The organism is Aeromonas diversa CDC 2478-85 (assembly GCF_000819805.1).
In the GTDB taxonomy this organism is placed as follows: domain Bacteria; phylum Pseudomonadota; class Gammaproteobacteria; order Enterobacterales; family Aeromonadaceae; genus Aeromonas; species Aeromonas diversa.
Map to the genome: position 1 here is coordinate 1 of NZ_CDCE01000035.1, position 55885 is coordinate 55885.

The 55885-nt window shown below is 62.8% G+C and carries 54 protein-coding genes (1 of these 54 cut by a window edge); 25 read left to right on the forward strand and 29 right to left on the reverse strand.

Features of this window, described 5'->3' with window-relative positions; translation table 11 throughout:
• Positions 1-131: 131 nt before the first annotated feature.
• Positions 132-2714, reverse strand: coding sequence for a bifunctional acetate--CoA ligase family protein/GNAT family N-acetyltransferase (locus tag BN1121_RS16070; protein WP_005350381.1), 2583 nt, complete (start codon positions 2712-2714; stop codon positions 132-134).
• A 150-nt stretch (positions 2715-2864) separates the two neighbouring features.
• Here BN1121_RS16070 and waaF point away from each other — a divergent pair, with 150 nt between their 5' ends.
• The 4 genes from waaF to BN1121_RS16085 all read left to right on the forward strand — a co-directional run bounded on the left by waaF (position 2865) and on the right by BN1121_RS16085 (position 5921).
• On the forward strand, positions 2865-3920 hold the full coding sequence (gene waaF, locus BN1121_RS16075; protein WP_005350380.1) for a lipopolysaccharide heptosyltransferase II: 1056 nt from the start codon (positions 2865-2867) through the stop codon (positions 3918-3920).
• The gene (waaA, locus tag BN1121_RS16080; RefSeq protein WP_005350378.1) at positions 3917-5179 is read left to right on the forward strand and encodes a lipid IV(A) 3-deoxy-D-manno-octulosonic acid transferase; all 1263 of its coding nucleotides are present in this window, start codon (positions 3917-3919) and stop codon (positions 5177-5179) included. Before waaF ends, waaA begins: the two co-directional genes overlap by 4 nt.
• A gap of 186 nt (positions 5180-5365) precedes the next feature.
• A complete protein-coding gene (locus BN1121_RS20270) occupies positions 5366-5494 on the forward strand; it encodes a hypothetical protein (protein WP_152424646.1) in 129 nt (42 codons plus the stop codon).
• Positions 5495-5588: 94 nt separating this feature from the next.
• Entirely contained in the window at positions 5589-5921 is a 333-nt protein-coding gene (locus BN1121_RS16085) for a DUF2799 domain-containing protein (RefSeq protein ID WP_043157294.1), read from the forward strand.
• A 1-nt stretch (position 5922) separates the two neighbouring features.
• Here BN1121_RS16085 and BN1121_RS19840 read toward each other — a convergent pair whose 3' ends face one another.
• Together BN1121_RS19840 and BN1121_RS16090 are read right to left on the reverse strand one after the other, a co-directional pair.
• Positions 5923-6090 carry a hypothetical protein gene (locus BN1121_RS19840; RefSeq protein ID WP_005350367.1) on the reverse strand — a complete coding sequence of 56 codons (168 nt, stop codon included), beginning with the start codon at positions 6088-6090 and terminating at the stop codon, positions 5923-5925.
• A 76-nt stretch (positions 6091-6166) separates the two neighbouring features.
• Positions 6167-6589, reverse strand: a complete 423-nt coding sequence (locus tag BN1121_RS16090) for a flagellar basal body-associated protein FliL (RefSeq protein WP_005350364.1) — start codon at positions 6587-6589, stop codon at positions 6167-6169.
• Positions 6590-6733: 144 nt separating this feature from the next.
• Here BN1121_RS16090 and BN1121_RS16095 point away from each other — a divergent pair, with 144 nt between their 5' ends.
• A complete protein-coding gene (locus BN1121_RS16095) occupies positions 6734-7264 on the forward strand; it encodes a chorismate--pyruvate lyase family protein (protein ID WP_005350363.1) in 531 nt (176 codons plus the stop codon).
• Positions 7261-8130, forward strand: coding sequence for a 4-hydroxybenzoate octaprenyltransferase (gene ubiA / locus BN1121_RS16100; RefSeq protein ID WP_005350361.1), 870 nt, complete (start codon positions 7261-7263; stop codon positions 8128-8130). Before BN1121_RS16095 ends, ubiA begins: the two co-directional genes overlap by 4 nt.
• A gap of 54 nt (positions 8131-8184) precedes the next feature.
• Here the strand turns inward: ubiA and glpG are convergent, their stop codons facing one another.
• Both glpG and glpE read right to left on the reverse strand, forming a co-directional pair.
• Entirely contained in the window at positions 8185-9015 is an 831-nt protein-coding gene (gene glpG, locus BN1121_RS16105; protein ID WP_005350359.1) for a rhomboid family intramembrane serine protease GlpG, read from the reverse strand.
• The gene (gene glpE, locus BN1121_RS16110) at positions 9012-9335 is read right to left on the reverse strand and encodes a thiosulfate sulfurtransferase GlpE (RefSeq protein ID WP_005350355.1); all 324 of its coding nucleotides are present in this window, start codon (positions 9333-9335) and stop codon (positions 9012-9014) included. Before glpE ends, glpG begins: the two co-directional genes overlap by 4 nt.
• A gap of 158 nt (positions 9336-9493) precedes the next feature.
• On the opposite strand from glpE, the gene BN1121_RS16115 reads away from it, so the two are divergent.
• The gene (locus tag BN1121_RS16115) at positions 9494-10078 is read left to right on the forward strand and encodes a LysE family translocator (RefSeq protein WP_005350352.1); all 585 of its coding nucleotides are present in this window, start codon (positions 9494-9496) and stop codon (positions 10076-10078) included.
• On the opposite strand, the gene BN1121_RS16120 is transcribed toward BN1121_RS16115, so the two are convergent.
• The 6 genes from BN1121_RS16120 to BN1121_RS16145 form a co-directional block, all read right to left on the reverse strand.
• On the reverse strand, positions 10062-10889 hold the full coding sequence (locus BN1121_RS16120; RefSeq protein WP_005350350.1) for an AraC family transcriptional regulator: 828 nt from the start codon (positions 10887-10889) through the stop codon (positions 10062-10064). The two genes, BN1121_RS16115 and BN1121_RS16120, sit on opposite strands and share 17 nt — an antisense overlap.
• Before the next feature lies 1 nt (position 10890).
• Positions 10891-11592, reverse strand: a complete 702-nt coding sequence (locus BN1121_RS16125; protein ID WP_005350348.1) for an ABC transporter ATP-binding protein — start codon at positions 11590-11592, stop codon at positions 10891-10893.
• A 10-nt stretch (positions 11593-11602) separates the two neighbouring features.
• Positions 11603-12367: a high-affinity branched-chain amino acid ABC transporter ATP-binding protein LivG gene (livG, locus tag BN1121_RS16130; RefSeq protein WP_005350346.1), complete on the reverse strand. Its 765-nt coding sequence runs from the start codon at positions 12365-12367 to the stop codon at positions 11603-11605.
• Positions 12364-13632: a high-affinity branched-chain amino acid ABC transporter permease LivM gene (locus BN1121_RS16135; RefSeq protein ID WP_005350345.1), complete on the reverse strand. Its 1269-nt coding sequence runs from the start codon at positions 13630-13632 to the stop codon at positions 12364-12366. Before BN1121_RS16135 ends, livG begins: the two co-directional genes overlap by 4 nt.
• A gap of 82 nt (positions 13633-13714) precedes the next feature.
• On the reverse strand, positions 13715-14641 hold the full coding sequence (gene livH / locus BN1121_RS16140) for a high-affinity branched-chain amino acid ABC transporter permease LivH (RefSeq protein WP_005350343.1): 927 nt from the start codon (positions 14639-14641) through the stop codon (positions 13715-13717).
• Between the two features lie 66 nt (positions 14642-14707).
• Positions 14708-15829: a branched-chain amino acid ABC transporter substrate-binding protein gene (locus BN1121_RS16145; RefSeq protein WP_005350341.1), complete on the reverse strand. Its 1122-nt coding sequence runs from the start codon at positions 15827-15829 to the stop codon at positions 14708-14710.
• A gap of 416 nt (positions 15830-16245) precedes the next feature.
• Here BN1121_RS16145 and BN1121_RS16150 point away from each other — a divergent pair, with 416 nt between their 5' ends.
• A complete protein-coding gene (locus BN1121_RS16150) occupies positions 16246-17250 on the forward strand; it encodes a substrate-binding domain-containing protein (RefSeq protein ID WP_005350337.1) in 1005 nt (334 codons plus the stop codon).
• Positions 17251-17306: 56 nt separating this feature from the next.
• Here the strand turns inward: BN1121_RS16150 and BN1121_RS16155 are convergent, their stop codons facing one another.
• A complete protein-coding gene (locus BN1121_RS16155) occupies positions 17307-17834 on the reverse strand; it encodes a cobalamin adenosyltransferase family protein (protein WP_005350333.1) in 528 nt (175 codons plus the stop codon).
• Positions 17835-17899: 65 nt separating this feature from the next.
• Entirely contained in the window at positions 17900-19000 is a 1101-nt protein-coding gene (locus BN1121_RS16160; protein ID WP_005350330.1) for a DUF5610 domain-containing protein, read from the reverse strand.
• Between the two features lie 154 nt (positions 19001-19154).
• On the opposite strand from BN1121_RS16160, the gene trmA reads away from it, so the two are divergent.
• From trmA to BN1121_RS16175, 4 genes are all read left to right on the forward strand, one after another.
• Positions 19155-20249 carry a tRNA (uridine(54)-C5)-methyltransferase TrmA gene (gene trmA, locus BN1121_RS16165; RefSeq protein ID WP_005350328.1) on the forward strand — a complete coding sequence of 365 codons (1095 nt, stop codon included), beginning with the start codon at positions 19155-19157 and terminating at the stop codon, positions 20247-20249.
• Positions 20250-20438: 189 nt separating this feature from the next.
• The gene (gene tnaC, locus BN1121_RS20355; RefSeq protein WP_367581532.1) at positions 20439-20513 is read left to right on the forward strand and encodes a tryptophanase leader peptide; all 75 of its coding nucleotides are present in this window, start codon (positions 20439-20441) and stop codon (positions 20511-20513) included.
• Between the two features lie 176 nt (positions 20514-20689).
• Positions 20690-22141, forward strand: coding sequence for a tryptophanase (gene tnaA, locus BN1121_RS16170; RefSeq protein WP_005350324.1), 1452 nt, complete (start codon positions 20690-20692; stop codon positions 22139-22141).
• Positions 22142-22215: 74 nt separating this feature from the next.
• Positions 22216-23424: a 4Fe-4S binding protein gene (locus BN1121_RS16175; protein WP_005350322.1), complete on the forward strand. Its 1209-nt coding sequence runs from the start codon at positions 22216-22218 to the stop codon at positions 23422-23424.
• On the opposite strand, the gene BN1121_RS16180 is transcribed toward BN1121_RS16175, so the two are convergent.
• Positions 23414-23791 (reverse strand): hypothetical protein, encoded by a 378-nt coding sequence (locus BN1121_RS16180; RefSeq protein ID WP_005350319.1) that lies wholly within the window; start codon positions 23789-23791, stop codon positions 23414-23416. The two genes, BN1121_RS16175 and BN1121_RS16180, sit on opposite strands and share 11 nt — an antisense overlap.
• Before the next feature lie 192 nt (positions 23792-23983).
• Here BN1121_RS16180 and BN1121_RS16185 point away from each other — a divergent pair, with 192 nt between their 5' ends.
• Positions 23984-25195 carry an aromatic amino acid transporter gene (locus tag BN1121_RS16185; RefSeq protein WP_005350312.1) on the forward strand — a complete coding sequence of 404 codons (1212 nt, stop codon included), beginning with the start codon at positions 23984-23986 and terminating at the stop codon, positions 25193-25195.
• A 56-nt stretch (positions 25196-25251) separates the two neighbouring features.
• On the opposite strand, the gene BN1121_RS16190 is transcribed toward BN1121_RS16185, so the two are convergent.
• Positions 25252-26022 (reverse strand): EAL domain-containing protein, encoded by a 771-nt coding sequence (locus BN1121_RS16190; protein ID WP_005350298.1) that lies wholly within the window; start codon positions 26020-26022, stop codon positions 25252-25254.
• A gap of 309 nt (positions 26023-26331) precedes the next feature.
• Here BN1121_RS16190 and BN1121_RS16195 point away from each other — a divergent pair, with 309 nt between their 5' ends.
• A complete protein-coding gene (locus BN1121_RS16195) occupies positions 26332-26889 on the forward strand; it encodes a hypothetical protein (RefSeq protein WP_005350290.1) in 558 nt (185 codons plus the stop codon).
• Between the two features lie 111 nt (positions 26890-27000).
• Here the strand turns inward: BN1121_RS16195 and BN1121_RS16200 are convergent, their stop codons facing one another.
• Genes BN1121_RS16200 through BN1121_RS16210 form a run of 3 tightly spaced genes read right to left on the reverse strand, consistent with a single transcriptional unit; the run spans position 27001 to position 28686 of the window.
• Complete coding sequence (locus BN1121_RS16200; RefSeq protein ID WP_005350270.1) at positions 27001-27654, reverse strand: DUF799 domain-containing protein; 654 nt, start codon at positions 27652-27654, stop codon at positions 27001-27003.
• Entirely contained in the window at positions 27651-28004 is a 354-nt protein-coding gene (locus BN1121_RS16205; RefSeq protein WP_005350262.1) for a DUF4810 domain-containing protein, read from the reverse strand. Before BN1121_RS16205 ends, BN1121_RS16200 begins: the two co-directional genes overlap by 4 nt.
• A gap of 10 nt (positions 28005-28014) precedes the next feature.
• A complete protein-coding gene (locus BN1121_RS16210; RefSeq protein ID WP_005350260.1) occupies positions 28015-28686 on the reverse strand; it encodes a CsgG/HfaB family protein in 672 nt (223 codons plus the stop codon).
• 940 nt (positions 28687-29626) lie between these two features.
• Here BN1121_RS16210 and BN1121_RS19560 point away from each other — a divergent pair.
• Positions 29627-30172: a biosynthetic peptidoglycan transglycosylase gene (locus BN1121_RS19560; protein ID WP_197065768.1), complete on the forward strand. Its 546-nt coding sequence runs from the start codon at positions 29627-29629 to the stop codon at positions 30170-30172.
• A gap of 1108 nt (positions 30173-31280) precedes the next feature.
• On the opposite strand, the gene glyS is transcribed toward BN1121_RS19560, so the two are convergent.
• A complete protein-coding gene (glyS, locus tag BN1121_RS16215) occupies positions 31281-33350 on the reverse strand; it encodes a glycine--tRNA ligase subunit beta (RefSeq protein ID WP_005350258.1) in 2070 nt (689 codons plus the stop codon).
• Positions 33351-33359: 9 nt separating this feature from the next.
• A complete protein-coding gene (gene glyQ / locus BN1121_RS16220; RefSeq protein ID WP_005350255.1) occupies positions 33360-34289 on the reverse strand; it encodes a glycine--tRNA ligase subunit alpha in 930 nt (309 codons plus the stop codon).
• A 93-nt stretch (positions 34290-34382) separates the two neighbouring features.
• Between glyQ and BN1121_RS16225 the strand changes: the two genes are divergently transcribed.
• Positions 34383-34967 carry a DNA-3-methyladenine glycosylase I gene (locus BN1121_RS16225; RefSeq protein WP_043157293.1) on the forward strand — a complete coding sequence of 195 codons (585 nt, stop codon included), beginning with the start codon at positions 34383-34385 and terminating at the stop codon, positions 34965-34967.
• Between the two features lie 62 nt (positions 34968-35029).
• On the opposite strand, the gene BN1121_RS16230 is transcribed toward BN1121_RS16225, so the two are convergent.
• Complete coding sequence (locus tag BN1121_RS16230) at positions 35030-35575, reverse strand: cysteine hydrolase family protein (protein WP_005350245.1); 546 nt, start codon at positions 35573-35575, stop codon at positions 35030-35032.
• A gap of 191 nt (positions 35576-35766) precedes the next feature.
• Here BN1121_RS16230 and BN1121_RS16235 point away from each other — a divergent pair, with 191 nt between their 5' ends.
• The 4 genes from BN1121_RS16235 to BN1121_RS16250 all read left to right on the forward strand — a co-directional run bounded on the left by BN1121_RS16235 (position 35767) and on the right by BN1121_RS16250 (position 42005).
• Positions 35767-36423, forward strand: coding sequence for an OmpA family lipoprotein (locus BN1121_RS16235; protein ID WP_005350242.1), 657 nt, complete (start codon positions 35767-35769; stop codon positions 36421-36423).
• Between the two features lie 358 nt (positions 36424-36781).
• Positions 36782-37747 (forward strand): TAXI family TRAP transporter solute-binding subunit, encoded by a 966-nt coding sequence (locus BN1121_RS16240; protein WP_005350239.1) that lies wholly within the window; start codon positions 36782-36784, stop codon positions 37745-37747.
• 87 nt (positions 37748-37834) lie between these two features.
• Positions 37835-40393, forward strand: a complete 2559-nt coding sequence (locus tag BN1121_RS16245) for a TRAP transporter permease (protein WP_005350237.1) — start codon at positions 37835-37837, stop codon at positions 40391-40393.
• A gap of 355 nt (positions 40394-40748) precedes the next feature.
• The gene (locus tag BN1121_RS16250; protein WP_005350235.1) at positions 40749-42005 is read left to right on the forward strand and encodes an aromatic amino acid transport family protein; all 1257 of its coding nucleotides are present in this window, start codon (positions 40749-40751) and stop codon (positions 42003-42005) included.
• A 57-nt stretch (positions 42006-42062) separates the two neighbouring features.
• Here the strand turns inward: BN1121_RS16250 and metJ are convergent, their stop codons facing one another.
• Entirely contained in the window at positions 42063-42386 is a 324-nt protein-coding gene (gene metJ / locus BN1121_RS16255; protein ID WP_005350233.1) for a met regulon transcriptional regulator MetJ, read from the reverse strand.
• Positions 42387-42543: 157 nt separating this feature from the next.
• Between metJ and metB the strand changes: the two genes are divergently transcribed.
• Both metB and BN1121_RS16265 read left to right on the forward strand, forming a co-directional pair.
• Positions 42544-43707: a cystathionine gamma-synthase gene (gene metB, locus BN1121_RS16260; RefSeq protein ID WP_005350231.1), complete on the forward strand. Its 1164-nt coding sequence runs from the start codon at positions 42544-42546 to the stop codon at positions 43705-43707.
• A complete protein-coding gene (locus BN1121_RS16265; RefSeq protein WP_043157287.1) occupies positions 43708-46161 on the forward strand; it encodes a bifunctional aspartate kinase/homoserine dehydrogenase II in 2454 nt (817 codons plus the stop codon).
• 38 nt (positions 46162-46199) lie between these two features.
• Here BN1121_RS16265 and BN1121_RS16270 read toward each other — a convergent pair whose 3' ends face one another.
• Together BN1121_RS16270 and ybaK are read right to left on the reverse strand one after the other, a co-directional pair.
• Positions 46200-47084 (reverse strand): hypothetical protein, encoded by an 885-nt coding sequence (locus BN1121_RS16270; RefSeq protein WP_005350227.1) that lies wholly within the window; start codon positions 47082-47084, stop codon positions 46200-46202.
• A gap of 85 nt (positions 47085-47169) precedes the next feature.
• Positions 47170-47631: a Cys-tRNA(Pro) deacylase gene (gene ybaK / locus BN1121_RS16275; RefSeq protein ID WP_005350225.1), complete on the reverse strand. Its 462-nt coding sequence runs from the start codon at positions 47629-47631 to the stop codon at positions 47170-47172.
• A 122-nt stretch (positions 47632-47753) separates the two neighbouring features.
• Here ybaK and BN1121_RS16280 point away from each other — a divergent pair, with 122 nt between their 5' ends.
• The 3 genes from BN1121_RS16280 to BN1121_RS16290 all read left to right on the forward strand — a co-directional run bounded on the left by BN1121_RS16280 (position 47754) and on the right by BN1121_RS16290 (position 50250).
• Positions 47754-48536 carry a type 2 periplasmic-binding domain-containing protein gene (locus BN1121_RS16280; RefSeq protein WP_005350224.1) on the forward strand — a complete coding sequence of 261 codons (783 nt, stop codon included), beginning with the start codon at positions 47754-47756 and terminating at the stop codon, positions 48534-48536.
• 133 nt (positions 48537-48669) lie between these two features.
• Entirely contained in the window at positions 48670-49272 is a 603-nt protein-coding gene (locus BN1121_RS16285) for a histidine phosphatase family protein (protein ID WP_152424639.1), read from the forward strand.
• A 228-nt stretch (positions 49273-49500) separates the two neighbouring features.
• Complete coding sequence (locus BN1121_RS16290) at positions 49501-50250, forward strand: substrate-binding periplasmic protein (protein ID WP_005350218.1); 750 nt, start codon at positions 49501-49503, stop codon at positions 50248-50250.
• Positions 50251-50316: 66 nt separating this feature from the next.
• Here the strand turns inward: BN1121_RS16290 and BN1121_RS16295 are convergent, their stop codons facing one another.
• From BN1121_RS16295 to argE, 5 genes are all read right to left on the reverse strand, one after another.
• Positions 50317-50811 carry a DUF6622 family protein gene (locus BN1121_RS16295; protein ID WP_005350215.1) on the reverse strand — a complete coding sequence of 165 codons (495 nt, stop codon included), beginning with the start codon at positions 50809-50811 and terminating at the stop codon, positions 50317-50319.
• A 264-nt stretch (positions 50812-51075) separates the two neighbouring features.
• On the reverse strand, positions 51076-51582 hold the full coding sequence (locus BN1121_RS16300) for a GNAT family N-acetyltransferase (RefSeq protein WP_005350213.1): 507 nt from the start codon (positions 51580-51582) through the stop codon (positions 51076-51078).
• A gap of 140 nt (positions 51583-51722) precedes the next feature.
• Complete coding sequence (locus BN1121_RS16305) at positions 51723-52178, reverse strand: GNAT family N-acetyltransferase (protein WP_005350210.1); 456 nt, start codon at positions 52176-52178, stop codon at positions 51723-51725.
• 320 nt (positions 52179-52498) lie between these two features.
• Entirely contained in the window at positions 52499-55132 is a 2634-nt protein-coding gene (ppc, locus tag BN1121_RS16310; protein ID WP_005350207.1) for a phosphoenolpyruvate carboxylase, read from the reverse strand.
• A gap of 197 nt (positions 55133-55329) precedes the next feature.
• Positions 55330-55885 carry the 3' portion of an acetylornithine deacetylase gene (argE, locus tag BN1121_RS16315; protein WP_005350205.1) on the reverse strand. The gene runs 590 nt beyond the window's last position, so 556 of the gene's 1146 nt are visible here — the last part of the coding sequence; its start codon lies off the right edge, out of view; its stop codon occupies positions 55330-55332.

Here is a 55885-nt window from a genome sequence, read left to right on the forward strand (position 1 = left end):
AGATGGTCTTTTTGCATTTGAAGTTTTGAAAGGCTATCGAAACAAGAAGAGGCTATCCCACTTGGGATGGCCTCTTTCTCTTTGGGGTTTGCTCACTCTCACCGAGCTACCGCGAGTTCGGCAGGCCTTGGTTATCCATCCGCGCCGCACGGCGTGTGCACGCCGAGCGGCAGTACCATGCTCACCAGGTTATCCTCCATCGACACCTCTACCTTGAACCCGACCTTGCGCGCCAGGGTGACCATGCCCCGATTGCTCGGCATGGTAATGCCCGAGAGCTGGCCAATTCCCTTGTCGCGGGCGTAGCGCACCATCTTTTCCATCATTACCCGGCCCAGCCCCTGCCCCTTGAGATCGGAACGTACCAGCACGGCGAACTCGGCATCTTGTCTATCCGGTGTCGACACGGCGCGCACCACCGCCAGGATCTGCTCCTGATAGGGAGGTTCCTGCCCAACGGCGACGAAGGCCATCTCCCGCTCGTAATCGATCTGGGTCATGCGGGCCAGTTCTTCATGGCCAAGCTCTCCCACGTCGGCGAAGAAGCGGCGATAGCGATCCTCGTCGGATACCAGGGAGACAAACTGCTTGTGTGCAGGCTCATCCTCCGGGCGGATCGGGCGCAGCAGCAAGTGGCTGCCGCTACGCAACCAGCCGCCTTCCTCCAGCTCGGTAGGATAGGGGCTGATGGCCAGGTGGTGGGACGAAGCCTCATGCTCCAGGGTGATGGTGGCATCGAGCACCGTCATTCTCTCGCCCTGTGCCAGCAGGGGGTGGAGGTCGAGCTCGCCGATGGCCGGAAAGGCGACCAACAGCTCGGAGAGTTGATAGAGCACCCTGGCCAGTGCCGGCACGTCGAGCGGCTCGGGGCCGCCACGATCGCGAATGCAACCGCTGCCGAGGGCCCCCAGCACCTGATAGCGTGCCAGGGTCTGGTTGAGCGGGGGGAGTGAGGCCACCATCTGATGGGGCTGGCTGCCGGACTCCCCCAACAGGATGACGGGACCAAACAGGGGATCACGCTGAATGCGTACCCTGAGCTCAATCCCGCCGCTGCGAGGGGCCATCTTCTGCACCAGTAGACCGTCGATACGGGCGCCCGGTTGGTTGAGCCTCACCCTATCCAGGATCGCATCGGCCGCCTGCGCCACTTCTGCCGGAGTGCGCAGGTTGAGCACCACGCCGTGCACATCCGATTTATGCACAATGTCGGGAGAGCGCAGCTTGAGCGCCACCGGATACCCCAGTTGATCCGCAGTCAGGGTCGCCTCGGTGGCGTCGCCCACAATCCAGGTATCGAGCGTTTCCAGGCCGGCGGCCGCCAGCAGTGGTCGGGCAAGGTGGGTATCGAGCCGTAGCTGCTGGCGCTCGGCCCCCTGGCGGATCAGGCGGGCGCAGGTCTCGTAGTCGAGTTGGCCTGCCAGGGTGGCGGGGGTCTCCATCAACTGGCGCTGGTTACGGCCATACTCGACCATGTGCATAAAGGCGGCGACCGCACTCTCAGGGGTGCGATAGGTAGGGATCCCGGCCTCATTGAAGAGGCGCCGTCCGCGCTGGGCCGAGTGTTCCCCCGCCCAGTTGGTCAGAATATTAAAGCGGCGTGCCCTGGGGTGGTTTCGCAAGGCCTCGATGATGGCCTGGGCCAGCGCCTCACCTTCCGCGGTGAGAGAGGGGGCGTGAATGATGAGGATAGCGTTGGTCTGCTCCTCATCGAGCAGGCTGTGCAGAGACCTGAGATAGGCATCGATGTCGGCGTCACTGCCGATGTCGAGGGGCGGGCAGGCAGACTTGCCGCCACGCTCGGTCAGCACATCCAGCGCCATGTTGGCCAATCCCCGACCATTGGCGATGATCGCCAGCCGCTCCCCCTTGAGTTGGGGGGCGTGGCTCAGGGTCTCTACGGCGGCAAACAGTTCATGGGTGTCGCGTACCCTCAGCATACCGGCGCGGCGGATGGCGGCATCATAGATGTTATCCGGCGTCCCCTCCCGGTTGTGACGCCCGCTGCGCAGCACCAGGATCGGCTTGTTACGGGCGGCGGCGCGGGCGGCTGACATGAAGCGACGGGCGTCGCTGACCCTGTCCATGTAGAGCAGGATGGCGCGGGTGGTGCCGTCACGAGAGAGCTGGTCGAGCAGCTCATCACAACCCAGATCGAGATCATCGCCGAGGGAGATGAAGGTGGAGAAGCCCACCTCGTGTTGCTTGGCCCAGTCGAGGATAGTGGTACTGACCGCCGCCGACTGGGAGAGAAAGGCCACTTTCCCCGGCCGGGCGGCGATGGGGGAGAAGCTGGCATTGATGCCGAGATGGGGCATCAGCAGCCCCATGCTGTTGGGGCCGAGCAGGCGTATGCCTGACTGGGCTCGAATGGCCTGCAGGGCGGCCCGCTGCTCGATATCGAACCCGGCGGCGAGCAAGATGGCTGCCCCCACCCCCTTGTGACCGAGCTGCTCGACCAGGGGGACCACCCGATGGGCGGCGGTACAGATGATGGCGAGATCCGGCACCAGAGGCAGTGCCTCTATGTCTGGATAGCTCAGCACACCGCAGACTGCCTTGTGGCGTGGCGTCACCGGCAGTATGGCGCCGCGGAACTGCCCGTCCAGCAGGTGGCGCATGATGACACAACCCGCCTTGGCCGGGTTGGTCGAGGCGCCTATGATGGCGATGGATGAAGGGTTGAGCAGACGTTCCAGACCACTGGGCTTCATGGCGATCCTCATGCTGAGTCGGGGCCCACCCAGTCTAGCCTGATTCCATCGGCGGATCTGTGAGCAGATGGGTGGAACTTCTGTTACGCCCCCGCGTCGGGATTGGGGCATAATCACGCCCCAGCAAAGTGAGAAGGCAAGAGTCGGTAGATGAAAATATTGGTGATCGGCCCGTCCTGGGTGGGCGATATGGTGATGTCCCAGAGCCTCTATAAGGCCTTAAAGGCAAACCATCCGGGATGCGAAGTGCATGTGATGGCTCCGGCCTGGTGCCGCCCGCTGCTCGAGCGCATGCCCGAAGTGGACAAGGCGCTGCCCATGCCACTGGGGCACGGGGAGTTCAAACTGCTGGAGCGACGCCGCCTCGGCAAACAGCTGCGTGCCGAAGGGTACGCTCAGGCCATCATCCAGCCCAACTCCATGAAATCGGCCTTCATTCCCTTCTTCGCCCGCATTCCCCAGCGTACCGGCTGGAAGGGAGAACACCGTTACGGCCTGCTCAACGATCTGCGCAGCAACAAGTCTGCCTTCCCCCTGATGGTGGAGCGCTACGTGGCGCTGGCCCATCCCAAGGGAGAGATGAAGAGCCGTGCCGATATCCCGGCGATACCCCATCCCTCGCTCTCGGTGGATCTGGTGAACCAACAGGCGGCCCTGGCCAAGCATGGGTTGGATACCGCCCGTCCGGTGCTGGTGCTCTGCCCCGGTGCCGAATTCGGCCCGGCCAAGCGCTGGCCCGAGGGGCACTACGCCGTGGTGGCCCAGCAGCATCTGGATGAGGGGTGGCAGGTGTGGATCTTCGGCTCTAACAAGGATGTGCCGGTGGCCAACACCATTCGCGAGCGGATCAATCCCCTTACCCGCGGCAACTGCCACGTACTGGCAGGTAAGACCAATCTGCACGAGGCGATCGATCTGATGGCCCTGGCCGAGCGGGTCATCTCCAACGACTCAGGGTTGATGCACATCGCCGCCGCCCTGAACCGCCCGCTGATCGGTGTCTATGGCTCCACCTCCCCTCTCTACACCCCGCCGCTGGCGGAGCGGGTCGAGATCGTCCACACCGACATCGAGTGCCGCCCCTGCTTCAAGCGCACCTGCAAGTTCGGTCATCTCAAGTGTCTCCTCGAGCTGCAACCGGAGCAGGTGATCGCCGCCGGCAAGCGGCTCGATCTGCCGGCCGAGCATGAGAAGGACACCCCATGATCTGGCGGCTGGCGTATAACCTGCTGATCCATCTTGGATTACCCCTCGCCCTGCTGGCGCTCTACAAGCCGAAGCGGGGCAAACCCGGCTTCGGCGACCGTTGGGCCGAGCATCTGGGACGCGTGCCGCCGACGGGGCAGGTATCGCCCCTCTGGATCCATGCGGTGAGCGTGGGCGAGACCCTGGCCATCACGCCGCTGATCCGCGCTCTCAAGGCTGAGCGACCGGACCTGCCGATCCTGCTCACCACCACCACCCGCACCGGCGCCGATCAGGCGGCCAAGCTGGGGGATCTGGTGCAGCATCGCTACGCGCCGCTCGACTATCCCTGGGCGGTGGCCGCCTTTCTCGAGTCGGTGCGTCCACGTGCCCTCTGGGTCATGGAGACCGAGCTGTGGCCCAACTGGCTGGCCGCCTGCGGAGCCCAGCACCTGCCGGTGAGCATCATCAACGCCCGTCTGTCGGAGCGCTCCTGCCGTCGCTATGCCCGTTTTCAGGGGGCCTTCGACACCCTGAGCCGCCCCCTGACTCATCTCTACTGCCAGCACAGGGATGATGCCGAGCGCTTCGCACGTCTCGGGATCCCGGCCGAGCGGCTGACGGTGACCGGCTCTATCAAGTTCGACATGCAGTTTGGAAACGACGTGGTCGAGGGAGGCCACGCCCTGCGCGCCGCCATCGGGCCGCGGCCGGTCTGGATCGCCGCCAGTACCCATCAGGGGGAGGACGAGCAGGTGTTGGCCGCCCACCGGCAGGTACTGACGACCCACCCGGATGCCCTGCTGATACTGGTGCCGCGTCATCCCCAGCGTTTCGATCAGGTGGCGGCCCTGTGTGATAGTGAGGGACTTCCCTGCGTGCGCCGCGCTCGTGGCGAGTTGCCCCGGGCGAGCACGTCCATCTATCTGGGGGATACCATGGGTGAGCTGCCCCTGATGCTGGGGGCGGCCGATGTCGCCTTTGTCGGTGGCAGTCTGGTGGGGATCGGTGGTCACAACCTGCTCGAGCCGGCGGCACTGGGCAAGCCCTGCCTGACCGGACCCGCCTACTTCAACTTCAGCGACATCACGCGCCAGCTGTTGGAGCAAGGGGGCGCCGAGGTGGTCAGGGATGCCCAGGCGCTGGGTGAGGCGGTCAGTGGGCTGCTGTCGGATGGGGAGCGTCGTCTGACCATGGGCGATCAGGCCCGCGCCGTGGTGCTGCGCAATCAGGGGGCCCTGGCCCGCACCCTCTCCCTGGGGCTGGCCGAGCTGGCGTAACCCCGGTCTTGCCAGGATAAAAAACGGAGCGCTACGCGCTCCGTTTTGCCTTTCAGGATATACCCGTCGCTCAAGCGCGTCGTGCCGTGACATTACTCCACTCGAGGGGATGTCGTGGCGCTTGCTGGCACATACCCCATTTCGGCTTAGACTTGGATCGCCACCATAACCAAGGGAGAGTACGCCATGGGTGGACATAAGCCGGACTATGACCTCGACGACGAGTGGGAGCCTGAATCCTGGGAAGAGGAGCTCGACGACTGGGACGATGACGACAGTTGGCAGGATGACGACGACTTTCCCGATGAGAGGTGATCCCACGCCGCAGGCGGGCCTTCGGGCCCGCCTGTTTGTTTCCGGCTGGCTCTGGCACAATGGCGAAAGGATGAACAAGGAGGCAGGGAAGGCGATGAGACGACTCTTGATGATAGTGGCGTTATTGCTGGCCGGTTGCGCCAAGTCTGACGACCCCTGTGAGCGTCAGTGGGATCTGGTGGGCGAGGCAGACGGCAAGCTGGGCTTGACCGAGGCCAGGTTGGAGGAGCATCAGACCCAGTGTCCCGACAGGGTGAGCCCCATCCTGTGGCGGCAGGGGTACCAGAAGGGGCTGGCCTGGTATTGCCGACCCGAGCATCTCTATCTGGCCGGGCGTGACGGGAGCGAGTATCAGGGGGTCTGTCCCAACGATGAGCAGGCGAGGAAGTTGCTCAGTCAGGGACGTCAGGGGTGGACGGATCAGTAGCCTACTCTTTCTTCTTCAGCCGAATGGGCTGACAGAGAAACTCTTTATCACCGGCGCTGCGGGCGCACTTGCCGCAGACAAACTTGGGTTTGCGCAGGATCTTGCGCAGGGTTTCGAGTCCTTCGGGGATATCGTGACGACGCCATTCGCAGAGTGTCTTGCTGCCCATGCCCTGATGCCTCTCTGGGGGAGTGGGCAGCATTGTAATCGATTTTGATTGCCATTATCGAATGGCAATCGCTATCTCATTGATAGAGGAACTTGGTGAAGATGAGCTCTTTCACCGCCTTCTTGCCGGTCTCCTTAAGCAGCAGCTCGTTCACCTTGTCCTCGCACTCCTTACGCAGCTCCTCCCGGGTGACCAGCGACTTTATCTGATCGCCCGTCTTGCCACCCAGCAGACGGATGATGGCGTCACGGATCAGAGGGTCATTGGTCTCGATAAGCTTCTTGTCACCCTCGTTGGCGGCCATCAGTTCGACCGTCACCCGCACGTAACCCAGGGTCCGGCTGTCGCCCAGATAGTTGGTGATGATGTCCGGATCCAGGGCGTAGTAAGAGATGACGGGGGCGGCCTGAGTGCCGTCGGCCGGCGGCTCATCCTCGGCGTGGACGGCCAGGCCGGTGAACAGCAGCAGGGCGGCGAGAAGGGGACGAAAGAGAGTCATGATTGGATTCCATCTGCGAGTCTGACTCCATTCTTGTGTCCCCTACAGGCAGCGTCAAGCATTGATGTTCTTACATTTTTCTATTGATTTACGGATAATGAACCGGTTGTTAACCAAGGCCGGCCATCGCCGGATGGTGAAGAGGTGAATCCCGAGTCGTTTATCCCCCTCGAGCAGTTGACCCCCTGGCAGGATCCGCACACGGCGTCACTCCCCGAAGGGCTTGCCCCCTGGCTGCTGGAGAGCGGGTCCCTGACCCGTCGGCTGCGCGAACATCTTGCCGATTTTTCCCTGACCCTGCTTGGCTATCGCACCCTGCATCTGGATGGGGAGGAGAGCCAGCTACTGGGAGAGGCGAGCGGTCAGTGCCGCGAGGTGATCCTGCATGGAGGCGGTGCCCCTTGCGTCTATGGTTGGACCCTGCTGCCGGAGCGGGCCATGGACTCTTCCCAGCTGAGTGGGCAGGGAGAGACGCCGCTGGGAGAGCTGATCTTCGCCCACCCGCAGGCTCAGCGTAGCCGCCTGCAGCTGGCCCGTTTCCGTGTTGCGGCCAACCCATGGAGCCCGGCAGCGGAGCTGTGGGGTCGCCGCTCTCTGCTCTTCCTGCAAGGGGTGCCCCTGTTGGTGCACGAGCTGTTTCTGCCCGGCCTTCTCGATGCCAAGGAGCGTGCGTGAATCTCATCTGCAAGGATCGCTGGCTGGCCTATAGCCAACTGGCGCGCCTCGACAAGCCGATCGGTACCCTGCTACTGCTGTGGCCGACTCTCTGGGCCCTTTGGTTGGCGGGAGAGGGACAACCCGACCCTTGGGTGTTGCTGGTGTTTGCCAGCGGAGTCTTTCTGATGCGCTCGGCCGGCTGTGTCATCAATGACTATGCGGATCGCAACTTCGATGGTCACGTCAAACGCACCTCGGGGCGTCCTCTGGCCACGGGCCGGGTGAGCAGCCGCGAAGCCTTGCTGCTGTTTGCCGTTCTGGCCCTGATTGCGTTTGCCCTGGTGCTGACCCTCAACAGCCTCACCATCACCATGTCCTTTGCGGCACTGGTGTTGGCGGTCTGCTACCCCTTCATGAAGCGCTTCATCCCGATCCCTCAGCTGGTATTGGGGCTGGCCTTCTCCTGGTCTATCCCCATGGCATACGCCGCCCAGGCCAATGCCCTGCCGCCACTCGCCTGGCTGTTGTTTGCCGCCAACCTGCTCTGGACCATCGCCTACGATACCGAATACGCCATGGTGGACAGGGACGACGACCTGCGGCTCGGCCTCAAGTCGAGTGCCATCTGGTTTGGCCGTTGGGATCGCCACATCATTGGGCTGCTGCAGGTCGCGACCCTCGGCTGCATGTGGGCGGCGGGAGTGCTGGCCGGCCTCGGCCTTGCTTACTACCTGGGTTTGCTAGTGGCCGCCTTGCTGTTCGTCCAGCAGCAGCGGCAGATCCACGGTCGCGAGCGCGAACCCTGTTTTCAGGCTTTCCTCGCCAATAACCGGGTGGGCGTGGTGTTGTTTGCGAGCATAGCTCTCGACTACCTGATGCGCTGAGGACCAGAAAATGAAACGGCACCCCAAGGGGTGCCGTTGTTTGTTGCGAGCGCCTCAGACGTGCTGCCCCTTGCGATCGAGCCAGGCCTGCGCCAGGCCGACCAGCAGACCCGCCAGATGGGCCAGATTACCGATGGGACCGAGCAGACCGGTGAATCCCAGCGCCAGCCAGAACAGCATGAATCCCATCAGTGCCGGGGGCATCTGAATGCCGCAGTCGGGTTGCAGTCGGGCGCGCAGCCAGCCGTAGCCGAGCAGGGCATAGACCACGCCGGAGAGCCCACCGAAGTAGGGGCCACTGGCCATAAACTCCGCCGTGTTGGAGAGGGCGCCCGACGCCAGGGCCAGCACCAGCAGCTTGCCGCTACCGATGCGCTGCTCGATCTGCCCGCCCAGATACCACCACCACAGCAGGTTAAACACCAGATGCAGCAGGGAGAGGTGGATCAGGCTGGGGGTGAAGAAGCGCCACGCCTGCCAGTCGGTGAAGTGAGTGAGGTCCGGGTGGTAGGCGAGCAGATCGAAGATGGGCAGGCCGATAGACTCCAGCGCATAGATGGCCACGCAGGCGATCAGGATCACCAGGGTGAGGGGACCTGCGTGGTGCAGGAAGTCGGTCAGAGGGTCAATCAGTCCCTTGCTGTAATCGATCCGGGCATCGGCCCGCCCACTCTGCCAGGAGGCCTCCCTGTAGCGCGGGTGATTGGGTTCGGCGAGGAAGCGCTTCACCTCCAGCTGAGCCTGCACCAGGCGCGCCTCGTCGGCCAGCCATACCGTCACCCCCAGCTCGGACTGGGTCAGCTCGCAGTTGATGCCCAGGGTCCCCAGATAGTCCACCAGGGCCTGAGCCATGCGGGCATTATCGAGGACCAGCAGCTGAATCATGCCTCGCCCGCCTCCACCGGAAAGTCGCGGCGCCACGCCTCGAAGCCGCCGTCCAGGCTATAGACCTCCTCGAAACCCTGTTGCAGCAGATATTGGGCGGCCCCCTGGCTGCTCACCCCGTGATAGCACATGACGATGACCGGGGTCTCGAAGTCGGTCTGGTTCATAAACTGCACCAGGGTGCCGTTGGTCAGGTGGAAGGCCCCCGGCGCGTGGGCGGTGGCGAAGGATTGCGGGTCGCGGATATCCACCAGGCGTGCCACACCGGCGCTCAGCTTCTGATGGGCGTCGGCGGCAGAGATGTGGGCAAATTGATCCATGAAGGTGTCCTGTCGGTTACGTTGTGCGCCAGTGTACTCCAAGGTGAGCGCGTCGCTAACCCCATAAAGCGCGTGGAGAAACGGGAACAATTTTCTTCAATACCGCGGCGTGTGGCTGCCGTTAGGGTGGGCAGGTTCACACGACGAGGATACGCGCTATGGAAACGAGTTTGCTGTTGTCGATGACCGGGTTCGCACTGGTCATGTCGATCTCCCCCGGGCCGGTCAATCTGGTGGCCTTCGGTGCGGGCGCCCGCCACGGCTTTCGCGCCACGACGGGGCACGTGCTGGGGGCCACCCTGGGATTTGTGCTGCTGTTGGTGTTGATGTGCGCGGGTCTGAGCGGTCTGCTGCTGCGCTGGCCCCTGTTGGCCGGGGCGCTGCACTGGGGCGGCTTGCTGTTCATGGGCTACGTGGCGTGGCTGCTGGTGGCCGACAGCGGCGAGCTGGCCCTGCGCGAGCCGGCGGCGCCGGCCCTGCACCACGGGGCCCTGATGCAATGGCTCAATCCCAAGGCCTGGCTGGCCGCCAGCATGGGGGCGGGGAGCTACGTGGGCGATGGGGCTACCGAGCGCATCGTTTTGTTCGCCGGTCTCTACTTCGTGGTCTGTCTGCTCTCCATCGCCTGTTGGGCCTATGCCGGCAGCCGGTTGCGTGAGCGACTCTGGCAGGGGCGGCGGCAACGCTGGCTCAATCGGGCCATGGCGGTGTTGTTGGTCGGGGTGGTTATTCTGCAGGGATGACAGAGCGGTAGCGTCCCGGGGTGGCGGCCACCCGCCGCTTGAAGTGGTGCTGGAAGTGGGCCTGATCGGCGAAGCCGCAGCGCAGGGCCGCCTCGGCTAGGGGCGTGCCGCCGCGCAGCAGGTCTCGGGCATGGCGAATGCGCCGGTCGAGCAGGTAGGCGTGGGGCGTCATGCCGTAGTGTCGGGTGAAGCTGCGTACCAGATGCGATGGGGTGATGCCCGCCGCCGCGCTCAGCTCTGCCAGAGGCAGCGCACGGGTGCAGTCGTCGCGGATCAGCTCGGCGGCCCGCTCCAGATGGGCCGGCGGTCGATCGTCCCAGTGCGCCGGGGTGAGGCGGCCCAGCAGCTGGTGGAAAAAATGGTGGCAGGCCTCCTCTCGCGCCAGCGGCTCTGGGCCGGTGAGCCGCCGATATAGCTCGGTGAGGCTGCGATAGAGGTGCGGATCACGGCTCGCCGTGGTGTCGAAGAGGTGCAGGCCCGTGCCGAGCCCTGCCTCCTGCTGTTGTTGCTCCAACCAGTCGTTGTCCACATAGAACATCAGATAGGACCAGGGCTGGTCGTCGACGGGATTGCAGGCATGCACGTCGTCCGGGTTCATCAGCACCAGGGAGCCGGTAGCGACGGCTTGCCGTGAGCGTCGGTTGAGGTAGGTGCTGTTGCCCCCCGTGATGGCACCGACCGAAAAGTGTTGATGGCTGTGTGGGTCGTAGCAGACCTGGCGCCCGTCGCGTACGGCGCGCGCCTCGATGAAGGGGAGGGTCGGATCGTGCCAGAACTGGTGCCGATCCGGCGTGTTGCCGGCCTGCTTCACATCAGCCACCCAGATAGGCCTGGCGCACCGCCGGGTTGGCCAGGAGCGCCGCTCCCGTGTCCTCCAGCACCACCCGCCCGTTCTCCAGCACATAGCCGCGGTCGGCCAGCCTGAGCGCCTGGTTGGCGTTCTGCTCGACCAGGAAGATGGTCATGCCGGCCTGGCGCAGCTGCTCTATGGTGTCGAAGATCTGCTGGATGATGATGGGGGCCAGTCCCAGCGACGGCTCGTCGAGCAGCAGCAGGCGCGGCTTGCTCATCAGGGCGCGGCCGATGGCCAGCATCTGCTGCTCACCGCCGGACATGGTGCCGGCCCGCTGGGTGAGGCGCTCGTGCAGGCGTGGGAACAGGGTAAAGACCTGATCGAGCAGGGCTCCCTGTTCCGATTTGTCGACGAAGAAGGCCCCCATCAGCAGGTTCTCCTCCACCGTCAGGCGGGCGAAGATGCGCCGCCCCTCGGGGACGATGGCGATGTCCTTGCGCATGATGCGCGCCGAGCCGAGGTGGGTGATCTCCTCCCCCTCGAACCAGATGCTGCCACTGCTCGGGGTGGGGTCGCCGCATAGTGTCATCAGCAGTGTGGTCTTGCCGGCGCCGTTGGCGCCGATCAGGGTGACGATTTCACCCTGACCAACCTTCACGGTCACATCGTGGAGTGCCTGGATTTTGCCGTAATGGGTCGATACGTTGCGAAGCTCTAACATCATGATTCCCTTACGATTCACCCAGATAGGCCTTGATCACGGCCGGATTGTCACGCACCTGTTGCGGGGTGCCATCGGCCAGGGGGGTGCCCTGGTTGACCACGAAGATGTGGTTGGAGATGCCCATCACCAGCTTCATGTCGTGCTCGATCAGCAGCACCGAAACCCCGAACTCGTCGCGCAGGTCTGTGATGAGTTCGTTGAGCTCGTCGGTCTCGTGGGGGTTGAGGCCGGCGGCCGGCTCGTCGAGCATCAGCAGCTCGGGCCGGGTCGCCATGCAGCGGGCTATCTCGAGACGGCGCTGCTGGCCATAGGCCAGATTGCCGGCGCTGCGGTTGGCCAGATCCTTGAGTCCCACCTTCTCGAGCCAAAAACCCGCCTGCTCCAGCCCCTCGCGCTCGGCGCGGCGAAAGGCCGGGGTCTTGAACAGGCCGGCGATGAAGCTGGTGTTGAGGTGGCGATGCTGGGCGACCAGCAGGTTCTCCACCGCCGTCATGTCCTTGAACAGACGCACGTGCTGAAAGGTGCGCACCACCCCCTTGCGAGCGATGAGATGACCGGGCAGCCCCTGTATCTCCTCGTCACGGTAGCGGATCACCCCACCACTCGGTCGATAGAAGCCGGTCAGGCAGTTGAAGATGGTGGTCTTGCCGGCCCCGTTGGGCCCGATCACCGACACCACTTCCCCCTTCTTGACCCTGAGGTTGACGCCGTTGACTGCCAGCAGGCCACCAAAGCGCATGGAGAGGTCGTTTACTTCCAACAGGGGGCTCATTTCTTCAACTCCAGATGCGGACGGGTCATCGGCAGCAGCCCCTGGGGGCGCCAGATCATCATGAAGACCATCAAGAGGCCGAACATCAGCATGCGATACTCGTTGAACTCGCGGGCCAGCTCGGGCAGCACCGTCATCACGATGGCGGCCAGCACCACCCCGATCTGGGAGCCCATGCCCCCCAGCACCACTATGGCCAGCACGATGGCCGACTCGATGAAGACGAAGGACTCGGGGCTGATAAAGCCCTGGCGCGCGGCGAAGAAGCTGCCGGCAAAGCCGGCGAAGGCGGCGCCTATGGTGAACGCGGTCAGCTTGATGATGGTGGGGTTGAGGCCCAGCGACTTGCAGGCGATCTCGTCCTCACGCAGGGCCTCCCAGGCGCGGCCGAGCGGCATGCGCAGCAGGCGGTTGATGATCACCAGGGTGACGACCACCAGCAGCAGCGCCATCAGATAGAGGAAGATCACCTTGTGGTTGGCGTTGTAGGTGATGCCGAAGAACTCGTGGAAAGTCTCCCAGCCACCGTCCTTGACGGTGCGGTTGAACTCCAGGCCACCCAGGGTTGGCTTGGGGATCCCCGAGATGCCGTTCGGGCCGCCGGTCAGGCCGGTCATGTTGTTGAGCAGGATGCGGATGATCTCGCCAAAGCCCAGGGTGACGATGGCCAGATAGTCGCCGCGCAGGCGCAGCACCGGGAACCCGAGGAAGAAGCCAAAGGTCGCCGCCATCAGGCCGGCGATGGGCAGGCACTCCCAGAAGCTCAGGCCGAAGTAGGTATTGAGCAGGGCATAGCTGTAGGCGCCGACCGCATAGAAGCCGACGTAACCGAGGTCGAGCAGGCCGGCGAGGCCCACCACCACGTTCAGCCCCAGCCCCAGCATGATGTAAATCAGGGTCAGGGTGGCCAGATCGATGGCGCCACGGGAGGCCATGAAGGGCCAGCTCACCGCAAACAGCAGCACCAGCACGGCGGTGAGGTTATAGAGTTTGGGCGCCTCTTCGGGGCTTGGCAGCACCAGCTTGGTGAAGCCGACCGAGAAGCCGCTGATGGAGGCCTGGAACAGCCTGGATATCTGGCCGCGCAGCATCTGAAACCAGAACACCAGGGTGGCGCCGCCCAGCAACCAGGCCAGCGACACGTCGAGTCGGCTGACCACCAGCAGGCGGGTGCCGTCGGTTTCCAGTTTAAAGCCGAGCAGCCAGAAGGAGAGCACCAGCAGCACCAGGCTAGCGATGCAGGCATGAATGAATTGACGTTTCATCATACGTTCTCCACCTCCGGACGACCCAGGATGCTGCGTGCGGACATGAACAGCTGCGCGAGAGCATGCATAGATTGGTTTTTCATACCTTCTCGACCTCCGGGCGACCCAGGATGCCGGTGGGCATGAAGAGCAGCACACCGATGAGCAGGGCGAAGGCCATCACATCCTTGTATTCGGTACTCAGATAGCCAGCGGTCATGGCCTCGACCACGCCGAGCAGCAGGCCACCGAGCACGGCGCCGGGAATGCTGCCGATGCCGCCCAGCACCGCCGCCGTAAAGGCCTTCAAGCCGGCCATGAAGCCGAGATAGGGATTGATGACCCCGTAGTACATGCCGAGCAGCACGCCGGCCACGGCCGCCAGGGTGGCGCCGATGACGAAGGTCACGGCGATCACCACGTTGGTGTCGATGCCGAGCAGGTTCGCCATCTTGATGTCCTCGGCGCAGGCGCGGCAGGCGCGGCCCATGCGCGAGCGACCGATGAACTGGGTCAGGGTCAGCATGGTGACGAAGGTCACCACGAAGATGATGATCTGCATCCAGGAGAGTGAGGCCTGGAAGCCGTTGTCGCTGCCGATCTCGATCCCGCCCGTGATCAGTGCCGGCAGGGCTATGTCTCGTGACCCTTGCGCCATGCGCACCAGGTTTTGCAGGAAGATCGACATGCCGATGGCCGAGATGAGGGGGATCAGCCGGTTGCCGCCGCGTAGCGGCCGGTAGGCGACCCGCTCTATGGTCCAGCCGTAGCTGCCGGTGATGATGATGCTGACCAGGAAGGCCCCTCCCAGCAGCAGAAAGGTGCTGTCGATGCCCATCATCATGAGCCCTGCCATCACCATGAAGGCGACGTAGGAGCCGATCATGTAGACCTCGCCGTGGGCGAAGTTAATCATGCCGATGATGCCGTAGACCATGGTGTAGCCGATGGCGATCAGGGCATAGGTACTGCCAATGGTCAGCCCGTTGAGTAGCTGCTGGACAAAATAGAGGAGGTGTTCGGACATACTGCGTTCCCTGTACGAGCCCGATAGCTGGAATCGGGGTGGCCTGAGCCACCCCGTTGGCGGTGCTTACTTAAGCTGGGTGGAGGTGCCGTCGGCGTGCCACTGGAAGATGCCGAACTCGAAGCCCTTCAGGTCGCCGTTCTTGGCCCAGTTGAGCTGGCCCATGACGGTATCGATCGGCATGCCCTTGATGGCGGCGGCCACCGCGGCCGGATCTTCGTCGCCGGCCTTGGCGATCCCGGCAGCCATGGTCTGCACGGCGGCGTAGGTGGTCCACACGAACGGCCCCGAGGAGTCCTGGCCCTTGGCCTTGAACGCCTCGACCAGCTTAGCGTTGGCCGGCTCCAGGTCATATTTCTTCGGCAGGGTCACCAGCAACCCCTCGGAGCCCTGGCCGGCGATGGCAGAGATGTCCTTGTTGCCCACCCCTTCCGGGCCCATGAACCTGGCCTTGAGCCCCTTCTCGTGGGCCTGACGCAGGATCAGCCCCAGCTCGGGGTGGTAGCCACCGTAGTAGACGAAGTCGACGTTCTCTTTTTGCAGCTTGGCGATCAGGGCGGAGAAGTCCTTGTCGCCGGCGGTGATGCCTTCGAACGCCACCACCTTGACGCCCGCCTTGTCGAGCGCGGCCTTCACGCTGGAGGCGATCCCCTCACCGTACTGCTTCTTGTCGTGGATAACGGCCACGTTCTTGGGTTTCACCTGCTCGATGATGTACTTGGCGGCGGTCGGGCCCTGATCGCTGTCGAGGCCTATGGTGCGCAGCACCAGCTGATAACCGCGCTCGGTGATCTTGGGGTTGGTAGAGGCGGGGGTGATCATCAGCACGCCCTCGTCCTCGTAGATGTCGGAGGCGGGCAGGGTGTTATCGGAGCAGAGGTGGCCAACCACGAACTTGACGCCGTCGTTGATCACCTTGTTGGCGACCGCGACCGCCTGCTTCGGATCGCAGGCGTCGTCATAGATCACCGCCTCGATCTGCTTGCCGGCGATGCCCCCGGCCTGGTTGATCTGTTCGACTGCCATGCGACCGCCGGTGAACTGCATGTCACCGTACTGGGCGACCGGACCTGTCACCGGACCGGCGATGCCGATCTTGACGGTATCGCCGGCCATGGCGAGGGATGAGGCGCCAAAGAGAGCCATAGAAATGGCGGCGCGGACGGCTGTTCTGCTCCAATTATTCATCGATTCGTCCCTTAATCAGTGGATTATTTTACGTCCAACCGACATCCCCTCTGATCGGACATACTCTGTTTCTATCATCCCGACGGTAGCCGGGACAAGCGGTTCAAGATGCTGAATCAAAAGCGGATGAACAGCTATGACCAGCCAAATGATTCAATTTTGAAAGCCTGGCTAGAGTAATAAGCTGATGGTGCCTTAAATGCAAACAATTATGTTGCTAGTGTGTTAATGTGCAATACAAAGCGCGCCAGCTAGTAGTCTGATTTTGCTCCCACTTTGGCCAAATACCGTTTGTGCAAACGATACCCCCAGTCTAGATTGGCAAATTATGAAAAAACGTTGGCAGCTACCCCGAACATCAAGCCTTTATGCGGGAAATCTGCTAATGTTCCGCCTTTGTTATTCAGGAGACTGAGATGGCCACCATCAAGGATGTTGCCGCTCGAGCCGGCGTATCCATCTCCACCGTCTCGCATGTGCTCAATCACACTCGCCGGGTCAGCGAAGACGCGACCCAGAAGGTGCTTGAGGCGGTGGCAGAGCTTAACTACGCCCCTAACTCGGTGGCGCGAAGCCTCAAGGTCAATTCGACCAAGACCATTGGCATGCTGGTGACCACCAGTGCCAACCCCTTTTTCGCCGAGGTGGTGCAGGGTGTCGAAGCCTACTGCTTCGAGCAGGGCTACAGCCTGATCCTCTGCAACACCGAAAACCAGCCGCCTCGCCAACGCCACTATCTGCGTATGCTGATGGAGAAGCGGGTCGACGGTTTGCTGGTGCTGGGTACCGACATCGACAGCACACTGCGCGACATGCTGCGCAGCTACAAGAATGTGCCACAGGTGGTGCTCGACTGGGGTACCGAGTGCGACTTTGCCAATGTCATCAATGACAACGCTCGCTCCGGGGCGAGTATGGCGACCCGCTATCTGGTTGAGCAGGGACACACCGACATCGCCTGTATCACGGGTCAGCTCGGCAAACAGACCACTCAGCAGCGCCTCGACGGGGTGCGCGATGCCCTGGGCGAGCACGGGCTCACCCTTGCCGAGGCGCGCATCTTCGAAGGGGACTACGAGAGTCAGAGTGGCTTCGATCAGATGAAGCACATTCTGGCGTTGAACCCAAGGCCGACGGCCGTCTTTGCCTTCGACGATCCCATGGCGATCGGCGCCATCTGCGCCGCCTGGGAAGCCGGGGTCAAGGTGCCGGACGAGATCTCTGTGGTCGGCTACGACGACGTGGAGATGGCGCGCTTCTCCAGCCCGCCGCTGACCACCATCCGCCATCCCAAGGCCGAACTCGGTCAGATGGCGGTGCAGCAGCTGATGGGTCGGATCCGCAACAAGGAGCTGTCGGTCGAGTCCTTCACCGTCGAGCCCGAGCTGATCATCCGCCACTCGGTCAAATCGTTGAAATAAGCGGCGCTGAAAACGCAGAGGGAGGCCTGGTGCCTCCCTCTTTTTTTGCTCGCACGTCAGTAGTTGATGCTGACGTACTCCACCTCGGGGATCCCCATCTGCCCCTTGAGGTGCACCGTCAGCACGAAGAAGAAGTTGGCCAGCAGGTTACTGAAGCGGTAGAGGATGGGATCGAACGCCACGCCATCTTCCTCCAGCCTGACCAGCAGGCGTACCACCTTCTTGGCGCCGCAGCGGCACAGGTGCAGGGTCGGCACCGGCATGGGGCCGCGTGGCAACACGAAGCCGGTGACCCGGCCCCGGGTGACCTCGTTGTAGTGATCGTAACGACCCTTGAGCCAGTCGAGATCGGCCTCGAAGATGCCCAGGCGTCCGCGTACCGAGCCGTTGAGGTTGTAGATGAGTCGCTGCAAGCGATCGAGATCGACCGCCACCTCGTCCACCCCGTCCGGCAGCATGGCCATCACGGCACCCACCTGAGAGCAGAGCTCGTCGGTGGCGATCTCATAGTCACACTGGAGCCGGGTCTCGAAGATGAAGGGATAGCAGAGCTCGCGCTTGTCGCGCGGGTGTTTCGGGTTCATGAGGCGTGGTCGCTGGTGGAACGGTCAGCCAGTGTGCCAGCGCCGGGCGGCGCTGGCAAACCGGGTCAGCCGAGCAGGCGCAGGGCGTCCAGCAGGCGTTGGTTGAAGCCGGTGAAGCGTCCCTGTTCCGCCACATCGTGCCCTTGAGCCCCCAGCACCGACTGGGTGAGCTGTTGCTGGCTGTCGGGGGGGAGTTGCTGATCGGCGCGCTGTTGCCAGTCCGTCAGCTTGGGCAGGTAGTCGGCCAGCGGCTTGAGGGCGTCTTGCAGTGTGTTGCCCTGGTAGGCCGCGCTCATCTTGCTGTGCTGCTTGAGCTTGAGGCTGAAGCCGACCAGCTGGCTGTCGTCAAGCTGCAGATCGCCCACCTTGCCCATCAGCTCATCCAGGTTGCCCGAGAAGAAGGACTGGCCCAGCTCGTCGATACCCTTGATCAGCTTGCCGATGGCGCCCATCTCCTCGTCGCTGAGATCCCCCTGCAGCGAGAAGCTGAAGCTCTGGCTGTTCTGGAAACTCACCTTGCTGCCCTTGTCCCCCTGATCGTGCTTGAACTGCCAACTGTCGTTGAAGCGCAGCACCACCTTGTCACCGTCCTTGGTCTGGATCTCGAGGGAGCCTTGCTGGCGGCTTGCCATCTCGATTGAGGCCATTTCGGTGGGGGAGATATCGCCGAAGAACTCCTTCTCGAACTGATCGAGCCCCTCCTGGATCAGCTTGTAGCTCTGATCGATACCGGTCTTGATGTCTTCGTTGTCGGTGGCATAGTCGCCGAGCATCTTCTTGGCCTCGGCGAAGCCCATGTCGACGCCCTTGCGAGCCTGCTCCATCATCTTGGTCAGGCTGTCGTCATCCTTGCCATCGGCGCGCGCCATGCCCATTCGGCCCGTGACGAAGGAGAGCACGTTCTTGGACACCTCTTCGAAGTCGAACAGGGTGTCTGGCGTGACTTCCTCGGTCTGCTTGGGGGCCTGGTACTTGGCACCGTTGAGCTCGAGGCTGAATTGCAGCGCCTGCTGCACCAGCACCTGAGCCCACTTGGGCCGGCCGTGTAGCGAGACCTGATCGGTCCGATCCTGGCTCTGGGTTTCCCCTGTAGCGGCCTGAGCCTTGGCCTTCTGAGCCAGATCGCTGCCCTGGGCGAGCGTCTTGGCGACTCCGTCGATTTGCATGCTTATATCCTCCCCACATGCCCCCGTGATCTTGCTATCGGCCTGACTGGATAAATCTTGACCACAAAAAACTGGACAACCGTCACTCGCCTCTTAAAATCCCCCCCTCGGGCTCGTGCCCGCCCCGTTTTCGGCTTCGTCCATGAGGTATTCGATGAGTCACACCCCGGCTGCCTATCAGCAGCAACTCGACGCCAAGGCCGAGCGCCTGCGTGCCCTGTTTGCCGCCTTCCAACCGCCCGCGCTCGAGGTGTTCGCCTCGCCGGCCGAGCACTATCGTATGCGCGCCGAGTTTCGCATCTGGCACGACGGAGATGACCTCTATCACATCATGTTCGATCAGGAGACCCGCCAGCGTATTCGGGTCGATCAGTTCCCGGCGGCGAGTCGTCTCATCAACGACCTGATGCCGTGCGTGCTGGCCGGGATCAAGCCTGATCCGCTGCTGCGCCGCAAGCTGTTCCAGATCGACTATCTCTCGACCCGCTCCGGCCAGGTGATCGTCAGCCTGCTCTATCATCGCAAGCTCGACGAGCAGTGGCAGAGTGCCGCCGAGGCGCTGCGCGCCAGCCTGCGCGAACAGGGCTTCGATCTTCAGCTCATCGGCCGCGCCCACAAGCAGAAGATCTGCCTGGAGCAGGAGTTTGTCGACGAGGTGCTGGAGGTCGAGGGGCGTCACTATACCTACCGCCAGGTAGAAAACAGCTTCACCCAACCCAACGCCGAGATTAACCAGAAGATGCTGACCTGGGCGCGCGACGTGACTCGCGAGAGCGAAGGGGACCTGCTGGAACTTTACTGTGGTAACGGCAACTTCTCCATCGCCCTGGCCGAGAACTTTGACCGGGTGCTGGCCACCGAGATCGCCAAGCCGAGCGTGGAGTCGGCCCAGTTCAACATCGCCGCCAACGGCATCGACAACCTCATCATACTGCGCATGTCGGCCGAGGAGTTCACCATGGCGATGCGTGGCGAGCGGGAGTTCAACCGCCTCAAGGGGATCGATCTCTCGGACTACCGCTGCAACACCATCTTCGTCGACCCGCCGCGCGCCGGCCTGGACCCGGCCACCGTCGCGCTGGTGCAGGAGTACGACCATATCCTCTACATCTCCTGCAACCCCGAGACCCTGCAAGAGAACATGGCCGTGCTCGGCGAGACTCACGAGATCGCCCGCTTCGCCCTGTTCGATCAGTTCCCCTGGACTCATCACATGGAAGCCGGCGTCTACCTGCGCCGCAAGGGGTAAGCGTAAGAAGGGAGCCATCGGCTCCCTTTTTTAATGCCAGGTCACCGCCCGGGTTTCCCTCCGCGAGACGGCCGCCGGGAATTGCGAACGGCTTCTCAGTTTGCCGGTTTTTTCATCTTGTCTGTGGCACTTTCTTGCCCATAATGAGGCGTGTTAATTTTTCGTTATCACTCCCGACGGGTGGGTACCATGAACAGCAGATTCATATCCCGCAAGTGGTTCAATCTCGATCGCAAGATCGCCTTCTTCTTTCCGCATCCCTGAGTCCACCCCGGGGGCCTGTGGCCCCCGCATGCGCGCCTGATGCGCGCAGACTCCTTATCTCCATATGCGTGTCGCCCTCTGCCTCAGTGGCGGTTCGGCGCATACCCGGAACACTATCTTCCTTCGGCGTTGATGCGCCGAACGGATCACCTCAGGGTGAAAAGAGAGGCAATCTCATGGAACATTTCAAGCATCTTCCCGAACCCTTTCGCATTCGTGTCATCGAGCCGGTAAAACGCACCACCCGTGCTTACCGCGAGGCGGCGATCAAGCAGGCGGGTATGAACCCCTTCCTGCTCGACAGCGAAGACGTCTTCATCGATCTGCTGACCGACAGCGGCACCGGCGCCATCACCCAGGAGATGCAGGCGGCCATGCTGCGCGGTGACGAGGCCTACAGCGGCAGCCGCAGCTTCCATGCCCTGCGCCACGCGGTGCAGGATATCTTCGGGTACGAGCTGACCATACCGACCCATCAGGGGCGCGGCGCCGAGCAGATCTACATCCCGGTGCTGATCAAGAAGCGCGAGAGGGAGAAAGGGCTGGATCGCAGCAAGATGGTGGCGCTCTCCAACTACTTCTTCGACACCACCCAGGGTCACACCCAGATCAACTGCTGTGTGGCGAAGAACGTCTACACCAAGGAGGCGTTCGACACCGCTGTCACCGCCGACTTCAAGGGCAACTTCGATCTCGACAAGCTCGAGGCAGCCATCCAGGAGGCGGGCCCGGCCAACGTGCCCTATATCGTCTGCACCATTACCTGCAACTCGGCCGGGGGCCAGCCGGTCTCCATCGCCAACCTCAAGGCGGTCTATGCCATCGCCCGCCGCTACGAGATCCCGGTGATCATGGACTCCGCCCGCTTCGCCGAGAACGCCTACTTCATCCAGCAGCGCGAGAGCGGCTACGCCGACTGGAGCATAGAGCAGATCACCCGCGAGGCCTACCGATATGCCGACGGCCTCGCCATGTCGGCCAAGAAGGACGCCATGGTGCCCATGGGCGGCCTGCTCTGCTTCAAGGACGAGTCGATGCTGGACGTTTACAACGAGTGCCGCACCCTGTGCGTGGTGCAGGAGGGCTTCCCCACCTATGGCGGCCTGGAAGGGGGCGCCATGGAGCGGCTGGCGGTCGGTTTGCGCGACGGCATGCGTCAGGAGTGGCTCGCCTACCGCATCCAGCAGGTGCAGTACCTGGTCGAGGGGCTGGAGGCGATCGGCGTGGTCTGTCAGCAGCCGGGGGGCCACGCGGCCTTCGTCGATGCGGGTAAGCTGCTGCCCCACATCCCGGCGGGTCAGTTCCCGGCCCACGCCCTGGCCTGCGAGCTCTACAGGGTCGCCGGCATCCGCGCGGTCGAGATCGGTTCCCTGTTGCAGGGGCGTGACCCGGCCACCGGCCAGCAGATGGCCTGCCCGGCGGAGCTGCTGCGCCTGACCATACCGCGTGCCACCTACACCCAAACCCACATGGACTTCATCATAGAGGCGTTCCAGGAGGTCAAGAAGAACGCCGCCAACATCAAGGGGCTCACCTTCAGCTACGAGCCGCCTGTGCTGCGCCACTTCACCGCCCGCCTCGAAGAGGTCGAGCCGGTGACCGCCAGAGAGCCGGTGTTTCAACCCTAGGAGAGCGTCAGATCAAAACCCACCTCTGAGATGTCAGTTATTCTGCCGGCACGTGGTGAGGTGGGGGAGTCGATGTGACCGGGATTGAAGCGCTGACGCTGGCGGCCGGGGTGAGTGCCCTGGCCTGGGGGCTGCTGCAGAAGCGGGGCTGGCCGACGGGGTTGGCCCTGGTGGCTGTGGTGGCCGCCTGGCTGGTGGCGGCCGATCTCCGGCTCTGGGTCGCACTGGCGCTGGTGGTCATAGCCCTCTGGCTGTGGCGGCGCGGGTACCCCAATGCCGAGTCGGCCACGGCGAAGAGGCTGCGGGAAGGGACGCGGCACCTGCTGCTGCTCTCCTGGGCCCTGGTGGCGGGCCAGTACCTCGTCTACCTGTGGCAGCTTGGCCGGGGCGAGACGCCGCTGCTGGCGCGCCCCGACGTGGTCGATGCCTTCCTGCCCATCGCCGGGGGCTTGGGGCTGCGTGCCTGGGGTCAGCTCGGGGTGACTGACCCGCACCACCCGGCGGCGACCGTCAGTGTGCTGGTGCTCACGCTGTCGGCCCTGCTGCTCGGGCGCAGCTTCTGCGGCTGGGCCTGCCCGCTCGGGGTGGTCGGCGAGTGGCTGCACCGGCTGCGTCGCCGGTGGCTACCGGGGGAGTGGACTCCTCCGCGCTGGCTCGACGGGGTGCTGCGGGCCCAGAAGTGGCTGGTGCTGGGATTCCTGCTCTTCATCATAGTGCTGGCGGTGCCGACGGCGGCCCTGCCCGGCTATCTCGCCAGCGCCTACCATCAGGCCGCCGACATGAAGATGGGGGCCTTCTTCTTCAACCTGACCCTGATCTCTGGCCTGTGTCTGGGCTGGGTGGTCCTGCTCACCGTCACCTTCCACCAGGGATTCTGTCGCTATCTCTGCCCCTATGGCGCCTGGCTGGGGCTGTTTGGCATGCTCTCACCAATGCGCATTCGCCGGGATCCGGCGCTCTGCCTGCGAAGCCAGGGACACGACTGCGACAAGTGCAGCCGGGCCTGCCCGTCACGCATAGCGGTGCATCAGGTGATCGCGGTGAGAAATCTGGAATGCAGCGACTGCCGTCGCTGCATCCAGGCCTGCCCCACACGGGCCGACGCCCTGCACCTGGGCACGAGGCGGCGCAGGGTGAGCGCGCCGCTCCAGCTGGCGCTGCTCTGCTTGTTTCTGTTCCTGCTGCCGCTGCTGGCACATGGCCTGCTCGATCTCTGGGTCAGCCAGACGCCCCTGGCGGTGCGGCGCCATCTGCTCGAAATCCTGCCGGCGCTCACTCACTAGCCGAGTGGCGGCCAAACAGATAGAGCATGGTGGCCATGGCGGCCAGCACCAGCAGGGAGGCGAGGGAGAGCACCGGCTCGACCCGCTCGGCCGGCATCAACTTGCCGTAGAGCAGGAACAGGCCCACCGCCATCAGCAGGGCGCCGCCCTGGTGCAGATAGAACTGGATCTGGGCCAGCCGGCCGGTCGGGTTACCGAGCCAGAGGCGGTGGCAGAGACCGTAGATAAAGGAAACCACGAAACCGACCAGCATGATGTGAGCATGGGTGACAAACTGGCCGTGATTCTGGCTGGCCGCCATATGGATGCCGAGCAACATGCCGAGCAGGGCGTAACAGAGGGCGCAGACAACAAACTTCCTGTCCATGGAGACTTCCTCCCCGAGGTGATGAGAGGAGTATAGGTTCGCGGGCGGGATTCAGTTTGATGCGAGGGGGGAAGCAGGGTAAAGTCCCCAGGCGCGGCGGCCAGGGGCTGCCGTTTTCATGAGCGCCCCCTAGGGAGGGCCGGGGCGTCGGAGTGCCCCATCTTCGCAATCGTATGGCAAGGAGTCAGAGAGATGGAACACAAACCATCCTTGGTGGGCGGGGCATGCATCATTGCCGGCGTCTGTGTGGGGGCCGGCATGCTGGGCTTGCCGAGTGCCGGGGCGGGCGCCTGGACCCTCTGGTCCCTGCTCGCGGTGGCGCTGACCATGGTGGTGATGACGGTGTCGGGCTGGATGCTGCTCGAATCCTACAAGGGCTATCCGCTGCGCGTCTCCTTCGACACCGTGACCCGGGATCTGCTGGGGGAGAAGATCAACGCCCTCAACAACCTGAGCGTCTACTTCGTCGGCGGCATCCTGCTCTATGCCTACATCACCTCGTCCGGCCTCATCATCCAGGAGATGACGGGGATCGGCAGTCACGCCGCCTCTGTGTTGTTTACCCTGGTCTTCTCGGCTCTGGTGTGGCACTCCACCCGGGCGGTGGACCGCATCTCTGTGCTGCTCATCATATTGATGATGCTGAGCTTCGCCTTCGGCATCTCGGGTCTGTCGATGAAGATAAGTCCCGATCTGCTGTTTGACCGCATGAGCGAGCACGCCAGCTACGCCCCCTATGCCATCGGCATGCTGCCGGTGGCGCTCACCTCGTTCGGCTATCACCACTCGGTGTCGTCGATGCGCGCCTACTACGGTGAGGAGCGCCGCGCCAGCCGCGCCATCCTGGGCGGTACCGTTATCGCCCTGGCCTTCTACACCGTCTGGCTGCTGAGCGTGTTCGGCAACCTGCCGCGCGGCGAGTTTGGCCCTGTCATCGAACAGGGTGGCAACGTGGATGCCCTGCTGAAGGCGCTCGGCTCGGTGATCGAGTCCAAGGCGGTGGCGAGCGCCCTCAACGCCTTCTCCATGGCGGCGATCCTCTCCTCCTTCATCGGGGTGGGGCTCGGGGTGTTTGACTACCTGGCGGACTTGTTCAAGTTCGACAACAGCCGCGGTGGCCGCGCCAAGTCCTGGGCGGTGACCTTCCTGCCGCCGCTGGTGCTCTCCTTGCTGTTCCCGTTCGGCTTCCTGGTGGCCATCGGCTACGCCGGCGCCGTCGCCACCCTGTGGACCTGCATCATCCCGCCCCTGCTGGCGTGGAAGGTGCGCAGCATGGGCAAGCACGAGGGCTTCCGCGCCCCGGGCGGCATCGCCATGATCGCCCTGGTGATCGTCTTCGGTGTGCTGACCGCCGCCTTCCACCTGCTCAACATGGTGGGCTGGCTGCCGGCCTATACGGGTTAAGCCACTGACGTGGAAAGCAAAAAACGGCGCCTTCGGGCGCCGTTGTTGTTGGTGAGTCAGAACCGGGTGAAGTCCACCGGCGGCAGCGTCTCAAAGCCTGGTCTGGCGAAGAAGTAGCCCTGCATCAGGTCAACCCCCATGGTCTGCAGGCACGCCAGCTCCTCTCGGGTTTCGACCCCCTCGGCGAGCACAGTGATGTCGAGTTCGCGGCACATGGCCACGCTGTGGCGCACTATGGCTTGCCGCCTTGGGTCATCATCGACCCCCCGCAGCAGGTGCATGTCGAGCTTGATGATGTCTGGCTGGAAGTCGGCCAGCCGGTTCAGGCCGGAATAGCCGGCCCCAAAGTCATCGAGGGCCGTGATGAAGCCCCGCGTGTGGTAGTACTCTATGATGTCGCGAATGTGCTGGTTATCGCTGACCCGCTCGTCTTCCGTGATTTCAAACATGATGCGCTCGACGGGAAAGTGGTGCTCGTTGGCGGCCTGCAGTGTGGTACGGATGCAGCGCTCCGGCCGATAGACGGCGTTGGGCAGAAAGTTGATGCTGAGGATCTGCTGCAACTGGAGACGGGCCGCCAGGGCTATCGCCTTGGTGCGGCAGAGCTGGTCAAACAGATAGCGGTTCTGATCGGTAATGCGCGAGATGATGGTGTGTGCCGGCTCGTTATTCAGTCCGCGCACCAGCGCCTCGTAACCGAAGAGGGTTTTCTGCCGGCAGTTGACGATTGGCTGAAAGGCCATGGAGAAATCAAACTCGAGCCTGGCCTCCTCGAGACACAATCTGCAACCGGATTCACCGGCTGTGCCACCCGTGACCTCTTTCATCGCGCACCGTTCCTTCCTTGCGAGGATATGGTCAAGATTAGTGCCGTAAGTGGCTGAAAACAATCGCGAGAAAAGAAATGGCGCGAGCGCCGCCAGCGCGGTGTGAGGCCCCATATGCCACCCTTTTGCGTCACCGAGCGGCGGGTCTATAGTCAGACAGGCGACGCAGGCGATGCGAGCCCCGTATCCACCGCGCCACCCTCGATCACTCCCGTCCCCCCCCACCAGACAGCTGCTGCCCGGCAGCACGGCCGCCATGGTAGTCGGCCGTGCGTGATCCCGTGTTACCCAACCAATCGGGAGAGAGACATGATGTGCAAGCAGATGTTTACCCTGGGCGTGCTCACCGCACTGCTGGCCGGTGCGGCGCAGGCCGCCGATGAGCCGGCCATGACCGACGAGGCGATGATCGCCAGCGCCATGGCGGCGGCCCCCGCCAAGGTCGGTGCCGCGGCCGCCATCGTCGCCATGGGGGCCGACGGCAAGATGCGCACCCTGCGCGAGGGCAGCAACGGTTTTACCTGCATGCCCGACAACCCGGCCACGCCGGGGCCGGATCCCATGTGCATGGACGCGGCCGCCCTGGCCTGGGCCCACGCCTGGATCAACCACGAGACGCCGCCCAAGGGCAAGATCGGCTTTATGTACATGCTCAAGGGGGGCACGGATGCCAGCAACACCGACCCCTATGCCGCCAAGCCCGGCGCCGACAACCACTGGTTGCAGACCGGGCCCCACGTGATGATCGTCGGCGCGGAGGACGCCTTCTACGATCAATACCCCAAGGGCGCCGACCCCGACACCTCGGCCCCCTACATCATGTGGTCGGGCACCCCCTACCAGCACCTGATGGCACCGCTCGAATAGGCACATCCCGCTCTTGCCGTGTCGCACCAATAAAAACCCCCTCAGTGACGAGGGGGTTTTTGTCGTGGGCCGTCAGGCGCGGCAGGCCGCGTCTGCGCTATGCCAGGGCCATCACTGCTGCGCCTGGTATTTCGGCGAGTAGGGACCATAGAGGAGGCCATTGGGCGTGCCGGCGCTGAGCAGGCGTGCGCTGGTGATGCCGGCGATGTCGTGACCCTTGTCCAGCACCGTATTGGCGATCTGGTCGACCACGGCGACGATCAGCATGCCGACCAGGCCGCCCCCGCTGTTGGACTGCTGCTCCGCACTCGAGGCGCGGGCTGTGCCTTCCCAGAGGGTTTTCCCGTTACGCAGGTCAACCAGCTTGGCCTTGGCGGTCACCGCCGTCTCGCTCGAGATGACCATGTAGCTGGTGCCATATTCGGTAATGTCCAGATAGAGCGCGGTGTCGGCGCCGAAGATCTGATGCAGCTTGTTGACCGGCAGAGCCTGGATCTCTTCGGCGACCGTCATGCCATTTTGGCGGAAGGTCTCGTTGGTCAGGGCCACCGGGAATACATAGTAGCCCGACTCGGCCAGCGGCAGGGTGCTCTGGGAGATGAGGCTGTTGCTGGCCTTGATATCCGGGCTGTGGTTGACCGGCGGCAACACCAGGATCGAGGTGGGGCGGCTTTCCCGGAAGGCGGCGTAGTCATAGCCCGGCTGCTGGGATGCGCAACCCGCCAGCAAGAGTGAGCCCATCAAGGCCATCCATAACGTCTTCATTGGGTTGCTCCCTTCTTCTGGTTGAGCAGGAAGTTGATGAAAGTGGCCGACTCAGGGAACAGCTGTTTCTCTTTCTCGAGGTGCTCGCGAGCGAGATCGTCGCGCCCCTGCTGGGCATAGAGCATGCCCAGGTGGGCGTGGAAGCCCGGGGGCACCTTCTCACCCTTGCCGTTGGCGGCTTGCAGATTCTCCTCGAGGCGGCCAATCTGCTCGCCGCTCTCCTGGTCTTCGAGGGTCTGATAGACGGCGCTCTGGTATTGGTCCCAGTTGTAGAGGGGCTTGGGCGGGGTGGCACAGCCGTAGCTCAGCAGGGCGAAGGCCAGGCAGAGCCCGTGACGCAGTGTGTTCATGGGCTACTCCTTAGCGAGCCGGTTGCCAGGCACCATTTTGGATGCCGGCGACCAGATTGTTGACCGCTTCACGAATGGCCAGATCGAGCACCTTGCCGTTGAGGGTGGAGTCGTAATCGGCGGTGCCGCCGAACCCGATCACCTCGCGGTTGGAGAGCTCAAACTCACCGGCGCCCTGTGAAGAGAAGACGACTTCAGAGGTGGTGACGTCAACCACGTTGAGGTTGACCTTGGCATAGGCGATCTGTGACTTGCCGCGGCCCAGGATGCCGAACAGCTGATGGTCGCCCACGGCTTTGCGGCCAAATTCGGTGACGTCCCCGGTGACTACATAGTCGGCGCCTTTCAGGGCCTGGGCCTGTTTCTTGAGCCCGGCTTCCGCCTGCAACTCTTCCAGGTTGGCACGATCCAGTACGCTGAAACGGCCGGTTTGCTGCAGGTGGGTGATCAGAATGGTCTTGGCCTGGCTACCGAGTCGGTCATTGCCATCGGCGAAGATGCCGCGCATGTAGCTGGAGCGGTTATCGAACTTGCCGACGGAGATCGGGCTGCGAGTGCCCTGATAGGGGGTCTGGTAGGAGGTGACCTTGGCAACTTCCAGGGTTCTGGAGGATTCGCTGGCACAACCGGCCAGCGCCATGCTCGCCGCAACGGCCAGCGCAACAACGTGAATTTTTTTCATGACAGCCTTACTAACTTTGTGATTATTAAGGTTTTTTGTGGGCGGGGCATTCTAGCTCAGTTCGGGGTCTTACGGAACCTTGTCACCAGGGGGCATTGAGCCCGATGTCTTGGCGAATCGGCTTCGGCCTTGAGGCGAGGACTGCGTCCTCGAAGGGGTTTCGCCTGCCCTGCGGGCCGGGGCGAGTGCCGTAGGGCGCAATGCGACGGGGAAAGTGGATGCGGCGTTGCCGCACGGGCATTCATCCCGATGCCTTGGCGAATCGGCTTCGGCCTCGAGGCGAGGACTGCGTCCTCGAAGGGGTTTCGCCTGCCCTGCGGGCCTGGGCGAGAGCCGTAGGGTGCAATCAGCGCCGGCGCAATGCACCGGGGGAGAGTAGACGCGGCATTCATCCCGATGCCTTGGCGAATCGGCTTCGGCCTCGAGGCGAGGACTGTGTCCTCGAAGGGTTTCACCTGCCCTACGGGCCGGGGCGAGTGACTTTTCTTTGCGTGGCCAAAGAAAAGTCACCAAAAGAAAGGCCACCCCCGCCGATTCGTGTGCTTCGCACATACCCTCGGCTCCGTCGTCGGTTCGACGGCACGCGCCGACGGTCCATCCATGGACCGGCGCCACTCGCTCGGCATCCTTGCCTCGCGGCCTGAACCGACGCCCTCACCTCGGCAAATCAGAGGGGGCATCAATTCCGAGGCTGTAGGAGGGATGGCCACAATATGGTCTTTCACCAGCCTCATGATGCTCAAAATGGTTGGAGGTAAAATAACTCATTAGAAGAATATAGACAGTGGATTATATTTGTTGACGATTGTTTTTAATTGAGATTTAAAGTAACATAAATCATGTTTATATTGCATGGGTGATGATAGGGATTAAAATGACTGCCCAACCGTTTAATACAAGGCATTATAGAAAGTTTAGACGTTTTCTGGTGGATTTGAACATGGATCTATCATATATTTCTAGTAAAATGTCTGACTGTGATTCCTATGGTGAATTCAGCGATTTAGAGTATTACGTTATGGCTCTAGAAGATCGTCGATTCATTAGCCACTGTGGTTTCGATATCAAAGCATTTGTGAGAGAGTTAACTAAAAAAGTAAAAGGGCGGAAACATGGTGGAGCTAGTACTATAGACATGCAAATGGTCAGGACTATCACCGGATTTAAAGATTTGACGGTGTATAGGAAGTTGTATGAGATTTTACTTTCTTGGCTTGTTAATTTTCATTTCACAAAAAAACAAATAATACGTTGTTACTTAAGAAATGCTTTCTTTGGCTCTCATCTAATTGGGGTTGAAAAGGCATCTTTTGCCATGTTTGGCAAAGCACCTTCAATGTTGAATAGAGATGAGAGTGCATTTGTGGCTGCTATGTTATTGAGGCCAAAGCCTTTATCTCCTAAAGTAGAATGGTTTGGCATTGTTAATTCAAGAGCGTCTTACGCGCAGAGTGCTAGGGTTTTTGTGAAAGAGAGCACGAAATAGAGTCCAACTTGATGCTTTATTTAAGTTAAGAGCGTTTAGCGCCTCTGTATCACCATCCATGATTCTATCCCAACGAATATTGGAATGTTTTATTATCTCTGACGATATTCTTCTTGTCTCTGTGAATGCGATGTCGAGATGCATTTTCCCTGACAGAATCAGGTTGCTCGAGTGCCCATTCAAAACAAGGTTATAAATCGCAGTGTGAGCTCCCCTGAAATTGTTGTGGATGTTTTTTTCAATGTCTCTTGCACAGTCATACATATTAATGCTGTAGAGCTCTATGAATAATGGGTTCAAGTTTTCATTCCATGCGTCCTTTGATTTTTTATACTCATCCCTAGCTTGGTTTATTAGTTCGCCATTGTCTTTGATAGGCGAACTAGCTAACGTGTCAAGTAATAGTCGGCTATAGTATATACGCTCTCCGGACATTTTCTCCAAGAGTTTGGCAATTTCTACGAGCCTATCAATCTCTCGCTCTGAACGACTGGTTTTTATCTGGTGCAGGAAGCTTTTTTCTTGGAATTTATTAGATACATAAAGACCAATTACACCTGTCAAAATAAAACTTAGGATTGTATTTGTTAATTCCATTTAGCGCTGATACCCATTTGAATTTATGATTACTATATCTTCACTATGATGCCTGTTCAACATGCGTGGAATTAGAAGCAAGTTTGATAGAGAAATCAGAGAGTCAGTATTTGTATTTGCCACGTGGCAGTTAGAACGAGTTGAGGGTTTCCCCTTCAAGTATGGGGGGCTCGGTATTGGCTCCCCCTCTGATTCGCCGAGGCGAGGCCGGTTGTCCAGGTCGCGAGGCAGGGATGCCGAGCGAGCGGCGGCGGGACAGGGATGGACCGTCGGCGCGTGCCGTTGGACAAACGGGTGAGGCGAGGGGACCCGACGCAAGTCGGGCGGATCAGTGGGGGAAGGCCTTCTTGGTGACTTCTTGGGCCTGCAAGAAGTCACTCGCCCCGGCCCGCAGGGCGGGCGAAACCTCGTCGAGGGCGGAGCCCTCGTGTCTTGTGCGGCGGCGCTATGCTGCCACTGCCAAAGGACAATAAAAAAGGCGCCCGAAGGCGCCTTTCTGATCTCGGCTGCGTTACTGCAGCAGCGAGATATCCGCGACTTGCAGGAACAGGTTGCGCAGATTGTTCAGCAGCGCCAGACGGTTGGCCTTGAGGGCCTCGTCGTCGGCCATCACCATGACTTCGTTGAAGAAGGTGTCGACCGGCTCGCGCAGGGCGGCCAGACGGGTGAGGGCAGCCTGATAGTCACCGGCGGCGAACAGCGGGGCCAGTTCGGCTTGCAGTTCGGCAACCTGGGTGGCCAGGGCCTTCTCGGCGGCATCGACCAGCAGCTCCGGTTTGACGGCAGTCGGCAGTTCGCCTTCGACCTTGGCCAGAATGTTGCTCACGCGCTTGTTGGCGGCGGCCAGGGCCAGGGCGGCATCCAGGGTGCGGAAGTGGCTCACGGCCTTGACGCGGCGATCGAAGTCGAGCGGACGGGTCGGGCGGCGGGCCAGCACGGCCAGCACCACGTCGGCAGCTATGCCTTCGTCCTGATAGGCGGCGCGGAAGCGGCCCAGCATGAAGTCGACCACGTCGGTGACGACACTCTTGTGGGTGAGCTTGTCACCGTAGACGCTGACGGCCTCTTCGACCAGCTCCACCAGATCCAGGTCCAGCTGCTTCTCGGTCATGATGCGCAGGGCACCGATGGCGGCGCGGCGCAGGGCGAACGGGTCCTTGTCACCCTTGGGCAGCATGCCGATGCCGAAGATACCGGCCAGGGTGTCGAACTTGTCGGCCAGCGCCACGGCGCAGGAGACCAGGCCGGCGGGCAGGGCATCGCCGGCGAAGCGCGGCATGTACTGCTCGTTCAGGGCCAGCGCCACCGCTTCGGCTTCGCCGTCGTGACGGGCGTAGTGCATGCCCATGACACCCTGGGTGTCGGTGAACTCGCTGACCATGTTGGTCATCAGATCGCACTTGGAGAGCAGACCGGCGCGCTGGGCCTGGCCCACGTCGGCACCGACCTTGGCGGCGATAAAGCCGGCCATGGCCTCGATACGGGCGGCCTTGGCGCGCACGGTACCCAGCTGCTGCTGGAACAGCACGGTCTCGAGGCGCGGCAGGCGGGAGGCCAGGGTCTGCTTGAGGTCGGTCTTGAAGAAGAACTCGGCGTCAGACAGGCGCGGACGCACCACCTTCTCGTTACCGCTGATGATCTGGCTCGGGTCTTTGGACTCGATGTTGGTGACGAAGATGAACTTCGGCAGCAGCTTGCCGCTCCGGTCGTAGACCGGGAAGTACTTCTGGTCACCCTTCATGGTGTGCACCAGGGCCTCGGCCGGCACGGCCAGGAACTTCTCTTCGAAGTTGGCGGTCAGCACCACAGGCCACTCGACCAGGGCGGTGACCTCTTCCAGCAGGGCGTCGTCCAGATCGGCCACGCCACCGAAGGCGGCGGCGGCCGCTTCGACGTCGGCCTTGATCTTGGCCTTGCGCGCCATAAAGTCGGCGATGACCATGCCGCGCTCCTGCAGGATCTGCGGGTACTGGTCGGCAGACTCAATGGTCAGTTCCGGCTCGCCCATAAAGCGGTGACCGCGCAGGGTGCGGGCAGAGTCGATACCCAGGATGTGGGCGGGCACCAAGTCGCCGTCCAGCAGCAGGGTCACGGTAAAGACCGGACGCACGAACTGGATGGTCTTGTCGCCCCAGCGCATCATCTTGGGGATGGGCAGCTTGGCCAGAGATGAAGCTACCAGCTCACCCAGCAGATCTTTGGCCGGACGGCCTTCGACCTTGGCGGTGTGGACCAGCCACTCCCCCTTGTCGGTGACCAGGCGCTCGGCCTGCTCGACTGTGATGCCGTTGCCACGGGCCCAGCCTTCGGCGGCCTTGGTTGGCTTGCCGTCGGCATCGAACGCCTGGGCCACGGCCGGGCCGCGTTTCTCGACGCTCTTGCTCGGCTGCTCGGCGGCGAGGCCGAACACCTTGAGCGCCAGACGGCGCGGGGAGGCAAACCACTCGACGTCGCCGAAGGCCAGATCGGCCTTGGTCAGCTCGGCTTTGAAGTTGTCGGCAAAGGCTTCGGCCAGGGAGCGCAGGGCCTTGGGCGGCAGCTCGGCCGTGCCGATCTCTACCAGAAATGTATGTTGTGCCATGTCCGTTCCTTAACCTTGCTTGTTCTCGTTGCTGCCACGTTGGCACATCGGGAAGCCCAGCGCTTCGCGGGAGGCGTAATAGGCCTCGGCCACGGCCTTGGTCAGGGTGCGAATGCGCAGTATGTAGCGCTGACGCTCGGTGACCGAGATGGCCTTGCGGGCATCCAGCAGGTTGAAGGAGTGAGCGGCCTTGAGGATACGCTCGTAGGCCGGCAGCGGCAGCGGCTTCTCCAGCGCCAGCAGATTCTGGGCTTCCTTCTCGTACTGCTCGAAGCAGTGGAACAGGAACTCCACGTCGGCGTGCTCGAAGTTGTAGGTGGACTGCTCCACCTCGTTCTGGTGGAAGACGTCGCCGTAGGTGGTCTTGCCCAGCGGGCCGTCAGACCAGACCAGGTCATAGACGCTGTCGACGCCCTGGATGTACATGGCCAGACGCTCGAGGCCGTAGGTGATCTCGCCGGTGACCGGCTTGCACTCCAGGCCGCCTACCTGCTGGAAGTAGGTGAACTGGGTCACTTCCATGCCGTTGAGCCACACTTCCCAGCCCAGACCCCAGGCGCCCAGGGTCGGGTTTTCCCAGTTGTCTTCGACGAAACGGATGTCATGCACCTGCGGGTCCATCCCCAGCTCTTTCAGGGAGCCCAGGTAGAGCTCCTGGATGTTGTCCGGAGAGGGCTTGATGATGACCTGGAACTGGTAGTAGTGCTGCAGACGGTTCGGGTTCTCGCCGTAGCGGCCGTCGGTCGGGCGGCGGGAAGGCTGCACATAGGCGCAGGCGATGGGCTCGGGGCCCAGGGCGCGCAGGCAGGTCATCGGGTGGGAGGTACCGGCACCCACCTCCATGTCCAGCGGCTGAATAATGGTACAGCCCTGGCGGGACCAGTAGTCCTGCAGCTGCAGGATCAGGCCCTGAAAGGTTTTGACATCGAATTTTTGCATGGCTTGGATTTCGCGCGAAATTGCTGAAATTGAACCGAAAGAGTATACCGTCTGGCATGGTCGGATAATAGGCGAAATTACATGAGCACCGAATTGGCCCTACGTTGTGCCTGGGTAACCCGGGATCCCGAATACATCGAGTACCACGATCGGCAGTGGGGGCGCCCGGTGCGCGACGGCCGTGAACTGTTTGCCAAGCTCTGCCTCGACGGGCAGCAGGCTGGGCTGTCGTGGATCACCATCCTGAAGCGCACGCCCGGCTACTATCGGGCCTTCGCCGACTTCGATCCCGTGGCCATCTCCGCCTTCGGCGAGGCCGACGTGGAGCGCCTGATGCAAGACACCGGCATCATCCGCAACCGCCTCAAGGTCGCGTCGATCATCAAAAATGCCCGCGCCTATCTGGCCATGGAGGCCGAGGGTGTCGACTTTGTCGACTTCCTGTGGGACTTCGTCGGCGGCGCCCCCATCGTCAACCTGCGTCAGGGCAGCGGCGATATCCCGGCCACCTCAGCGGAGTCGGATGCCATGTCCAAGGCGCTGAAAAAACGCGGCTTCACCTTCGTCGGCAGCACCATCTGTTACGCCTTCATGCAGGCGGTGGGGATGGTGAACGATCATCTGGTGAGCTGCCCCTGCCATGCGGCCTGTCAGGCAGACTGGTCCCCGGCGCCCTAGGGGCGGCGACGATCGTAAAAAAACGGGGAGGCCTGCGGCCTCCCCGTTTTGTCAGGCCCGCCTCAGTGGCCGAGGGCGGCGCAGATCTCGGCGGTGCCGAGCAGGCGTGCGAAGGGGCCGGCCAGGGTGGCGTTGTGGTGGGCTATGATGTCGCTCGCCGCGAGTTGCGGGGTCTCCATGCAGGTGTGGGCGTCGCTCGCCAGCACCACGGCGTAGCCGAGATCGGCGCCGGCCCGGCAGCTGGTGTCGACGCAGTACTGGGTCTTCATGCCGCAGACGATCAGGCTCCGCACCCCGAGTTCGCTCAGCCACTCGTGCAGGGCGGTGCCGTTAAAGGCGCTGGGGCGCTGCTTGTCGAACACCCGGGCGCCGGGCTCCAGGGCCAGCTCGGGCAGCAGTTGCCAGGCCGGGCTCCCCTCGGCGATGGGGCTGCCGGCGGGTCCGGTGTGGCGCACCGCCAGCACGGGGTGGCCGGCCGCGTGGACGGTCCGGATCAGGCGATTGATGTTGGCCAGGGTGGCGCCGCCGGCGTGGGGGGCGTCCGGGCCGTGAAACAGGCCCACCTGCATGTCGATGACGAGCAGGGCGGGGTTAGGCAGAGATAGCATGGTCTGGGCTCCGTGAGTGGGGGCCTCTTACACTGGCTGGCCGGGGCCTGAACGGCAACTCCGCAGATGGGGCGTGCGCGAAAAAACAGCATTCGGCACGACCGTTAAGGCCAGCGTCAGACAGTGGCGCAGCCTTGATCTACAATCGACGCCCCGGCACGGTGCCGGCCTGATTTATCTGAGGTTTTTTCATGCGAGCCAAGACTCTGGTGCCCGTTCTGGCACTGACCATCGCCGTATCCGGCTGTACCACCAACCCCTATACCGGTGAAGAGCAGACCGCCAAGGCGGTCTGGGGCTCTCTGGCCGGTGCCGCGGCCGGCGCCGCCGTGGGGGCTCTCTCCTCCAGCAAGGGCGATCGCAAGAAGGGGATCCTGACCGGCGTGGCCGCCGGCGCGGCCCTCGGCGGCGGCATCGGCTACTACATGGACGTGCAGGAGGCCAAGCTGCGCGACAAGCTCAGGGGCACTGGCGTCAGCGTGACCCGCAGCGGCGACCAGCTGATCCTCAACATGCCCAACAACGTCACCTTCGACAGCTCCAGCGCCCAGCTCAAACCGGCCGGCGCCAACACCCTGTCCGGCGTCGCCATGGTGGTGGGTGAGTTCGACAAGACCCGCCTCAACGTGGTCGGTCACACCGACAGCACCGGCTCGCGCGATCTGAACATGCGCCTCTCCCAGCAGCGTGCCGATGCGGTCGCCAACCAGCTGATCGCCAGCGGCGTGGCGGGCTCGCGCATCGCCACCACTGGCGTGGGCCCGTCTCAGCCGGTCGCCAGCAACAGCACAGCCGAAGGCAAGGCGCAGAACCGCCGCGTCACCATCACCCTGACCCCGGTGGGCTGACAGGGCCGGTCGCCAGGACGAGGATGAGAGGGGGCTGCGGCCCCCTCTGTATTGGTCTGGATTCAAGAGGGCACAGATTGCGATCCGGTGCCGAGAGCAGGGTCACAGGGGAAAAGAGAGTTAGGTTGATCCCCTTCAAATTTTTCGATAAATATTCGGCTGTTTGCAGATTAATATTTGCATCAGACCCAGGATATCGGGTTATTTTTGGAATGTTGTATTGTTGTGACAGGATGTCGTCACCTTTTGCCGTAGGTTGTCTACGTCCCGTCCCCTTGCAGGTGTCAGCCACCTGATCCATTCCTATCGCCTCTCACGACGGGGCGAGCACTCCAGACCATAACAAAAGGATGTACACATGAAGGGATTAACCTTGGCCTGCGCCATCTCTGCTGCCCTGTTTGGCCTGTTGCCTCAGGCCCAGGCGGCCGAGCGCTTCGTGACCATAGGCACCGGCGGTCAGACCGGCGTCTACTACGTGGCCGGCCAGTCCATCTGCCGCTTCCTGAACCAGGGTGCCAAGACGCACGAGATCAAGTGCAACGCCCCGGCCAGTGGTGGTGGCGTGGCCAACGTCAACGGCATTCGCAGCGGTGAGTACAACTTCGGCATCATGCAGTCGGATCACCAGTACAAGGCCATGAAGGGTCTGGAGCCGTTCAAGGCGGAAGGGGCCATGGAGGATATCCGCGCCGTCTTCTCCCTGCAGAGCGAAGTGTTCACCATACTGGCCCGCAAGGATGCCAAGATCGCCGGCTTCGACGATTTGAAGGGCAAGCGCGTCAACATCGGCAACCCGGGCTCCGGCCAGCGCGATACCTTCGAGGAGATCATGAAGGTGAAGGGGTGGGACAAGTCCGCCTTCAGCCTGGTTTCCGAGCTGAAACCCGCCGAGCAGGCCTCTGCCCTGGGTGACAACAACATCGACGCCATGAGCTACTTCGTCGGTCATCCGAACGGTGCCATTCAGGAAGCCTCTACCACCACCGATGCCGTGCTGGTGCCGGTCACAGGTCCGGATATCGACAAGCTGCTGGCCGAGAAGAGCTACTACAGCAAGGCCGAGATCCCGGGTGGCCTCTACAAGGGCAGCCCGAACCCGACCCCGTCCATCGGTGGCAAGGCGGTGCTCTCTACCAGCGCCAAGACAGATCCGGAAGTGGTCTATCAGCTGACCAAGTCGGTGTTTGACAACCTGACCCGCTTCAAGCGTCTGCACCCGGCCTTCGCCGATCTGAAAGAGACCGACATGATCAAGGTGGGCCTCTCTGCCCCGCTGCACGAAGGGGCGGTGCGCTACTACAAGGAGCGTGGCTGGATGTAATCCGGCTGCGGCTTCGGATGTGCCCCAGACTCGCTCCTCCTTCGGGGGAGCGAGTCTCATTTATTGCAGTACCTACAGAGTCACACTATGCAGCAAACACAACAACAAGAGGCGCTCTCCGCCGAGGAGCTGATTGCCCAGGACGTGGGGGCCCGCCTGCCGGTCGGCTCCATGAGCTGGGTGATCGCCGGCCTGGCGCTGGTCTGGTCCCTGTTCCAGCTCTGGATAGCCTCTCCGCTCCCCTTCATGCTGGGGGTGGGAGTGCTGAATGACACAGAGTCACGCTCCATCCATCTGGCCTTTGCCATCCTGCTCGCCTACCTGGTCTTCCCGTTCGGCCGGCGTTCGCCACGCGATCGGGTGCCGCTGCCGGATCTGGGGCTGGGGCTTATCGGCGCCCTGGTGGCCGGTTACCTCTTCCTCGCCTATGAGCAGCTGGCCATGCGGCCGGGTAACCTGACCGATCTGGACTTCGCGGTCGCCTGCGTCGGCATCCCGCTGCTGCTGGAGGCCGCCCGCCGTGCCCTCGGCCCGGCCCTGGCGGTGATCGCCATCGTCTTCCTCGGCTACAGCCTGGCCGGTCCCTGGATGCCCTCCCTGCTGGCGCACCGGGGGGTGAGCCTGCATGCGCTCGCCAACCACCAGTGGATCACCACCGAAGGGGTGTTCGGCATCGCCCTCGGGGTCTCGACCAGCTTCGTCTTCCTGTTCGTGCTGTTTGGCGCCCTGCTCGAGCGGGCCGGCGCCGGCCACTACTTCATCCAGCTCGCCTTCAGCCTGCTCGGCCACCTGCGCGGTGGCCCGGCCAAGGCGGCCGTGGTGGCCTCGGCACTGACCGGTGTCATTTCCGGCTCGTCGATCGCCAACGTGGTGACCACGGGCACCTTCACCATCCCCATGATGAAGCGGGTCGGTTTCTCCAAGGAGAAGGCCGGCGCCGTTGAGGTGGCCTCCTCGGTCAACGGCCAGATCATGCCCCCTGTCATGGGGGCGGCCGCCTTCCTGATGGTGGAGTACGTCGGCGTTCCCTATGTGGAGATCATCAAGCACGCCTTCCTGCCGGCGGCCATCTCCTACATAGCCCTGCTCTACATAGTGCACCTTGAGGCGCTGAAACTCGGCATGCAGCCCATCGGCAGCCGCCATCCGCGCACCTGGCTGCAACGCCTGACCGGCTTTGCCTTCGGCGCGGCGCTCATCAGCGGCCTCTCCATGGCGGTCTATTATGGCCTGGGCTGGCTCAAGCCGGCGCTGGGTGACTATGCCCTGCCGGTGGTGGGCGCCCTGCTGGCGCTGACCTATCTCGGCCTGCTCAAGATAGCCGCCAGCAATGCGCCGCTGCCGCCGGAAGACCCGGACAAGCCGCTGGACGATCTGCCCGATACCCGCGCCGTGCTGCTCTCCGGCCTGCACTTCCTGCTGCCGGTAGTGGTGCTGGTGTGGTGCCTGATGGTCGAGCGCCTCTCCCCGGGCCTGTCGGCCTTCTGGGGCACCGTCATGCTGGTGGTGATCCTGCTGACCCAGCGCCCGCTGCTGAACTGGCTGCGCACCGACGGTTTGCACGACTATGGCAGCCTGATGGATGGGGTGGTGGACCTGCGCGAGGGGCTGATCGCCGGTGCCCGCAACATGATCGGCATCGGCATCGCCACCGCCACCGCCGGCATCATAGTGGGGGCCGTCTCCCAGACCGGCGTCGGCCTGGTGCTGGCGGATCTGGTGGAGTTCCTCTCCATGGGCAACCTGTTACTGATGTTGATGCTGACCGCCCTGCTGAGTCTGATCCTCGGCATGGGGCTGCCCACCACCGCCAACTACATCGTCGTTTCCAGCCTGCTGGCCCCCGTGGTGGTCGCGCTGGGACAGCAGAACGGCCTGATAGTGCCGCTCATCGCCGTGCACCTGTTCGTGTTCTACTTCGGTATCATGGCCGACGTGACCCCGCCGGTGGGGCTGGCCTCGTTCGCCGCGGCGGCCGTCTCCAAGGGCGACCCCATCAAGACCGGGATCACCGCCTTCTACTACAGCCTGCGTACCGCGGCGCTGCCGTTCCTGTTTATCTTCAACACCGATCTGCTGCTCATCAACGTGGACTTCGCCCACGGCGTGCTGATCTTCATCGTGGCCACCATCGCCATGCTGATCTTTGCCGCCGGGACCCAGGGCTACTTCCTGGTGAAGAGCCGCTGGTACGAGAGCGTGCTGCTGCTGCTGGTGGCCTTCACCCTGTTCCGTCCCGGTTTCTGGATGGACATGGTGCACGACCCCTACCGGGAGACCCCGCCGGCCCAGCTGGCCCAGACCCTGGGCGAGGTGGATGCCGACAGCACCCTGCGTCTGCGCCTCGAGGGGCCCGATGCGGTGGGCAAGGTGCGCCGCTTCACCGTGCTGCTGCCGGTGCCGGAGGGCAAGAGTGGCGAAGAGCGGCTGGAGAAGCTGGGGCTGATGCTCTATGAGCAGGAGGGCAAGACCCTGATCGACAGCGTCACCTTCGGCAGTACCGCCGCCGATCTGGGGCTGGAGTTCGATCAGCAGATCCTGAGCGTCAAGGCGCCCACGGATCGCGTTCGCAAGGAGTTCATGTGGATTCCCGGCTTCATGCTGTTTGCCCTGGTGGTCTGGCTACAGCGGCGACGCCGTGTTTAACCCCGACGGGGCGGCCAAACGGCCGCCCTTTTTCGTGGCGCAGGATTGAAATCGACTGGGTATTCAATAGGTTAAAAAGGGACGAGGGACGCACAAAAGGGCGGCAATTGAGAGCTTTATTCGGTCATTGAGTTTTTTGTGAAATAAAAATTTGAGTAGTGGTGAAAATTTGAATTATTAGTCTGAGATTATGACGTTTTTTAGATTGATGGTTCAGGGTTTTTCCCGATCCCTGCACGCTGCACTGGCTCGGTGCTGAAACCGTAGCGGGATCTGTTACCTCCCCGTTTTGAGAATTAAATGTCGATAGCCCACAATCTGCCCAGTTCAAAATAGCGTTAATTGTGGTTTTATCATGGATATCTCCGTTTCCTCTCCCGTCACAGCTCCGGTCGACAACCTGAGCCGCTGGCAGCGTCGCGACACCCAGTGGGTGATCAGCCTCTTCGGCACCGCCGTCGGGGCCGGCATCTTGTTTCTGCCCATCAATCTGGGGCTGGGGGGGATCTGGCCCCTGCTGCTGGTTGCCGTGCTGGCCGGTCCCATGACCTATCTGGCCCACCTGGGGTTGACCCGATTCGTGCTCTCCTCCTCTCGACCCGGTGCCGACTTTACCGAGGTGGCCGAGGAGCACTTCGGGGTGGTGAGCGGCCGCCTCATCTCTGTGCTCTACTTCCTCTCCATCTTCCCGATCCTGCTCATCTACGGGGTCGGGCTGACCAACACGGTCGAGAGTTTCATGGTGAACCAGCTCGGCATGGCCATGCCGCCGCGCGTGCTGCTCTCGGGCGTGCTGGTCTTCCTCATGGTGGCCGTGATGCTGGCGGGGGAGAAGGCGATGCTGCGGGCCTTTGCCTTCATGGTCTATCCGTTGGCGGCGATCCTGGCGGCCCTCTCCTTCTATCTGATCCCCCAGTGGCAGTGGCCGGCGGGCAGCGATCTGCAGGGGCTCGACTTCGCCAAGACGGTCTGGCTGGCCCTGCCGGTGACCGTGTTTGCCTTCAGCCACGCCGCGGCCCTCTCCGGGTTTGCCAACGTGCAGCAGCGCCACTACGGTGACGGCGCCGGAGAGAAGAGCCGCCAGATCCTGCAGCGCACCAGCCTGATGCTGGTCGGCTTCGTGCTCTTCTTCGTCTTCTCCTGTGTGCTGGCCCTGTCGCCGGAGCAGCTGGCGATCGCCAAGGCGCAGAACGTCTCTGTGCTCTCCTATCTGGCCAACGTGACCGATAACCCGGTTATCGTGACCCTGGGGCCGCTGATCGCCTTCATCGCCATCACCTCCTCCTTCCTCGGCCACTTCCTGGGTGCACGTGCCAGCCTGCAAAACCTGCTGGCCAAGCAGGGGCTGTCGAGCGATCGCGCCGACAAGGTGGGCATCGCCTTCATGTTCTTCGCCATCTGGGGCGCTGCCGTGGTCAACCCCAGCATCCTCGGCCTGATGGAGGTGCTCTCGGGGCCGGTGATCGCCATGATCCTCTTCATCATGCCGGTGGTCGCTATCTACAAGGTGCCGGCCATGGCCCACCTCAAGCGTCATCGCCTCGCCAACGGCTTTATCCTGCTCACCGGCACCCTCTCGGTATCGGCCCTGCTGTTCAGCCTGCTCCGTTAAGGCGGCACAAATAGAAAGAGGCGACCCTGGGGTCGCCTCTTTGCTATCGGTGAAACGTCAGTCGTTGTCGAACTCTTCGATCTCTTTACCCAGCGCAAGCATGATGGCGAGCGCCTCGGCCGGGATATGGTCTGGCTTGTCCTTGCGCAGATCCTCGTCGCTCGGCAGCGGTTGGCCGGTGAAGGCGTGCAGGAAGGCTTCACAGAGCAGCTCGCTGTTGGTGGCGTGGCGCAGGTTATTGACCTGACGGCGGGTGCGCTCGTCGGTCAGCACCTTGAGCACCTTGAGCGGAATGGAGACGGTGATCTTCTTCACCAGCTCGCTCTTCTTGCCGTGCTCTGCATAAGGGCTGACGTAGTCGCCGTTCCACTCTGTACCCATGATTCACCTGTTCTCGATTTGGCCGTGACCGCGAATTTTAACCCCTATGGATAGCATTGGCAATCCAACGGCAAAGCCATTTAGACGTCCAGACATGTTGACGGCTTAGTGACTCTGGTTTAGTGTGATGCCATCCAAGGATGAGAGGAGCAGGCAGATGAGTGACAAGGGAACCCGGGCCGTCCGGATCGGCATCGAGAGCGATACCCAACATGGTGCCGTGGTACCGCCCATCTACCTCTCCAGCAACTACACCTTCGCCGACTTCGGCGAGCCCCGTGAATACGACTATGCCCGCTCCGGCAACCCGACTCGCAGCCACCTGGCCGAGGCCCTGGCCGCGCTGGAAGGGGGCGAAGGCGCCGTCATCACGGCCACCGGCATGGGGGCTGTCCATCTGGTGAGCACCACACTGCTCGCGGCCGGGGATCTGCTGATCGCCCCCCACGACTGTTACGGTGGCACCTGGCGCCTGTTCGAGCACCTCGCCGCCAAGGGGTGTTACCGGGTCAAGTTTGTCGATCAGGGTGACCCCGACGCGCTCGCGGCCGCCCTGGCCGAGAAGCCCAAGCTGGTGTGGGTCGAGACCCCCTCCAACCCGCTGCTGCGGGTGGTCGACGTGGCCGCCATCTGCGCCGCCGCCCATGGCGCCGGTGCCCTGGTGGCGGTCGACAACACCTTCCTCACTCCCTTCTGGCAGCAACCGCTGGCGCTGGGGGCCGATCTGGTGGTGCACTCCACCACCAAGTACATCAACGGTCACTCGGACGTGGTGGGCGGGGCCGTGGTGGCCGCCGACGGCGAGCTGGCCGAGCGCCTCACCTGGTGGGCCAACTGCCTGGGGCTGACCGGTGGGGCGTTCGACTCCTACCTGACCCTGCGTGGCCTGCGCACCCTGGGCGCCCGCCTGCGCGCCCACGAGGAGAATGCCCGTCAGATACTCGACTTCTTGCAGTCGCAGGAAAGGGTCAAATGCATCTATCATCCCTCTCTGCCGAGCCATCCGGGACACGAGATTGCGCGTCGTCAACAAGCGGGGTTCGGGGCTATGGTAAGTTTCGAGCTCAGTCTCGGCGAGGCAGGGATCCGCGCCTTCCTGGGGGCGCTGCGCTGTTTCTCGGTGGCCGAGTCCCTCGGTGGCGTGGAGAGCCTGATCGCGCACCCGGCCAGCATGACTCACAGGGCCATGACACCGGAGGCCCAGGCCCGGGCCGGCATCAGCGGGCAGCTACTGCGGCTGTCGGTAGGCATAGAGCACGGCCCTGATCTGGTGGCCGATCTCGCCCAGGCGTTGGCGATCGCAACAAGGGTGGAAGCGTAAATGACAGTATTAAATGGAGAGAGTGCGGTGGCCGCAGAGGTGAGTGTGAAGCGTCGTCATGTACACAAGTTTGGCGGCAGTAGTCTGGCCGATCCGGTCTGTTACCGCCGGGTGGCGGCCATCGTCGAGCAGCAGAGCGGCGGTAACGAGCTGGTGGTGGTCTCTGCCGCCGGCAAGACCACCAACCGCCTGATCCAGTTGGTGGAGCTGGCCGAGGGGGGAGACGAGGCGGCCGGTGAGGCCCACACCGCCCTGCACGCCTATCAGCAGAGCCTGATCGACGGCCTGCTGGAAGGGGATCTGCAAGCAGATCTGCGCGCCCAGCTGGCCGAAGATTTTCGCACCATAGCCCGCACCCTGGAGCGCCAGTTCGATCGCTTCGAGCGCAACGGCCTGCTGGCCTTTGGCGAGGTGTGGTCGGCGCGCCTGCTCGCCGCCCTGCTGACCCAGCGCGGCAATCCGACCCTGTGGCTCGACGCCCGCAGCTTCCTGCGCGCCGAGGACGGTCCGCTGATCCGGGTCGATCACGCCCTCTCGAGCGAGCTGCTCAAGGCGCGGCTGGCCGAGCACGATGGCCGCATAGTGGTAACCGGCTTCATCGCCGCCGATCTGGAAGGGCGCTCCCTGCTGCTCGGGCGCAATGGCTCCGACTACAGCGCCAGCCTGCTGGCGGCGCTGGCCGACGGCGAGTCCACCACCATCTGGAGTGACGTGGCCGGGGTCTATAGTGCCGACCCGCGCCGGGTCAAGGAGGCGCGCCTGCTGGAGCGTCTGAGCCTGGCCGAGGCCAACGAGCTGGCCCGTCTCGGTTCTTCCGTGCTTCACTCGCGCACCCTGCAGCCGGTGGTCGACAGCCGTCAGCGCCTCACCCTGCGTTGCAGCTACAACCCGGACGAGGGGTGCACCCACATACTGCGCCGGGCGCCGCGCTCCGGTGGGGCCCGCATCGTCTCCTCGGTCGACCAGATCGCCCTGATCGAGCTCAAGGTGCTGCCGGAAGGGGAGTTCGAGCGCGCCGCCGCCGCCATCGAGGCTTATCTGGCCCGCCACCGTATTCAACCGCTCACCGCCCAGCGCCAGCCGGATCGCCGCATGTTGCGTCTGGCCTACACCCTCGAGGTGGCCAGCGGCGCCTATGACCTGCTGCGCGACTACCAGCTGGAGGGGGGCTTCACCGGCCTGATCCTGAAGGAGGGCTACAGCCTGGTCGCCCTGGTGGGCGCCGGCGTGACCGAGAATGCGGAGCAGTGTCACCGCTTCTATCAGCTCACCGCGGATCAACCGGTCGAGTTTGTGCAGGCGGCGAAAGATAGCCTGAGCCTGGTGGCTGTGCTGCGCCAGATCGTGCTCGAGCCCCTGCTCATCGCCCTGCACGGGGCCCTGTTCAGCCGCCCGACCCGAGTTGGCCTGGTCGTCTTTGGCAAGGGCAACATCGGCGGTCACTGGTTGAGCCTCTATAACCGCGAGCGTCAGCGTCTCGAACAGGAGCTCAACCTGGCCCTGACCCTCTACGGCGTCTACGGTTCGGAAGGGGGTTGGCTGGACGAGGAGGGGCTCGACCCGCTGCGGGTGCAGGAGGCGAGCAACCCGGCGCCGCTGATCTGGCCCGAGCTGCTCGGCCAGCTCGAACAGCACAGCTTCGATGCCCTGATTGCGCTCGATCTCACCGCCAGCGAGACGGTGAGCCGTTACTACCCGGATCTGGCCCAGCTTGGCATCCACCTCATCGCCGCCAACAAGTTTGCCGGCGCCGCCGAGAGCGAGTTCTACCAGCGGGTCAAACAGAGCTGCCGCGATCACCAGGTACAGTGGCGCTACAACGCCACCGTGGGTGCCGGTCTGCCGGTGCAGTCCAGCATCCAGATGCTGCGCCAGAGCGGCGATCGCATTCACGGGGTCTCGGGCATCTTCTCCGGCACCCTCTCCTGGCTGTTCCAGCAGTACGACGGTTGCCGCCCCTTCTCCGAACTGGTGGAGGAGGCGTGGCAGCACGGCCTGACCGAGCCCGACCCGCGTGAGGATCTCTCCGGACAGGACGTGCGTCGCAAGCTGCTGATCCTGGCCCGGGAGTCGGGCTATGAGATAGACGCCAACGACATCGAGCTGGAGAACCTGGTGCCTGTGCCCCTGCGCAAGCTGGGTCCGGATCAGTTTATGGACCGACTCAAGGAGCTCGATGGCCCCATCCTCTCCGCGTTCGAGAGCGCCAGGCGCCTCGGCAAGGTGCTGCGCTACGTGGCTCGCTTCGAGCACGATGGCAAGGCGCGGGTCGGCCTCGAGAGCCTGGAGCCGCACCACCCGTTCGCCAACCTGCTGCCCTGCGACAACATCTTCGCCATCGAGAGCGACAGCTATCGCACCAATCCGCTGGTGATCCAGGGGCCGGGGGCGGGGCGCGAGGTGACGGCCGCGGCCATCCAGTACGATCTCTGGCAGATCTGTGCCAGCCTGTGAGGCCAAGCAAGAACAAGGGCGCCTGAGGGCGCCCTTGTTCATTTGACGTCGCCGAAGCGATCGGTGGCCGGATTGTAGAAGTAGCGCCGGTAGTCGAAGCCGATCCCCTTGAGATAGGGGTTCTCGAGGGGGATGAGCAGCCGTTGATCGAGGTGGGCCGCCTTGATGGAGGGACCAAAGGTCTGACGCCACAGCGCCTGGAGTGAGCCGTCGCGCCAGGCTCGCTCCAGCCCGAGACGCACGCGGCTGAGCCCTTCCCGGTTGCTGACATGGGTAAAGAATACCCGGGGTAGGGGGTAGTAGAAGAGCAGGTGGGGATCGGCGGTCAGCCCGGGCAGATCGGCATGGCTTTGCCACTCCCGTTGCAGCTCGCTCACCCCGCGACAGAAGAGATCGATGCGCCCCCGCGCCACCATCAGGAAGAGTTTTTCGTACTCGGCGCGCTCCACCACCTGAAACCCGGCATTGCGCAGTATCTCCACATCGAGCCACCCATGGCCCTGGCCATGGAGGAAGGCCTTGGCCTCCTCCAGGTTACGGACACGGGCCACGGCCTCGGCCTTGTCCGGATTGACGAAGCAGATGCGATAGCCGGTCAGCCCCAGATGGATGGGGAAGGGAACATAGTGCACCTGCTCGACGTTCACCTGGTTGCTCCAGCTGTCCATGGCAAACAGGTTGGGATAGCGGTTCTGGCGCACGCTGAGGCGAATGCGATCCCGGTTCATGGGGGGGGTTGGCACCAGCAGATAGGGGCCATACTCGGGGCGGCTCTTCTCCAGCGCCAGCTGCAGCAGATCCCTGTCATAGGTCTGGCGGGGATCCTTGTCGCTCTCGGGGCCGATATAGGTGAAAGTGACCACGGCCATGGCAGCCCGAGAGCAGAGCAGTAGTATCAGCAGCAAGAGCGGGTATGGGGTCATGGTCGAAACTCCACGGCGACTGCCCTGATTCTAGCCAATTCCGGAGGGGGGCTAAGCCGTTGGGGAGAGGCTTTTGTGCGCCGGGCTACTCGCCGATGGGGGCGATGAGCCAGCCCATCTGCTCCTGCATCTGGCGGGGCGACACCCCGACCGACAGGCCGCGCTTGCCGCCGCTCACCAGCACAGTGTCAAATTGCAGGGCCGAGGCATCGAGCACAGTGGGCAGGCGCTTCTTCTGGGCCAGCGGGCTGATCCCCCCCACCTTATAGCCGGTGAGCTTCTCGGCCTCGGCGGGGGAGAGCATCTCGACCTTCTTGAGCCCGGTGGCCTTGGCCAGCTGCTTGAGGCTGCACATGCCAGAGGACGGGACTATGGCCACCACCGCCTGCTTGTCGTGGTGCGCGATCAGGGTCTTGAACACCTGCGCCTCTGGCAGCCCCAACTGGCTAGCCGCATGCTTGCCGAAGTCGTCGTGAGCCTCGCACTCATAAGGGTGCAGGGTGAAGGGGATCTTGAGCTTCTCGAGCAGCTTGATGGCAGGGGTCATGGTGGTCTCCTTGGTGCAAGACAAGGCCACACAGTCTGCGCCTGCCAAAGGCGTGAGGCAAGGCTCGCCGTCAATCGTCGGGTACCCTTTATACTGAAGATAAACGGGCGGGGAGGTCACAGATGAAGGCACTCTGGTTGGTACTCACCCTGTTGGGGGGCATGTTGGCATGGGCCGATGAGGTCGAGCTCATTGGCTCCGACACGGTCGCCAGCCTCATCGAGCCTTATCAGGCGGGGTTTACCGAGAGCACAGGTCATCGGCTTAAACTGCGTGTGACGGGGAGCCTGCCGGCCTTGGTGCGTACGCAGCAGTGGCCCGGTGGCATCATGCTCTCGGAGCCTTTTCCCGCTCATCCGGTACCTTATCTCAGCCGTATCGGGAGCGATGCCGTGGTCTTTCTGGTCAACCGGCGCAACCCGCTGCGGGCCTTGACCCTCAAGGAGCTCGAAGCGCTGCTGCAACCGGGGGCGCGCTGGCCGGATGGCCGCCCTGTGGTGCTCTACAGCCTGGGGGTCAACCACGCGACCATGCATTATGTTCGTCAGTTTTTCGGGGCAACCGGCAGCCCACAGACGCTTCACACCCAGCGCACTCCCGAGCTGGTGATCGCCAATGTGGCGGATGACGCGCAGGGGCTGGGGTGGCTCTCCCTCGGCAGGCTACAGCGTGAGGCGCTCAGCGGGGTCGGCATGCTCACGCTGGAGGGCGAGTCTCCTCTGCAGCCGGATCGGCGCCTCAATCCCGCCTATCCCCTCCATCGCCACCTCTACATAGGTTTTAGTCGTACTCCCAATGGTGCCGAGCAGGCCTTGCTCGACTATCTCAAGGCGCAGATCAATCACGGCACCGAGCGCCCGGCTTCCCAGAATCATGCCGGCGCGGGCAAGACCACCCGGCACTAGTGCTGTCTGCGCGCGCTCTGCCGTGCGTTGTCCCTGGCGCCACCGGGTCGTTTATGACTCAAAACGCGCTTTTTGCACTCGTGATGTGCCTGCGCTAGCGTGCACCTTCCACACGGCATGACAGGAGAAACGAGTGACGAGAAGGATCATGGTGCTTAGGCATGGCGAGACGCGGTTCAATGCCGAGCAAAAACTGCAGGGGCATTGCAACTCGCCCCTGACCGGGCGAGGTGAGGCGCAGGCCCGAGCGGTCGGCGCGCGTCTGGCGCAGTGCCTGACCGGGCGCCCCTACCGGGTCTATGCCAGCGATCTTGGGCGGGCGATGCAAACCGCCGCGATCGTGTGCGCCGAGCTGGGGCATCCGGCCGAGCTGATCCACCCCGAGCCCAGGGTGCGGGAGTTTTCGCTGGGGGAGTGGGAGCAACAAACCGTCCCCGAGCTGATGGCCGCTCATCCCGAGCTGCGCGATCGCCGAGACTGGTATCTGGCGGCCCCCGGCGGCGACTCTATCGACAGGGTAAGGGCGCGTCTGGCCGACTGGTTGGCCGATCTGCCCGAGGATCTCGACGTGGTGGTGGTAAGCCACGGCCTGACCGGCATTGTGCTGAGGGGCATGCTGCTTGGGCTGGATGAGACCGTGACCTGGCAGCAGGATCTACCCCAGGATGCCTTCTTCATCATAGAGGCGGGGCAGGTGACGCGTATCGATTGCTCATCTCTTCTGGAACCCGCCTGAATCAGAGTGAGGCGTTCGGTCGAACGCCTCTGTCCATGCCCCATCTCACCATGTGACCCGAGGTCGCATGAGCGGAGCGAGAAGGGGATGACCCTCTTCTCTTTCTCTGTGCATTGCTGGATGGGCTCGGCGCGTGCCAGACTAACCACCGTGTGTGTAGCCAGCGAGTCTCGGCAGGGGTATGAACGGCTCCTGGCTACATGGTGGTGATAAGAGGGGAATCAGGACATGAGACCTGTAGTTTGGTGGCTTGCCCTGTCTGGCCTGCTGTTTTGCCGTGCGGTGCTGGGGGCCCCTGAGTCCACCCTTCGCATGGTTTATTTCGATGACTTTGCGCCCTATTCCTGGCGCGATGACCAAGGCAAGATGCGCGGCATCATGGTCGATGTCATGGACCGCGCCGCCGATGAGTTGGGGATTCGGGTGACGCATCAAGGCTATCCGTGGCAGCGAGCCCAGAAGTTGGTCCGCTTCGCACAAGCCGACGGGTTCGTCTCGGTGACGACCCGTGAGCGGCGGCAGTTTACCCGGGTAGTCGAAGAGCCGGTCACGACGACCGTATTGACCCTGTTCACCGGGGCCGCTCATCCCGACCTCGCGCAGCTGCAGCAGGCTCGTACCCTGGCGGAGTTCAAGCGTTTCGTCATCCTCGATTACATAGGCAATGGCTGGGGTAAGGTGCATCTGCAAGGGTTTAAAGTGCATCTGACCAAGAACGTGGACAACGTATTTCAGATGTTGGCCGCAGGGCGTGGCGATCTGATGATCACCGACCCCCTGGTCGCCTGGTTCAAACTCAAACAACTGGGTTTAGATGACCGCATTGTTGAGCTCCCCTTGCGACTCGACGTCACGACCTTCCACCTTTGTATCGGTGATCACTCGCGTTTTAAAAACCGGGCGGAAGACTTTGAGCGCGTATTGCATCAACTGCGAGAGCGAGGCGAGTTGACCCGCATTGAGGCCCAATATCGTTAGCGTCGTTTTACTGCCGCCCACCCGATGCGGCCATGCCTCGATCATGTGGCATGACGCAGGCCGTATTCACGCCGGTGAGTTTGCTGCTTTCCACATGCTGATGGCTCTTGCCGAAAATATCCCGCTAAATATGCCGTAGACAATGCAGCATGCCAGAGTGAACTGGGTGCTTGTCACTATGCCTGGTTGGATGATGGTAAACACGGCAACGAAGTATTTAGTGAAGAATATGGCCATCATCAAGACAAGAGGCAGCCAGCTTCCATCAACAATGATTCTGTCGGTCCCGGCATCAGGCCGAACGCCTTTAACGGGCAGATATTTGATGGAAAATAGAGTGACAATCACAAGCGACGCCCCCCAGAGGCCAATCGTGATGGGCGACACGCCGAAGCTGGAAGAGATGCCTGCGAGTGAGAGTAAGATCATGCCTGCAGGCAGTGGGATAATCAGTCCACGAGAGATGGTTCTTCCTTTAGACTGCTCAAATCCTAACATTACCAAGACAATAAACAGCCCAAAAACCCATGCAGGGGTGCCCATCAATATTTCCAGTACCATGTTTTAATGTTCCTTATTTCAACATGCTCGGCTTAATGCCACCTGTGTGATCCCAGGTCAGGGGGGCCAACCCGTATCTCACTCGTTCCGGCCCGAACTCGCCGCCTCATGCCTGCCGGCTTTGCAACCCAATCGACGATTAACATGCCCGAATACGGTGGGGGCGACAAGCGCTGCGCGGCTGCTCTTTACGCCTTGTATGGGTAGTTGTCTTTTGCCGCCGGGCTATGTCTTATCACCGGCTTGGCGGGGCGATTGGGTGGGTCAGACTGCCATGATGTATCTGAATACCAGGTCACCCTCGTCATAGCTCAACAATGGGTGTGTCGGCACGGCGCAGCCTTGGTAACCACAGCGGGTCAGCAGATGCTGGCAGCGCAGATTGTCATGGACTGTGGTCGCCCAGTATTCACGCACACCGCTCACTCGATAGATTTCATCGTGCAGCCAGGTTAATGCCCGAGTACCGATGCCGCGCCCCCAATAGTCGGGTGAGAGTAGGAAGGCAACCTCTGCGATCTGGTGATGAATGGTGGCCTCCAGCCGGCCCAAGATGGCGCCAGATTCCGAACGAACCAGATAGTTTAGCCAGCGTTGATCCTGGCAGTGGGCCGGTGGCCCGGCAATGGCGCGTTCCAGGCCCAGCGTAAACTGGTGCAACGGAGGGACCTCCCCCCCGATATGCTGGTAGACGGCAGGAGACATCAGCACCTCGGCCAGCGCCTTGAGGTGATGGGATTGGAGGGGTTCGTAGCGCAGCGTTAGTGTCATCAAGACGGTCCTTCGTCCAGGTGAAAAAATGCCTCAGTGTAACGCCCGGAAGGGCGCAAGCACCGAGATGGGGGTAAGCGAAACAACACTGGGCGCCGTTAAGGCGCCCTTGGTCATAAGGGGCCAGGCTAGTCACAGGACTAGAGCTCGTGGGAATAGACGATAAAACCCCCATGGCGAGCTATCTGATCGTAGAGAGCACGCCCCGCGACATTGGTCGCCTGAGTCTGCCAGTAGACGCGGCCACTGCCTGCCGTCCGCGCGGCGGCGTAGACGGCCTCGACCAGCCGGCGGCCGATGCGCCTGCCCCTATGCTGCGGTTCGGTGAACAGGTCCTGCAGGTAGCACACGTCATGGAGCCGGGTCGTGCTACGGTGAAACAGGTAATGGACCAAGCCGATGACGGTCTGGTCCTCGACGGCGACCAGGGCGTGCACCGGCTCGCTCGGATTGAAGAAGCGCTCCCAGCTCATCTGGGTGATCGGCTCGGGCAGGGCCGTGTCCCCTTCGCGGCCATAGAAGGCGTTATAGCCGTCCCAGAGCTGACGCCACTGAGCATAGTCGTCACGGGCGACGGGGCGGATGGTGATGTGCATCGATAGCATTCCCTTAGAAGATCAACATCATTGCTCACTGAAACGGGCGGGTCAGTCGTGGTGAGCCACCCCCAGGATGCCCCTCACCGCTCCGTCCGGACCGGGCACTGTGCCGGGGCGTGCTTATCCTTCGGGCCAGGCCCGGAGCACCGTCCGTCAGATAAACAGGTTTCGGCATTCGGCACAATGGGCTCTTGTGGTTCCATGTGGGTGCTCCATGGCGTGCCATAAGCGAAGGGGCCAGGCTGGCCGCAGGTAGTAGAAATTGAAAAGGCGCCAATCCGGCGCCCTTTTCTATGTGCGTTGCGGCCTGCCAGCCATCAACCCGTGTTGCGCATACCGGCCGCGATGCCGGCTATGGTGACCATCAGCGCCTGATCCAGTTCGGGATGCAGGGTGTCCGGATCGCGGCGGGAGCGGTTCAGCAGCTCCGCCTGCAGCACGTTGAGGGGATCCGTGTAGGGGTTGCGCAGACGAATCGACTCCTGGGTCCAGGGCTGGTCGTCGAGCAGGCCGCCCTGCGGGCGCAGTTGCAGCACCAGCGCGATGGAGTCTGCGAGCTCCTGACGCAGCCGCTGACCGAGGGGCCAGAGGGACGCGGGGACCAGACGGGTGTCGTAGTACTCGGCGAGCCAGGCGTCTGCCTTGAGGAACACCATCTCCAGCATCTCGAGGCGGGTGCGGAAGAAGGGCCACTGGCGGCTCATCTCTTCCAGCACTTCGAGCTTGCCCTCGTCGATCGCCTGCTGCAGCCCCTTGTGGGCGCCGAGCCAGGCCGGCAGCATCAGACGGTTCTGGGTCCAGGCGAAGATCCAGGGGATGGCGCGCAGGCTCTCGACGCCGCCGTTGGGTTTGCGCTTGGCAGGGCGGGAGCCGAGTGGGAGCTTGCCCAGTTCGAGCTCAGGGGTGGCGGCGCGGAAGTAGGGAACGAAGTCAGGATGACCACGTACCACGCTGCGGTAGTGATCGCAGGAGACGGTGGCCAGCAGCTCCATCACCTGGCGCCACTCCTCTCTCGGCTTGGGCGGGGGCAGCAGGTTGCCCTCCAGCACGGCGCTGGTATAGAGGGCCAGGCTGGTGATGGCCACCTTGGGCAGGCCGAACTTGAAGCGGATCATCTCCCCTTGCTCGGTCACCCGCAGGCCGCCGCGCAGGGAGCCAGGGGGCTGGGAGAGGATCGCCTGATGCGCCGGGGCGCCACCACGGCCCACCGTGCCGCCGCGGCCGTGGAACAGGGTGAGGCGGATCTTGTTGGCCTCGGCCAGGGCGACCAGGGATTCCATGGCGGCGTACTGGGCCCAACCGGCGGCCATCATGCCCGCGTCCTTGGCCGAATCCGAGTAGCCGATCATCACGTATTGGCGGCCCTGGATATAGCCGCGATACCAGTCCACCGAGAGCAGGCGCTCCATCACGGCGGTGCCGGCCATCAGGTCTTCCTGGGTCTCGAACAGGGGGGCGACCGGCATGCGGAACTTGCAGCCCGCCTCTTTGAGCAGCAGCTGCACCGAGAGAACGTCGGAGGGGGCGCCGGCCATGGAGATGATGTAGATGCCGAAGGCATCGGGATCGTTGGCGGCGATGACGCGGCAGGTCTCTATGGTCTCGCGGGTTTCGGCGCTCGGCTCCCAGTCGGCCGGGATCAGCGGGCGGCGGGAGTTGAGTTCGGTCAGCAGGAAGGCCTGCTTGTCCTCTTCGCTCCACTCGGCGTAGTCGCCGATCCCCAGATAACGGGTGAGCTCGGAGAGGGCCTGGGCATGGCGCTCACCATCCTGACGGATATCGAGCTTGACCAGATGAATGCCGAAGCAGGCGACTTTACGCAGCACGTCGAGCAGCATGCCGTCGGCGATGTTGCCCATGCCGCTGGCGTGCAGGGAGCGATAGCAGAGCTCGAGGGGCTCGCGCAGCTGGGCCGTGGTGCGGACCAGGTCGCGGCTCTCGCTCTGTTGCCCTTGCACCTTGGCGGTCAGGTACTCCTTGGTCTCGCGCAGGGCCTCGCGCAACTCGCGCATCACCACGCGATAGGGTTCGTTATGGTCGCCGACCCGGGCGCGCAGCTCGTCGTTGCAGTCGCTCATGGAGAGCTCGGAGGTGAGCTCCTTGATTTCCTTGTAGAAGAGGCTGACCGCCATCCAGCGACCCAGCTCCAGCACCTTGGCGGTCACTTCGGCGGTGACGAAGGGGTTACCGTCCCGGTCGCCCCCCATCCAGGAGGTGAAGCGCACCGGCGCGGCGTCCAGCGGCAGGCGAACGCCCAGATGCTGTTGCAGCTGCTCGTCGAGGCGACGCATAAACTCGGGGATGGCCGGCCACAGGCTGTTCTCGATGACGGCGAAGCCCCACTTGGCCTCATCCACCGGAGTGGGGCGCTGCTCGCGGATCTCGTTGGTGTGCCAGGCCTGATTGATGAGCTGCTCGACCCGGTTGATCAGGCGATCCCGCTCCTGGGGGAGCAGGTCGGAGAGCTCGAGGGCCTCGAGGCAGTCGTTGAGCTGTACATGCTTGTGGATCAGGGTGCGGCGTGTCACCTCTGTGGGGTGAGCGGTCAATACCAGATCGATGTCGAGTTCGCGCACCGCCTGGATGATCGCCTCCTGGGAGAGGTTGGAGGCCTTGAGCTTGGTAAACAGCTGCTCGAGGGGGTCAGAGGCGCCGGTTTGATCGGCAAAGCTGCGGGAGATGGTGTGGAACTGCTCCGCCACGTTGGCCAGATTGAGGAACTGGCTGAAGGCGCGCGCCACCGGCAGCAACTCTTCATCACTCAGGGTCTGCAGGGTATCGATCAGCGACTGACGATCCTGCTCGTTACCCTTGCGGGAGGACTTGGCCAGTTGGCGAATGGTCTCGATCTTGTCGAGAAAGGCCTGGCCCTTGTGATCCTTGATGGATTTGCCGAGCAGTTGGCCCAGCAGACCCACATTGGCGCGTAGCGCGGCGTACTTTTCGTTCATTCCACATCCTTATTGCCGATCTATCCCGCCGATTCATGGCGGGAACAGCTCATCTTCGACGTTGTGTGATTACAACATTCGGTCCCTCATCTTATGGGGACAATCTACCCGTGTCTCCTGCGTAAGGTCAAATAAGGGCGCGATAGCGAAGATGTATTTCGCTTCTCTCTACCGCGGTGCCACATTGTGTAACTTTCCTACAGGCAGAAGCGGCGGACCAGGTGTTGCAGCACCTGCTTGGTCGGCTCCACAAACGAGAGATCCAGATACTCATCCGGCTGGTGCGCCTGGGCGATATGGCCGGGGCCGAGCACGATCGTCTCGCAGCCGAGCTGCTGGATAAAGGGAGCCTCGGTGCAGTAGTTGACGCTCTCGGCGCGTCGTCCGCTGGCCCGCTCGGCCTCGCGCACCAGATCGGAGTCCTCACCGCAGGCGTAGGCGGGGATGGGCTCGTGCAGGTGGCGCAGGTGCAGGCAGCCGGGCTGGTGGATCTCGATGGGGGAGAGGGCTTCTTTGAGCATGCCCATCAGCTCATCGGGACCCACCTGCGGGGTGGGGCGCAGATCGATGTGCAGCTCGCAGCAACCGCAGATGCGGTTTGGGCTATCGCCGCCCTGGATGTAGCCGAGGTTCAGGGTCGGCTGGGGTACCGCGAAGCGATGGTCGGCGTAGCGCTCCTTGAGGGTGCGCTGCAGGCCGAGGATCTGCCCCATGGCCTGATGCATGATCTCCATGGCGTTGATCCCGTTGGCC

Coding starts and splice junctions, on each gene's coding strand:
- BN1121_RS16070 (WP_005350381.1), bottom strand. CDS start 2,714: ATGAAGCCCAGTGGTCTGGAACGTCTGCTCAACCCTTCATCCATCGCC.
- waaF (WP_005350380.1), top strand. CDS start 2,865: ATGAAAATATTGGTGATCGGCCCGTCCTGGGTGGGCGATATGGTGATG.
- waaA (WP_005350378.1), top strand. CDS start 3,917: ATGATCTGGCGGCTGGCGTATAACCTGCTGATCCATCTTGGATTACCC.
- BN1121_RS20270 (WP_152424646.1), top strand. CDS start 5,366: ATGGGTGGACATAAGCCGGACTATGACCTCGACGACGAGTGGGAGCCT.
- BN1121_RS16085 (WP_043157294.1), top strand. CDS start 5,589: ATGAGACGACTCTTGATGATAGTGGCGTTATTGCTGGCCGGTTGCGCC.
- BN1121_RS19840 (WP_005350367.1), bottom strand. CDS start 6,090: ATGGGCAGCAAGACACTCTGCGAATGGCGTCGTCACGATATCCCCGAA.
- BN1121_RS16090 (WP_005350364.1), bottom strand. CDS start 6,589: ATGACTCTCTTTCGTCCCCTTCTCGCCGCCCTGCTGCTGTTCACCGGC.
- glpG (WP_005350359.1), bottom strand. CDS start 9,015: ATGATTCAGCTGCTGGTCCTCGATAATGCCCGCATGGCTCAGGCCCTG.
- glpE (WP_005350355.1), bottom strand. CDS start 9,335: ATGGATCAATTTGCCCACATCTCTGCCGCCGACGCCCATCAGAAGCTG.
- BN1121_RS16115 (WP_005350352.1), top strand. CDS start 9,494: ATGGAAACGAGTTTGCTGTTGTCGATGACCGGGTTCGCACTGGTCATG.
- BN1121_RS16125 (WP_005350348.1), bottom strand. CDS start 11,592: ATGTTAGAGCTTCGCAACGTATCGACCCATTACGGCAAAATCCAGGCA.
- livG (WP_005350346.1), bottom strand. CDS start 12,367: ATGAGCCCCCTGTTGGAAGTAAACGACCTCTCCATGCGCTTTGGTGGC.
- BN1121_RS16135 (WP_005350345.1), bottom strand. CDS start 13,632: ATGAAACGTCAATTCATTCATGCCTGCATCGCTAGCCTGGTGCTGCTG.
- livH (WP_005350343.1), bottom strand. CDS start 14,641: ATGTCCGAACACCTCCTCTATTTTGTCCAGCAGCTACTCAACGGGCTG.
- BN1121_RS16145 (WP_005350341.1), bottom strand. CDS start 15,829: ATGAATAATTGGAGCAGAACAGCCGTCCGCGCCGCCATTTCTATGGCT.
- BN1121_RS16150 (WP_005350337.1), top strand. CDS start 16,246: ATGGCCACCATCAAGGATGTTGCCGCTCGAGCCGGCGTATCCATCTCC.
- BN1121_RS16155 (WP_005350333.1), bottom strand. CDS start 17,834: ATGAACCCGAAACACCCGCGCGACAAGCGCGAGCTCTGCTATCCCTTC.
- BN1121_RS16160 (WP_005350330.1), bottom strand. CDS start 19,000: ATGCAAATCGACGGAGTCGCCAAGACGCTCGCCCAGGGCAGCGATCTG.
- trmA (WP_005350328.1), top strand. CDS start 19,155: ATGAGTCACACCCCGGCTGCCTATCAGCAGCAACTCGACGCCAAGGCC.
- tnaA (WP_005350324.1), top strand. CDS start 20,690: ATGGAACATTTCAAGCATCTTCCCGAACCCTTTCGCATTCGTGTCATC.
- BN1121_RS16180 (WP_005350319.1), bottom strand. CDS start 23,791: ATGGACAGGAAGTTTGTTGTCTGCGCCCTCTGTTACGCCCTGCTCGGC.
- BN1121_RS16185 (WP_005350312.1), top strand. CDS start 23,984: ATGGAACACAAACCATCCTTGGTGGGCGGGGCATGCATCATTGCCGGC.
- BN1121_RS16190 (WP_005350298.1), bottom strand. CDS start 26,022: ATGAAAGAGGTCACGGGTGGCACAGCCGGTGAATCCGGTTGCAGATTG.
- BN1121_RS16195 (WP_005350290.1), top strand. CDS start 26,332: ATGATGTGCAAGCAGATGTTTACCCTGGGCGTGCTCACCGCACTGCTG.
- BN1121_RS16200 (WP_005350270.1), bottom strand. CDS start 27,654: ATGAAGACGTTATGGATGGCCTTGATGGGCTCACTCTTGCTGGCGGGT.
- BN1121_RS16205 (WP_005350262.1), bottom strand. CDS start 28,004: ATGAACACACTGCGTCACGGGCTCTGCCTGGCCTTCGCCCTGCTGAGC.
- BN1121_RS16210 (WP_005350260.1), bottom strand. CDS start 28,686: ATGAAAAAAATTCACGTTGTTGCGCTGGCCGTTGCGGCGAGCATGGCG.
- BN1121_RS19560 (WP_197065768.1), top strand. CDS start 29,627: ATGGATCTATCATATATTTCTAGTAAAATGTCTGACTGTGATTCCTAT.
- glyS (WP_005350258.1), bottom strand. CDS start 33,350: ATGGCACAACATACATTTCTGGTAGAGATCGGCACGGCCGAGCTGCCG.
- glyQ (WP_005350255.1), bottom strand. CDS start 34,289: ATGCAAAAATTCGATGTCAAAACCTTTCAGGGCCTGATCCTGCAGCTG.
- BN1121_RS16230 (WP_005350245.1), bottom strand. CDS start 35,575: ATGCTATCTCTGCCTAACCCCGCCCTGCTCGTCATCGACATGCAGGTG.
- BN1121_RS16235 (WP_005350242.1), top strand. CDS start 35,767: ATGCGAGCCAAGACTCTGGTGCCCGTTCTGGCACTGACCATCGCCGTA.
- BN1121_RS16240 (WP_005350239.1), top strand. CDS start 36,782: ATGAAGGGATTAACCTTGGCCTGCGCCATCTCTGCTGCCCTGTTTGGC.
- BN1121_RS16245 (WP_005350237.1), top strand. CDS start 37,835: ATGCAGCAAACACAACAACAAGAGGCGCTCTCCGCCGAGGAGCTGATT.
- BN1121_RS16250 (WP_005350235.1), top strand. CDS start 40,749: ATGGATATCTCCGTTTCCTCTCCCGTCACAGCTCCGGTCGACAACCTG.
- metJ (WP_005350233.1), bottom strand. CDS start 42,386: ATGGGTACAGAGTGGAACGGCGACTACGTCAGCCCTTATGCAGAGCAC.
- metB (WP_005350231.1), top strand. CDS start 42,544: ATGAGTGACAAGGGAACCCGGGCCGTCCGGATCGGCATCGAGAGCGAT.
- BN1121_RS16265 (WP_043157287.1), top strand. CDS start 43,708: ATGACAGTATTAAATGGAGAGAGTGCGGTGGCCGCAGAGGTGAGTGTG.
- BN1121_RS16270 (WP_005350227.1), bottom strand. CDS start 47,084: ATGACCCCATACCCGCTCTTGCTGCTGATACTACTGCTCTGCTCTCGG.
- ybaK (WP_005350225.1), bottom strand. CDS start 47,631: ATGACCCCTGCCATCAAGCTGCTCGAGAAGCTCAAGATCCCCTTCACC.
- BN1121_RS16280 (WP_005350224.1), top strand. CDS start 47,754: ATGAAGGCACTCTGGTTGGTACTCACCCTGTTGGGGGGCATGTTGGCA.
- BN1121_RS16290 (WP_005350218.1), top strand. CDS start 49,501: ATGAGACCTGTAGTTTGGTGGCTTGCCCTGTCTGGCCTGCTGTTTTGC.
- BN1121_RS16295 (WP_005350215.1), bottom strand. CDS start 50,811: ATGGTACTGGAAATATTGATGGGCACCCCTGCATGGGTTTTTGGGCTG.
- BN1121_RS16300 (WP_005350213.1), bottom strand. CDS start 51,582: ATGACACTAACGCTGCGCTACGAACCCCTCCAATCCCATCACCTCAAG.
- BN1121_RS16305 (WP_005350210.1), bottom strand. CDS start 52,178: ATGCACATCACCATCCGCCCCGTCGCCCGTGACGACTATGCTCAGTGG.
- ppc (WP_005350207.1), bottom strand. CDS start 55,132: ATGAACGAAAAGTACGCCGCGCTACGCGCCAATGTGGGTCTGCTGGGC.